The sequence below is a fragment of the Paenibacillus sp. NPDC057886 genome (assembly GCF_042796655.1).
Taxonomy (GTDB): Bacteria; Bacillota; Bacilli; order Paenibacillales; family Paenibacillaceae; genus Paenibacillus.
Window position 1 is genome coordinate 346,029 of the sequence record NZ_JBHVMZ010000006.1, and the last position, 57,671, is coordinate 403,699.

Annotated in this window: 56 protein-coding genes (2 of these 56 cut by a window edge); 50 read left to right on the forward strand and 6 right to left on the reverse strand. The window is 46.3% G+C overall.

The window, feature by feature from the left end; translation table 11 throughout:
• On the forward strand, positions 1-507 hold the 3' end of the coding sequence (gene pdxR, locus ACFVQB_RS21730; protein WP_379443823.1) for a MocR-like pyridoxine biosynthesis transcription factor PdxR. 1,014 nt of this gene lie to the left of the window's left edge; the window shows 507 of its 1,521 coding nt (coding positions 1,015-1,521); its start codon lies beyond the left edge, outside the window; the stop codon is at positions 505-507.
• A gap of 85 nt (positions 508-592) precedes the next feature.
• Positions 593-850 (forward strand): hypothetical protein, encoded by a 258-nt coding sequence (locus tag ACFVQB_RS21735; protein ID WP_379443826.1) that lies wholly within the window; start codon positions 593-595, stop codon positions 848-850.
• Positions 851-946: 96 nt separating this feature from the next.
• Here the strand turns inward: ACFVQB_RS21735 and ACFVQB_RS21740 are convergent, their stop codons facing one another.
• The gene (locus tag ACFVQB_RS21740) at positions 947-2,824 is read right to left on the reverse strand and encodes a S8 family peptidase (RefSeq protein WP_379443828.1); all 1,878 of its coding nucleotides are present in this window, start codon (positions 2,822-2,824) and stop codon (positions 947-949) included.
• A 287-nt stretch (positions 2,825-3,111) separates the two neighbouring features.
• Between ACFVQB_RS21740 and ACFVQB_RS21745 the strand changes: the two genes are divergently transcribed.
• Positions 3,112-3,618 (forward strand): YpuI family protein, encoded by a 507-nt coding sequence (locus ACFVQB_RS21745; protein ID WP_063567014.1) that lies wholly within the window; start codon positions 3,112-3,114, stop codon positions 3,616-3,618.
• A gap of 1 nt (position 3,619) precedes the next feature.
• Here ACFVQB_RS21745 and ACFVQB_RS21750 read toward each other — a convergent pair whose 3' ends face one another.
• Positions 3,620-3,892, reverse strand: coding sequence for a hypothetical protein (locus ACFVQB_RS21750; RefSeq protein ID WP_379444488.1), 273 nt, complete (start codon positions 3,890-3,892; stop codon positions 3,620-3,622).
• On the opposite strand from ACFVQB_RS21750, the gene ACFVQB_RS21755 reads away from it, so the two are divergent.
• The 5 genes from ACFVQB_RS21755 (at position 3,803) to thiI (ending at position 8,032) form a co-directional block, all read left to right on the forward strand.
• Complete coding sequence (locus ACFVQB_RS21755; RefSeq protein ID WP_379444457.1) at positions 3,803-4,003, forward strand: DUF1540 domain-containing protein; 201 nt, start codon at positions 3,803-3,805, stop codon at positions 4,001-4,003. The genes ACFVQB_RS21750 and ACFVQB_RS21755 overlap by 90 nt on opposite strands.
• A 34-nt stretch (positions 4,004-4,037) precedes the next feature.
• Entirely contained in the window at positions 4,038-4,454 is a 417-nt protein-coding gene (locus ACFVQB_RS21760) for a hypothetical protein (RefSeq protein WP_379443831.1), read from the forward strand.
• A gap of 241 nt (positions 4,455-4,695) precedes the next feature.
• Entirely contained in the window at positions 4,696-5,457 is a 762-nt protein-coding gene (locus tag ACFVQB_RS21765; protein WP_379443833.1) for a lytic transglycosylase domain-containing protein, read from the forward strand.
• Positions 5,458-5,632: 175 nt separating this feature from the next.
• The gene (locus tag ACFVQB_RS21770; RefSeq protein WP_379443835.1) at positions 5,633-6,781 is read left to right on the forward strand and encodes a cysteine desulfurase family protein; all 1,149 of its coding nucleotides are present in this window, start codon (positions 5,633-5,635) and stop codon (positions 6,779-6,781) included.
• 6 nt (positions 6,782-6,787) lie between these two features.
• Complete coding sequence (thiI, locus tag ACFVQB_RS21775) at positions 6,788-8,032, forward strand: tRNA uracil 4-sulfurtransferase ThiI (RefSeq protein ID WP_379443837.1); 1,245 nt, start codon at positions 6,788-6,790, stop codon at positions 8,030-8,032.
• 131 nt (positions 8,033-8,163) lie between these two features.
• Here the strand turns inward: thiI and ACFVQB_RS21780 are convergent, their stop codons facing one another.
• On the reverse strand, positions 8,164-8,865 hold the full coding sequence (locus ACFVQB_RS21780; RefSeq protein WP_379443839.1) for a TerC family protein: 702 nt from the start codon (positions 8,863-8,865) through the stop codon (positions 8,164-8,166).
• 105 nt (positions 8,866-8,970) lie between these two features.
• On the opposite strand from ACFVQB_RS21780, the gene ACFVQB_RS21785 reads away from it, so the two are divergent.
• From ACFVQB_RS21785 to ACFVQB_RS21810, 6 genes are all read left to right on the forward strand, one after another.
• Entirely contained in the window at positions 8,971-9,630 is a 660-nt protein-coding gene (locus tag ACFVQB_RS21785) for a TerC family protein (protein WP_379443841.1), read from the forward strand.
• Between the two features lie 289 nt (positions 9,631-9,919).
• A complete protein-coding gene (locus tag ACFVQB_RS21790; protein ID WP_379443843.1) occupies positions 9,920-10,414 on the forward strand; it encodes a hypothetical protein in 495 nt (164 codons plus the stop codon).
• 176 nt (positions 10,415-10,590) lie between these two features.
• Positions 10,591-12,432, forward strand: coding sequence for a translational GTPase TypA (gene typA / locus ACFVQB_RS21795; protein ID WP_379443845.1), 1,842 nt, complete (start codon positions 10,591-10,593; stop codon positions 12,430-12,432).
• A 312-nt stretch (positions 12,433-12,744) separates the two neighbouring features.
• On the forward strand, positions 12,745-13,041 hold the full coding sequence (locus ACFVQB_RS21800) for a YlaH-like family protein (RefSeq protein ID WP_079349632.1): 297 nt from the start codon (positions 12,745-12,747) through the stop codon (positions 13,039-13,041).
• Between the two features lie 91 nt (positions 13,042-13,132).
• Positions 13,133-14,194 (forward strand): LCP family protein, encoded by a 1,062-nt coding sequence (locus tag ACFVQB_RS21805; protein ID WP_379443848.1) that lies wholly within the window; start codon positions 13,133-13,135, stop codon positions 14,192-14,194.
• A gap of 99 nt (positions 14,195-14,293) precedes the next feature.
• The gene (locus ACFVQB_RS21810; RefSeq protein ID WP_379443850.1) at positions 14,294-14,746 is read left to right on the forward strand and encodes a pyridoxamine 5'-phosphate oxidase family protein; all 453 of its coding nucleotides are present in this window, start codon (positions 14,294-14,296) and stop codon (positions 14,744-14,746) included.
• Positions 14,747-14,753: 7 nt separating this feature from the next.
• On the opposite strand, the gene ACFVQB_RS21815 is transcribed toward ACFVQB_RS21810, so the two are convergent.
• A complete protein-coding gene (locus tag ACFVQB_RS21815; RefSeq protein ID WP_379443853.1) occupies positions 14,754-15,449 on the reverse strand; it encodes a YhcN/YlaJ family sporulation lipoprotein in 696 nt (231 codons plus the stop codon).
• A gap of 242 nt (positions 15,450-15,691) precedes the next feature.
• Here ACFVQB_RS21815 and ACFVQB_RS21820 point away from each other — a divergent pair, with 242 nt between their 5' ends.
• Both ACFVQB_RS21820 and ACFVQB_RS21825 read left to right on the forward strand, forming a co-directional pair.
• Positions 15,692-17,026 carry a PhoH family protein gene (locus ACFVQB_RS21820; RefSeq protein ID WP_024628438.1) on the forward strand — a complete coding sequence of 445 codons (1,335 nt, stop codon included), beginning with the start codon at positions 15,692-15,694 and terminating at the stop codon, positions 17,024-17,026.
• Positions 17,027-17,247: 221 nt separating this feature from the next.
• Positions 17,248-18,528, forward strand: a complete 1,281-nt coding sequence (locus ACFVQB_RS21825) for a hypothetical protein (RefSeq protein WP_379443855.1) — start codon at positions 17,248-17,250, stop codon at positions 18,526-18,528.
• Here the strand turns inward: ACFVQB_RS21825 and ACFVQB_RS21830 are convergent.
• Together ACFVQB_RS21830 and ACFVQB_RS21835 are read right to left on the reverse strand one after the other, a co-directional pair.
• Entirely contained in the window at positions 18,520-19,599 is a 1,080-nt protein-coding gene (locus ACFVQB_RS21830; protein ID WP_379443858.1) for a coiled-coil domain-containing protein, read from the reverse strand. The two genes, ACFVQB_RS21825 and ACFVQB_RS21830, sit on opposite strands and share 9 nt — an antisense overlap.
• Positions 19,600-19,780: 181 nt before the next feature.
• Positions 19,781-20,017 (reverse strand): DUF2626 domain-containing protein, encoded by a 237-nt coding sequence (locus tag ACFVQB_RS21835; protein WP_053781237.1) that lies wholly within the window; start codon positions 20,015-20,017, stop codon positions 19,781-19,783.
• Positions 20,018-20,331: 314 nt separating this feature from the next.
• On the opposite strand from ACFVQB_RS21835, the gene ACFVQB_RS21840 reads away from it, so the two are divergent.
• The 34 genes from ACFVQB_RS21840 to ACFVQB_RS22005 form a co-directional block, all read left to right on the forward strand.
• Entirely contained in the window at positions 20,332-20,982 is a 651-nt protein-coding gene (locus ACFVQB_RS21840; RefSeq protein WP_379443861.1) for an RsfA family transcriptional regulator, read from the forward strand.
• Positions 20,983-21,126: 144 nt separating this feature from the next.
• Positions 21,127-22,089, forward strand: a complete 963-nt coding sequence (locus ACFVQB_RS21845) for a ketopantoate reductase family protein (protein WP_379443863.1) — start codon at positions 21,127-21,129, stop codon at positions 22,087-22,089.
• The gene (locus tag ACFVQB_RS21850) at positions 22,089-22,463 is read left to right on the forward strand and encodes a DUF3397 domain-containing protein (RefSeq protein ID WP_379443865.1); all 375 of its coding nucleotides are present in this window, start codon (positions 22,089-22,091) and stop codon (positions 22,461-22,463) included. The genes ACFVQB_RS21845 and ACFVQB_RS21850 overlap by 1 nt, the downstream gene beginning before the upstream one ends.
• 151 nt (positions 22,464-22,614) lie before the next feature.
• Positions 22,615-24,312 (forward strand): peptide ABC transporter substrate-binding protein, encoded by a 1,698-nt coding sequence (locus ACFVQB_RS21855; protein WP_379443867.1) that lies wholly within the window; start codon positions 22,615-22,617, stop codon positions 24,310-24,312.
• Positions 24,313-24,501: 189 nt separating this feature from the next.
• A complete protein-coding gene (locus ACFVQB_RS21860) occupies positions 24,502-25,434 on the forward strand; it encodes an ABC transporter permease (protein ID WP_379443870.1) in 933 nt (310 codons plus the stop codon).
• 35 nt (positions 25,435-25,469) lie between these two features.
• The gene (locus tag ACFVQB_RS21865) at positions 25,470-26,363 is read left to right on the forward strand and encodes an ABC transporter permease (protein ID WP_379444459.1); all 894 of its coding nucleotides are present in this window, start codon (positions 25,470-25,472) and stop codon (positions 26,361-26,363) included.
• Between the two features lie 17 nt (positions 26,364-26,380).
• Positions 26,381-28,144 (forward strand): ABC transporter ATP-binding protein, encoded by a 1,764-nt coding sequence (locus ACFVQB_RS21870; RefSeq protein ID WP_379443872.1) that lies wholly within the window; start codon positions 26,381-26,383, stop codon positions 28,142-28,144.
• Positions 28,145-28,299: 155 nt separating this feature from the next.
• Positions 28,300-29,931, forward strand: a complete 1,632-nt coding sequence (bshC, locus tag ACFVQB_RS21875; RefSeq protein WP_379443874.1) for a bacillithiol biosynthesis cysteine-adding enzyme BshC — start codon at positions 28,300-28,302, stop codon at positions 29,929-29,931.
• A 46-nt stretch (positions 29,932-29,977) separates the two neighbouring features.
• Positions 29,978-31,243 carry an adenosylhomocysteinase gene (locus ACFVQB_RS21880; protein WP_076288121.1) on the forward strand — a complete coding sequence of 422 codons (1,266 nt, stop codon included), beginning with the start codon at positions 29,978-29,980 and terminating at the stop codon, positions 31,241-31,243.
• 274 nt (positions 31,244-31,517) lie between these two features.
• Positions 31,518-31,955 (forward strand): division/cell wall cluster transcriptional repressor MraZ, encoded by a 438-nt coding sequence (gene mraZ / locus ACFVQB_RS21885; protein ID WP_017687291.1) that lies wholly within the window; start codon positions 31,518-31,520, stop codon positions 31,953-31,955.
• An 18-nt stretch (positions 31,956-31,973) separates the two neighbouring features.
• Complete coding sequence (rsmH, locus tag ACFVQB_RS21890) at positions 31,974-32,924, forward strand: 16S rRNA (cytosine(1402)-N(4))-methyltransferase RsmH (protein WP_379443877.1); 951 nt, start codon at positions 31,974-31,976, stop codon at positions 32,922-32,924.
• 27 nt (positions 32,925-32,951) lie between these two features.
• Positions 32,952-33,380, forward strand: coding sequence for a hypothetical protein (locus tag ACFVQB_RS21895; protein WP_379443879.1), 429 nt, complete (start codon positions 32,952-32,954; stop codon positions 33,378-33,380).
• Between the two features lie 50 nt (positions 33,381-33,430).
• A complete protein-coding gene (locus tag ACFVQB_RS21900; RefSeq protein ID WP_379443881.1) occupies positions 33,431-35,761 on the forward strand; it encodes a penicillin-binding transpeptidase domain-containing protein in 2,331 nt (776 codons plus the stop codon).
• Between the two features lie 93 nt (positions 35,762-35,854).
• Positions 35,855-37,819 (forward strand): stage V sporulation protein D, encoded by a 1,965-nt coding sequence (locus tag ACFVQB_RS21905; RefSeq protein ID WP_379443883.1) that lies wholly within the window; start codon positions 35,855-35,857, stop codon positions 37,817-37,819.
• Between the two features lie 130 nt (positions 37,820-37,949).
• The gene (locus tag ACFVQB_RS21910) at positions 37,950-39,437 is read left to right on the forward strand and encodes a UDP-N-acetylmuramoyl-L-alanyl-D-glutamate--2,6-diaminopimelate ligase (protein WP_379443885.1); all 1,488 of its coding nucleotides are present in this window, start codon (positions 37,950-37,952) and stop codon (positions 39,435-39,437) included.
• Entirely contained in the window at positions 39,437-40,849 is a 1,413-nt protein-coding gene (locus tag ACFVQB_RS21915; protein WP_379444461.1) for a UDP-N-acetylmuramoyl-tripeptide--D-alanyl-D-alanine ligase, read from the forward strand. The genes ACFVQB_RS21910 and ACFVQB_RS21915 overlap by 1 nt, the downstream gene beginning before the upstream one ends.
• A 12-nt stretch (positions 40,850-40,861) precedes the next feature.
• Positions 40,862-41,830 carry a phospho-N-acetylmuramoyl-pentapeptide-transferase gene (gene mraY / locus ACFVQB_RS21920; RefSeq protein WP_109998727.1) on the forward strand — a complete coding sequence of 323 codons (969 nt, stop codon included), beginning with the start codon at positions 40,862-40,864 and terminating at the stop codon, positions 41,828-41,830.
• A gap of 3 nt (positions 41,831-41,833) precedes the next feature.
• Positions 41,834-43,255, forward strand: a complete 1,422-nt coding sequence (murD, locus tag ACFVQB_RS21925; RefSeq protein ID WP_379443888.1) for a UDP-N-acetylmuramoyl-L-alanine--D-glutamate ligase — start codon at positions 41,834-41,836, stop codon at positions 43,253-43,255.
• A 48-nt stretch (positions 43,256-43,303) separates the two neighbouring features.
• Positions 43,304-44,401, forward strand: a complete 1,098-nt coding sequence (gene spoVE / locus ACFVQB_RS21930) for a stage V sporulation protein E (protein WP_379443890.1) — start codon at positions 43,304-43,306, stop codon at positions 44,399-44,401.
• A gap of 7 nt (positions 44,402-44,408) precedes the next feature.
• Complete coding sequence (gene murG, locus ACFVQB_RS21935) at positions 44,409-45,518, forward strand: undecaprenyldiphospho-muramoylpentapeptide beta-N-acetylglucosaminyltransferase (RefSeq protein WP_379443892.1); 1,110 nt, start codon at positions 44,409-44,411, stop codon at positions 45,516-45,518.
• Positions 45,519-45,666: 148 nt separating this feature from the next.
• On the forward strand, positions 45,667-46,572 hold the full coding sequence (gene murB / locus ACFVQB_RS21940) for a UDP-N-acetylmuramate dehydrogenase (protein ID WP_379443894.1): 906 nt from the start codon (positions 45,667-45,669) through the stop codon (positions 46,570-46,572).
• Between the two features lie 17 nt (positions 46,573-46,589).
• Positions 46,590-47,873 carry a UDP-N-acetylglucosamine 1-carboxyvinyltransferase gene (murA, locus tag ACFVQB_RS21945; RefSeq protein WP_379443896.1) on the forward strand — a complete coding sequence of 428 codons (1,284 nt, stop codon included), beginning with the start codon at positions 46,590-46,592 and terminating at the stop codon, positions 47,871-47,873.
• Between the two features lie 58 nt (positions 47,874-47,931).
• The gene (locus tag ACFVQB_RS21950) at positions 47,932-48,699 is read left to right on the forward strand and encodes a cell division protein FtsQ/DivIB (protein WP_379443898.1); all 768 of its coding nucleotides are present in this window, start codon (positions 47,932-47,934) and stop codon (positions 48,697-48,699) included.
• Between the two features lie 292 nt (positions 48,700-48,991).
• Positions 48,992-50,275 carry a cell division protein FtsA gene (gene ftsA, locus ACFVQB_RS21955; RefSeq protein ID WP_379443900.1) on the forward strand — a complete coding sequence of 428 codons (1,284 nt, stop codon included), beginning with the start codon at positions 48,992-48,994 and terminating at the stop codon, positions 50,273-50,275.
• 151 nt (positions 50,276-50,426) lie between these two features.
• A complete protein-coding gene (gene ftsZ, locus ACFVQB_RS21960) occupies positions 50,427-51,539 on the forward strand; it encodes a cell division protein FtsZ (RefSeq protein ID WP_064636455.1) in 1,113 nt (370 codons plus the stop codon).
• Positions 51,540-51,795: 256 nt separating this feature from the next.
• Positions 51,796-52,776, forward strand: coding sequence for a sigma-E processing peptidase SpoIIGA (gene spoIIGA / locus ACFVQB_RS21965; protein ID WP_379444463.1), 981 nt, complete (start codon positions 51,796-51,798; stop codon positions 52,774-52,776).
• An 11-nt stretch (positions 52,777-52,787) separates the two neighbouring features.
• Positions 52,788-53,510 (forward strand): RNA polymerase sporulation sigma factor SigE, encoded by a 723-nt coding sequence (sigE, locus tag ACFVQB_RS21970; RefSeq protein WP_017687308.1) that lies wholly within the window; start codon positions 52,788-52,790, stop codon positions 53,508-53,510.
• Positions 53,511-53,621: 111 nt separating this feature from the next.
• A complete protein-coding gene (gene sigG / locus ACFVQB_RS21975; protein WP_024628410.1) occupies positions 53,622-54,404 on the forward strand; it encodes an RNA polymerase sporulation sigma factor SigG in 783 nt (260 codons plus the stop codon).
• Between the two features lie 236 nt (positions 54,405-54,640).
• On the forward strand, positions 54,641-55,003 hold the full coding sequence (locus ACFVQB_RS21980; RefSeq protein ID WP_379444465.1) for a YlmC/YmxH family sporulation protein: 363 nt from the start codon (positions 54,641-54,643) through the stop codon (positions 55,001-55,003).
• Positions 55,004-55,054: 51 nt separating this feature from the next.
• A complete protein-coding gene (gene pgeF / locus ACFVQB_RS21985) occupies positions 55,055-55,948 on the forward strand; it encodes a peptidoglycan editing factor PgeF (RefSeq protein WP_379443903.1) in 894 nt (297 codons plus the stop codon).
• Positions 55,949-55,954: 6 nt separating this feature from the next.
• Positions 55,955-56,656, forward strand: coding sequence for a YggS family pyridoxal phosphate-dependent enzyme (locus ACFVQB_RS21990; protein ID WP_072734481.1), 702 nt, complete (start codon positions 55,955-55,957; stop codon positions 56,654-56,656).
• Positions 56,647-57,114, forward strand: a complete 468-nt coding sequence (locus ACFVQB_RS21995) for a cell division protein SepF (RefSeq protein ID WP_063566976.1) — start codon at positions 56,647-56,649, stop codon at positions 57,112-57,114. The genes ACFVQB_RS21990 and ACFVQB_RS21995 overlap by 10 nt, the downstream gene beginning before the upstream one ends.
• Before the next feature lie 7 nt (positions 57,115-57,121).
• The gene (locus tag ACFVQB_RS22000) at positions 57,122-57,391 is read left to right on the forward strand and encodes a YggT family protein (RefSeq protein WP_301290087.1); all 270 of its coding nucleotides are present in this window, start codon (positions 57,122-57,124) and stop codon (positions 57,389-57,391) included.
• A 16-nt stretch (positions 57,392-57,407) separates the two neighbouring features.
• Positions 57,408-57,671, forward strand: the beginning of a protein-coding gene (locus ACFVQB_RS22005; protein ID WP_379443906.1) for a YlmH family RNA-binding protein. 519 nt of this gene lie beyond the right edge of the window; only the first 264 of its 783 coding nucleotides appear in the window; it begins with the start codon at positions 57,408-57,410; its stop codon lies off the right edge, out of view.

Genomic DNA, 57,671 nt, shown 5'->3' on the forward strand with positions numbered 1-57,671 from the left:
TCTCCCGGCTGTCGAGTGGCGTGTGCGGTTGCAGACGGAAGTGTGCTCACCCGACTTGTTGCTGCCAAATCCACTGCAGATCTCGGGAGTCCGCTGCTTACACAAAAGGCATTGCAATCGTTCATAGAACATCAATACAGTGCGTATACAGCGCGATTGAGGGATGAATTATATTCCCGGCTGCTTGCCGCATCGACGGTACTGGAGGAACATGGTTCTCCCGGGATGTACTGGACTTTGCCTAATGGGGGACTAAACTTGTGGCTGCAATTGCCAGATGGTTTGGATATGCGTGAGCTGCACCGCCAGTCACTTGCCGCGGGTGTTTCCTTTTTGCCGGGCTCTGCCTGTTATGTGGGGGAAACGGATACGGCTAGCCTGCGGATCTGCTTCACGGTTACGAATCAGGAGCTGTTATGTGAAGGGCTACGGGTATTATGCAGGGTTATTAAGAACATTACACCCCAACAGGGTGGGACAACGGCGGACAGGCTCCCGCTGATTTAATTTTCTTAAACACGGACATACATCCAATCCACATTGGACCCAGTGCAATACGTTATGGTATCACTTGAAAGGGAGTTGGTTTGAAATGAACCATTTCTGTCCACCGCTTTGTCCGATTGTATGTGACCCAATCCAGGTTGTTGAAGATTACTACATCCCACAAATCGTACCTATAATTCACCCGATCGAAGTCATCAAAAAACATCACTGTGTGCCAATCCATCATCACATGTATCCTGTCGTGGTCAAAGAAGAAGATCCTTGTTATGTTTCAAGCCACAACGGCAAGAAAAAATCCGTGAAAAAATCAGGCAAATCCCGCACAACTTCTCGCAAACGCTAGTCGCAGCGGGTGCCCCGGGGGAATAGGTGAACATACCAAAGAGCAGCATACGCCCCGGGGCGCAGCTGCTTTTGTTTTTTTATATCCAGTGTACGGTTATTGTTTGATGTACTTTTTCATTGTATTATCCATTTGCTGTCTCACATGTTGTGGCCAGAATTGAAGGGGGGCACTATTGCCAGAGGCAGCCTCCAATGCTTTAAACACATCGATTTGACCATAACCGAAATACTTGTCATGACCTGGGTCACCGAGATCTATGACGCTTTGACGCATGAGATCCATGACTTCTGTGTTGGTCAGATCAGGATTCAGTGAGCGAATCAAACCTGCAAGTGCCGCTACATGGGGGCTTGCCATGGACGTTCCGGACAAGGCTGCATATTGGTTGTTTGGATACGTACTTGCAATGCTGGACCCTGGGGCCGTCACATCGACGTAATCCCCGTAGTTGGAATAGGAAGCTTTGTTCATGTCCGCATCCGTAGCGGATACCGCAAATACTTCCGGATAGGCGGCAGGGTATCCCGGACGCTCCGTATTGTCGTTACCGGTCGCTGCGATTAATACGATGTCGCGATCAAAAGCGTATTTGATGGCATCATGAAGAAATTGGGCATCGGCGTAATTACCTAGACTCATGTTAATGACCTTGGCTCCATGATCAGCGGCCCAAATAATGCCTTCGGCCACAGCATAGGTTGTGCCTGAACCCGAATTGTCCAGCACTTTAACAGGTAGTACCTTGTTATACCAGCTCATGCCTGCTACACCTTCGTTGTTATTCACAACAGCACCGATGATGCCTGCTACATGCGTACCATGGCCTACGTCATCAAGCGGTTTGCTCGCTGGATCAACAACGTTATACCCTTTCAGCAGCTTGCCTTTCAAATCGGGATGAGTCAGATCAACGCCGGTGTCTACCACGGCAACGATAACATCCTTGTTGCCCTTCGTAATATTCCAGCCCCGGTTAGTCTCAATGGCGGGCAGGTTCCACTGGTAGTCGGAGAACAAAATATCATTGGGCACGGTTACATCTTTTTGTTCAGGTGCGGTCTCATTGGTTAAATACATGTAGTGGGGTTCCATATACAGCGGATTCCATTTACTTTCGAAATAAGCATGTAATTGCTCATAATTCATATGTTCTGACCGAAAAACATACGTGTATCCCAGCTTGCGTGCCGATTGAGTCCGTAGGTCGGATTTAATGATGCGCATATCGCGTTCACCTGGATCCTGACGGAAACGGATGACGATTTCATTTTCGTAAAAATGGCTGGCATTGGCGTTATCATGCCCTGTTTTAACAGTGATTTCTTTAAGGGTGTCGGGGTGCACAGACTCGATTTTGAACTTACCTTCACGCGGGTAAGGGATCATGCGCAAATTTTTGCGCTGATGCTGTTCCACGGCATTCAGTACATTTTGGCTAAACAGAGCAATGACGGCTCGTTCTCCATCCTTGGAGGGCTGCCCCATAACAAAAAACTTTTCCTTGCCCAGAGGAAAGGAAGAAGATTCGAAGCTTTGGCGTTTGTTCACAGCTTTCTTGGCCAGAGCGAGAGAATGTTCCAGCTTTTGCTGTTCCACCTTGCTTCCTTTTGCTGCTGTTTTGTGAAAGTGCCGACTGCGTGATCCATCGGTGTTCATTACATCAATAGACCGTATATGATCATGTGTTTGTTGTAGTTCATTAACGTATTGGCTTATCTGCTTATCATTCATTTTGGAGGTCTTCTCAAGCATGATCCTAAGGTGCTGTTTGGCATCCGCGCGGGTCAGCAGATCGGTTGACTTTACATCCTGGACTTTGAGACGTTGTTTGCTCGCATGTTCCTCGTGTGGAGAATCGGGCATGGCACTTGGAGCAGGAACAGGGCGATTGGACGTCGGAAGCAAAAGCGTCAAGGCAAGTGCGCCCGCACCCGCGGCAATGGCCCAGTTAACCCATTTCGGTCTGGACATAGGGGATGTAACCTCCTCGTTTATTTTGACAATCATCTTACAGTGCTCTGATTTCATCGTTGTCACTGGATATATCTATCGTTAGGAAAAGCGGTTATTTTTATGCAGGCGAACATCAGGTGAGCTGTATGTAATGGGCATGTTCAGGGACAGAAAGGGAAAGCCTGATTAAGGGATACCGCTCGTCATCTTTTTATGGTAGGATAGTAGCTGAGAATTCAAGGTCAGGAGAGAACCTCCGTTGGCCGATCTATATGTAAGGACTTATTTAAGGGGGAGCTACCTTTATGTCAGCAGCCAATGTACAGAAAACATGTGAGTCAACTAGGGAAAAGTTAAAACCGGCTATCGATCGGATCGAAAAATTTTTGAATGAAAATGCCTTGCCTGAACTGGATCAGAATCAGACGGAGGAGTCATCAGCCTTCTACAAAGGATTTCTTTCGGATCTCCGTCATTTGCTCGTTTTTTCTGAAGTTTCTTACGAAAAACTTGGCGTTGTGCTGCGTCGTGCCAATTTTGATGTCGATTTTGCCGAAAAGGCTCTCTATAACACATACCATCAAAGCATAAACAGCTTTTTTTATCCTAAAAATGAATGTTACTCCGAAGATGGAAGATATGCTTACACTGGTCAGGATGCAATTCGTTTCCGTGATAAGCCAATTCGTGCAGTGCGTGATGTCATTCTTGAGATATCGAAAACGTACGAAGAATTGCGTGATGATCTGGCCTTTTATGAAAGTGACTACCTAACGCAGCGTCGGATGCAAAACCAACGCAATCACGCGTAAATCATTTTTTTAACTCATAAGCGAATTGGACAAAACCGCCCTTGTGGCGGTTTTTTTGCGTTTTCTTCAACTGGAATTGCGGAGAAGGGTGCATGTCATCATCTGGCATTTCGGTGGAGAATAGCTCATTTACGGTGCGGAGACAATAGATGTCGAGGTGATAAAAATGAGCCATGAGAAGCCAATAGTAAAATGCAGTGTTGCTAACTGTCACTTTTGGGGAGAAAACAATTTCTGCCAGGCCGATGCCATCATGATTGACATTGACCAACATGCCACCCGCCGCTTACATGAGGAATTTGCCGGAGAGACTTTTGATTCCGATCATCATGATCATGCACGTACATCTTCTGCGACATGCTGTCACACATTCAAACCGAAATGAGCAGTCATTCCCATTTATATGGAGGTGCTTTGCATTGAATAATGACCATAGAGATGATTACCCGTTCCATCGTCCAAAAACAACTCCGTTAGATGAAAAACAGCGTGAGCGTGTAGATTATCCAAGACGTAGCCACAAGGAAGAGTATGGCGCAGAGGTAGCACCTCCAACAGGTTCTATTCGAACAGAACCAACGGAAAGAACAGATCATACACCTGTAAAGCGAGAAGAAGACGGTGTGATGAAATCTACTGGCCGTATCTCCGGGTATATGGGTCTGGCCTTTGGTATCGCATCCTTATTTATGTGGTCCATTGTCCTTGGTCCAGCTGCAGCGGTACTTGGTTACTATGCTTACGTCAATGGCCGGAAAACGGCGGGTGCATGGTCCATTGGACTTGGTGCAGTGGCAACACTCAGCTATTTCTTTATGATTCCATTTGCCCGTTAATAAAGCAAAAAGCATGATCTGATAAGCAATATACAAGATCATAACCGAACTGGATATGAGTTGGTTATTCGCAGCCTTCTGCTTCCACCTTACTAAAGGGGGATGCAGAAGGTTTCTTCGCATTTGCGTAATGAAGTTGTATAATGGGTCTATTTTTTTGAAAACAATGGAACGTTCCTGTAAAATAATGTAGAATAAAGTCATAATCTACGTTTACATTATACGGGAGTGAATATAACTCATGCAGATTGATCCGCGCGCGTCGCGGCAGTTGCTGGAACTGCAATTGTCCAATAGTCTAAACGAAACAAATGCATCGGATGGAAATTCCGGTTCAACAGTGGATTTTGCCAGTATGATGGACGGGCTGCTTGGGGCGAATTCAAATTCTTCGAACAATACCGGTACCGTAGGCGAAGACGTGAACTCTGCTGTGATCTCCAAACGATCCAGTGACGGTCTGTTGTGGCTGCAACTGGGCAGCATGTATAACCCGGATGCAAGTTCTGTTTCTTCCTCGAACAGTAATGTGGTTTCTTTATCTTCCCTGTTAAATACTGGAGCAGTGGATTCGGGTGCATCTGTACCTACGGATTTTGAATCATTGATTGCTTCAGCGAGTGCCAAATATGGGGTGCCTGAATCTTTGATCAAGGCGGTTATTGATACAGAATCCGGCTTCAATCCGAATGTAGTATCTTCCGCAGGTGCTAAAGGACTAATGCAGTTGATGGATGGGACGGCAGCAGGGTTGGGGGTAAGCAACGCTTATGATCCCGCTCAAAATATAGATGGTGGAACCAAATACCTTTCTCTCCAGCTCCAGCGTTTTGGTGGAGAGGTGAAGATGGCACTTGCTGCTTATAATGCCGGACCGGGACGGGTTTCGAGTCTGGGTGTAACGAGTGACGCCGAACTGATGAGTGTACTTAACCGCCTCCCTTCGGAAACACAGGCTTATATTTCCAAAGTGGAGAAGGCGCAGTCGAAATATATGGTATAAATGGTATAGACCAAAGAAATGGCAACACAACAGTACGATCCAGTAAGAGATCAAACGCGGGAACAAGAGCCTTAAATGTGCTTGGTTCCTGTTTGGTCTTTTTGTGTTGAGCGGGGATCGTGTTACAATGCTCACTGTAGATTCCACAATGAAGAGACAAGGAGGGGAACCTCATTTGAAATATTTTGATTATGCAGCAACGACGCCTCCTCATCCGGATGTCATTCGTACAATGGCCGAGATTATGGAGGCGCAATATGGGAATCCGTCATCGATTCATGCATACGGTGAGCGAGCCCATCAACTGTTGCGCCGAGCGCGATCTGGTTGTGCCGCTGCTATTGATGTCAAACCGGAAGAAATCGTATTTACCTCAGGTGCAACCGAGAGCAACAACCTTGCCATTAAAGGTGCGGCATTACGGTATCAGTCTCGGGGCAAACACATTATTACAACTGCAACGGAACATGCTTCGGTATATGAGAGTTTTGTGCAGCTACAGCAGTGGGGATGGGAGGTCACCTGGCTTCCTGTGGATTCCGATGGTCTGGTTAGCGCCCAGCAGATGATGGATGCGATAAGATCGGATACGGTGCTTGTGAGTCTGATGCATGTAAACAATGAAACAGGAGCAATACATCCGATTTCTGAAGTAGGAGCACGACTGAAAAAGGAAGCGCCAAGGGTGCTTTTTCATGTAGATGGCGTGCAGGGTTTTGGCAAAATGGAGGCTAAACCTGCGGCATGGGGCGCGGATCTATACAGCTTGTCTGCTCACAAGATTCGTGGTCCCAAAGGAGCTGGTCTTCTCTACGTACGAAGTGGAGTGGAGCTTACGCCTCTACTGTCAGGGGGTTCTCAAGAGCAGGGACTGAGAGCGGGAACTGAAAACGTTCCTTTGCTTGTGGGTATGGCGAAGGCGATGCGTCTTGCAGCGGAACGTCAGGCTGACTTTGCGCGGCGTACAACGATTTTGCGAGATCGTATTATGGAGGTCATAGATACAATTCCCGGACTTGTGCTAAATAGTCGTAAAGAGGGTGCCCCGCACATTGTTCATTTTTCCTATCCTGGAATGAAGGCAGAAGTGGCGCTGCATACCCTGGAGCAGCTTGGAGTAACCGTTTCTACACAATCTGCCTGCTCTTCGCGATCAGCTGAACCTAGCAGGGTATTACTTGCCATGGGCAGGGATAATGCTTGTGCTGCTGGTGGATTGCGTATTAGTCTTGGAGATGAACATACAGAAGAAGATGTGGCTCTGCTGGAGCAGGCTTTACATCAGATGGTGGCGCAGCTGCGCCCGTTGGAAAGGCGGATGTGATTTTAGATGAAATATGATATGCTGCTTCTCCGTTTCGGAGAGTTTATGTTAAAAGGAAAAAACCGTGCCCGGTTCGAAAAAACAATCATCACCCAGGTACGTTCCCTGCTCAAACCTTATCCAGGGGCAAGTCTCCGGAAGGAGTTTGGACGGTTGTATGTCGATCTGGGTGGCGAATCTCATACAGAACTGATTGCTGTGCTGAAACGAGTATTCGGTGTTATGTCGATCAGTCCGGTTAAAGTGACCCCATCTGAAACTGACCTGATCGTGGAGACAGCCGTCGCTTTTATGGATGAGAGAGAGTCTGAATTCAAAGAAGGTACCACATTCAAAGTTAATGCGCGGCGTGTATGGAAAGAGTTCCCTAATTCTTCGCATGAAATGAACCATCTGGTAGGTTCCCCGATTCTTCGGAAATTCCAGCAGTTAAGTGTAGACGTGCGTCAACCTGACATTGAACTGCGTGTGGAAATTCGGGATCAGGGTACGTATATCTTCAGTGAGGTGATTCCGGCCGTAGGCGGTTTCCCCTTGGGCACAAATGGAAAAGCGATGCTGTTATTATCGGGTGGCATAGACAGCCCTGTAGCGGCATGGTCTTCGATGCGTAGAGGCCTGGAAGTGGAATGCGTACACTTTTACAGTTATCCGTTCACGAGCCAGCGTGCCAAAGAAAAGGTCATTGATTTGGCGCGTGCACTTGCTGATCATGCAGGCATAATTAAGCTGCATCTGGTTCCTTTTACGGAAATTCAAACAGCATTTACCCAACTGGGACAGGATAACTTGATCATCACACTGATGCGCCGCTCCATGTTACGTATTGCAACCAAGCTGGCTGAACGTGAACGTGCGCTTGCACTGATTACCGGAGATAGTCTGGGCCAGGTAGCGAGCCAAACCCTGCCAAGCATGAATGTCATTGGGCGTGCGACGGATCTGCCTTTGCTGCGACCGCTTGTCATGATGGACAAACAGGAAATTATAACTCTATCCAAACAGATTGGAACGTATGATATATCGATTCTGCCATATGAGGATTGTTGTACTCTTTTTGTACCGAAATCCCCAACAACGAACCCGAATCTTCGCATTGTGGACAAAATCGAAGCGACCATGAGTCAACTGCCGGAATGGGTGGAGCAGGCGGTGGAACAGACAGAAACAATTACGCTGCATGCAGGCGAGAACTTTATTGTAATCAATCAGCAGGATGAAGCTAATGAAATGAAAGAAGAGTGGTTCTAAGAACCCGCATTCTGGATTGAATGACATAATAAGGACTATGTTATCTTCATGAAGAAAAAGGACTGGCCGATGTTTGATCGGTCAGTCCTTTTTTATGGTTGTGGTTGATGGGAGTATTATTTATAAAAAGCTTAGGAATAGGAGTGCTGTCGCTCTCCCCCTGGTTTATTGCTGCTTGCACGTTTGCGATATCCTGCAAATACGACACCAGCAGTAACGAGAACGATAAATAAAATTCTCAGTGCCGGATGCTCAGTGAAGAAAGGTACAAGACGCTGCTCCTCTGTGATCATGTTTGAAGCCGTATACCCCAGCACGATAGCTCCAAGATAAATGATCCAAGGGAAACGGTTAATTAATTTGATAAACAACGTACTGCCCCACACAATAATAGGTACACTGATCAGCAGTCCGAGTATAACAAGTACCAAGTGCTGCTGTGCTGCACCAGCAACGGCGATGACGTTATCTAGCCCCATGGCAGCGTCTGCGATGACAATCGTACGCACGGCTGCCCAGAGAGAACTGCCAGCCTTGATATCCGAATGCTCTTCCCCTTGATCTGCCAATAGCTTGTACGCAATCCAGATCAGGAGTAATCCCCCAACAAGAAGCAGCCAAGGCACTTTAAGCAGCCAGAGCACAATCACGGTGGCTACAATGCGAATCAAAAGTGCACCGCCTGTTCCGTACAGAATCGCCCTTTTCTGCACAGAAGGGTGCAAATTTCGAGCCGCGAGACCAATCACGATGGCATTATCGCCAGCCAGAATTAGATCAATAAATACAACGTTCAACAACGCTAGCCAAAAAGCGGGGCTAAACAGCTCCATACGATGTCACTCCTTCTATATATCGAAACCTGAGAAAGCTTGTTCAACGTTTAAGAATAGCATGGACAACTTTGACATACAAGTTAGAGTGGGGGGATGAGAAGCATGGATACGCTATGGCTGTTGACCGAAATATTAATGATCAATCTGGTTCTGAGTGGAGATAATGCGGTTGTTATTGCACTTGCAAGCAAGGATTTGCCGGCGAGACAGCGCAAGCAGGCGGTATGGTGGGGGGCTTTCGGCGCTGTTGTTTTGCGTTGTTTGTTAACCTTTGCAGCCGTGCTGCTGCTGGGTATTCCTTTTATTCAGGCGGCTGGTGGTCTGTTATTGCTCTGGATTGCTGTCAAGCTGCTGCTTCAGAATGAAGATGAAGTACATATTCGTAAGGCGTCCACGACCTGGAAAGCGATCCAAACCATTTTGATTGCTGACTTTGTCATGAGTCTGGATAATGTTCTCGCGATTGCTGCTCTGGCGGATGGGGACTTGGCGCTCACGGTCATCGGGATTGCCATAAGTATTCCGATTGTGGTGTGGGGCAGCGGATTAATTGTCGGATTATTGAAGCGATTTCCGATTCTGGTGTTTGCCGGTTCAGGTATTCTGGCCTTCACAGCAGGTGAGATGGTGATGAATGACCCGAAGCTGGGACAGTGGCTTGGTGGCTTGGCAGCTGAGGCACATACACTGCTGCCTGTTGCTATGGCTTGTCTTGTAATAGCGGTGGGAGGAGCGCACAAGTTCGTTCGTCGAAACGTGTAAATTGATTTGAACAAATGGAAATGTAAATTTTTCTGGCTGACTGCCCTTTGAGGGCAGTTTTTTGCTGTATTTATTTGATCTGGAGGTATGGGCGAACTTGAATAAGTCATAGAGCGATCAGTTTAGGGTAATACAGGATAATGGAGAGAGGAGTAGTACGACATAAAGTGTAGTTTTTTGCATACACATCGGCTACACTAGAAGAAGGCTGGGGGACAGTCAGTCATCATGGAATGCTTATAGTTTAGCTTACGGGTACATAGCCAAATGTTATAAGAGGTGATTGTAGATGAGGATGAGAAATGAAAAAGCAATTGGGATATTTATTGTAGTTGCGGGTTTAATTATTTTACTTGGCAAACTTGGTGTGTTTGGCTTTATTGGACGGCACTTCTGGCCTTTGCTCATCTTGTTGCCTGGTATTGCTCTTCATGCACTATATTATGCAAGGCTTACGCCATCATGGTCACTCGTTCCAGCAGGTACGTTAACCGTTTATGGTCTGTTGTTCGGAATCACGAATACATGGGGCAGCGGATTGATGAGCAATCTTTGGCCTGCATTTTTGCTTGGGATTGCCGTTGGTTTGATTGAATATGCACTGGCTGATCACCGAAGACCTGCAATGGTACTTCCGGTTGCATTGGGCGTAGGCATCCTTTCAATTATTTTTTTCGGATTTACACTGCTTCACACCGGTATTATCTACGTTCTGGCAGTACTTTTGATTGTAGGCGGGATGTGGTTGCTGTTTGGCCGAGGACGTCAAGGGAGAGGTTGGTAGCATTCCCAGCGGTCTTCGAGCGAAATATCTTGATTTTTACCTATGATCAACTATAATATAAGGGATATAGGCATGCGTCGGGATATCACCGACGCTTATTTTGGGTGAGTAACCTGCGAATTTGCGGGAAGTTTAGTAGATAAGAATTGAAATTGGAAAGGATATGGATACAAACCATGCATTCAAGAGAACACATTCGCAATATTGCGATTATTGCCCACGTCGACCACGGGAAAACAACGCTCGTCGACAAGTTGCTCCAGCAATCCGGTACTTTCCGTGATCACGAAACGGTACAGGAGCGCGCAATGGACTCCAACGATTTGGAGCGTGAACGCGGTATTACGATTCTGGCCAAAAACACAGCTATTACCTATAAAGATTACCTGATCAATATTGTGGATACACCAGGACACGCCGACTTCGGTGGTGAAGTGGAACGTATCATGAAAATGGTTGACGGCGTATTGCTCGTTGTTGATGCTTACGAAGGATGTATGCCGCAAACGAAATTCGTATTGCGTAAAGCACTGGAGCACAACCTGACACCTATCGTTGTAGTAAACAAAATTGACCGTCCAGCGGCTCGTCCGACTGAGGTAATTGATGAAGTATTGGACCTGTTCATTGAACTGGGTGCCAATGATCAACAACTTGAATTCCCTGTTGTGTATGCTTCCGCATTGAACGGAACATCCAGCATGGACAATGATCCTGCTAAACAGGATGACAACATGATGGCGATCTACGATACGATCGTTAGTCATATCCCTCACCCAACAGAGAATGTTGAAGAGCCGCTTCAATTCCTCGTAACTTTGATGGACTACAATGAATACCTTGGCCGTATTGCCATTGGTCGTGTTAACCGCGGTGTGATCCGTCAAGGACAATCCGTTACGGTTATTATGCGTGATGGTAAGAGCAAAACTGCACGTATCGAAAAACTGTTTGGTTTCCAAGGTCTCAAACGTGTTGAGACAGAAGAAGCAGGAGCAGGCGACATCGTTGCTATTGCAGGGATCAAGGACATCAACATTGGTGAAACCATCGCTGATCCTAACAACCCAGAAGCATTGCCGGTTCTGAAAATTGATGAGCCTACGCTGCAAATGACGTTCCTCGTGAACAACAGTCCATTCGCAGGTCGTGAAGGTAAATGGGTAACTTCCCGTAAACTGCGCGAACGTTTGTTCAAAGAGTTGGAAACAGACGTATCACTTCGTGTAGAAGAAACAGACAGCCCAGATGCATTTATCGTTTCCGGACGTGGTGAGCTTCACCTGGGTATTCTCATCGAGAACATGCGTCGTGAAGGCTACGAGCTGCAAGTATCCAAACCGGAAGTTATCGTTAAAGAAATTGACGGTAAGAAAACGGAGCCTATTGAGCGCTTGTTGATTGATATCCCTGAAGAGAGCATGGGTTCCGTAATGGAGAGCCTGGGCGCACGTAAAGCAGAGATGGTTAACATGATCAACACAGGTAGTGGACAAGTTCGTCTGGAGTTCCTGATTCCAGCACGTGGTTTGATCGGATATAGCACAAACTTCCTGACATTGACTCGTGGTTACGGTGTTATGAACCATGCATTTGACAGCTATGCTCCACTGGTATCTGGTCAAGTGGGTGGACGTCACCAAGGCGTACTGATCTCAACTGAAAATGGTACGTCTACGTTCTATGGAATGATGGGCGTTGAGGATCGCGGTACTCTCTTCTTGGAGCCAGGTACTGAAATCTACGAAGGTATGATTGTTGGTGAACATACACGTGACAATGATATCGTTGTTAACATCTGCAAAGAAAAACAACTGACTAACGTTCGTTCTTCAGGTAAAGATGATACGGTTAAAATTAAAACTCCGATTATCTTCTCGTTGGAACAGGCGCTTGAATATCTGAATGAAGATGAATATTGTGAGATTACACCGAAATCTATTCGTCTTCGTAAGAAGATCCTGAACAAATCCGAGCGTGAACGTGCAGAGAAACAACGTAAAATGGCTGCAAAATAACGCCTAACTACAACTAAAAATAAATGACATAAGTTAGCGTTTGATGGAACATATATACACCATCGACGTCGATTACAACCCGCTAAAGTAGTGGAGGATACGGAATCGATTCTGTAGGAGCGAAGCGTTCGCCTTTATCCCCGGATTTTACCATTGAGAAATGGATCAAAAAAATCTGGGGATAACAGCGACCGAAAGAACGATCCGAATCCGAAACGGTCACATGCAGAGTTTTGTAATTAATATTGTTGGCAGGGTTCCATCAACCAGTTAACTTATATCTAGCATGAACACGAAAGGAGCTGGCTGTGCATGCAAGCATGGTTCGCATCACACCCGATCGTAGCCTACATCGTCATCTTTGTATTGATTACTTACGTATATAACAAGGTGTTTCGGGTACGTCAGAAATTACCGCTTGGTAAGGAAATCGTTCTCTATATATTGATGGCGATGGGCACATTCATGCTTCTTGTTTTTCAAATCGACAAGCTGCCAATTATTCAATGTTTGCTGGTGGCGGTTGGTTTGATGCTGTTAGTGCGAGTGCGCTATTTTATTGAAGGTCGTCAAAAGAAAAAAGCGGAAGCTGCCGCTCGAAATTCATAAATTCTGTATAGTATAGACCATCCGTTTTCCTTAGGGAAAGCGGTTGTCTTATATATAGGCCAAAAACAGATGTGATAAAGGTGTTGAAGATATGAACTCGAATTCTAACGGATTGCCTCCACGGAGACAGGCACCGACTCAATCCGGCGCTTCTGGATCGAAGAACGGCAAAGGCAAGCAACCAAAGAAGAAGAAACGGATGCGAACCTTTGGCAGATTGGTTTTAAGTATATTGGCTATTGCGATTGTAGTAGGTGGTGGATATCTCTATTGGATATATAATCAGGTAGCTGATACGGGCATTGATAAGCCGGTACCGCCAGGAATGTCAGCCAAAACCAAACCCATTACGATGTTGCTGCTAGGTACGGATAACCGTCCCGAAACAGGTACGTATCTCTCGGATGTGGTTATGGTAGCTTCTCTAAATCCGGAGACCAAGACGGCAACCATTGTATCTTTACCTCGGGACACACGTATTCAGCTGGATGGATATAAGGCGAATAAATTGAATTCTTATTATCCTAAATTTAAAGCGCAAGAAAAAACCTCCGGCAAAAATGCAGAGGATCAAATGAAAGAAATGATGAGCAAATATCTGAATGTGGATATCAATTATACGACGGTACTGAATTTTCAAGCGTTCCGGGATGCGGTTAATGCTGTAGGTGGCGTGGATGTGACAGTGGATAAAAACATGTGTTACAAAGATACGGCCGATGGCACGGATATTAACCTGGTGGCTGGTGCACAACATTTGGATGGCAAAGAAGCCCTTGATTTTGTTCGTTACCGTAAATCGAACTGTAAGCCGAAGACAGATGAATCCAACGATTTTGATCGAAATAAACGTCAGAATCAAGTGTTGAATTCCATGTTGGATCAGTTGAAATCACTGGGAGGAGTAACAAAGATTGGTAAAGTGATTGGCGCTGTTGACGACAACATGACAACAGACGTGGAATCGGAGCAAATGAAGAACTTCATCTCAACCTATTGGAATATTTCCAAATCGGATGTGCATTACACACCTGTAACCGGAGAGTGGAGAAGTCCATATGTATATATCAACGAAACTGAATTGGCTAATGCCAAACAGGCGTTGCAGGATACACTTTCAGGTAAAGTAACAGCATCTCCAACAGCCGAGTAACATTCATTCTTTTGGGATTGGAAGCAAGTTTGGTGGTATGCTATAATAACATCAACAACGAATCAAGAATTGCATAAAGAAGATTAGGGGGCTGGTTGGATGTCCGAAGCCGTCACACAATTGACTGAATCTCTTTTACAGCAATTCAAGAACGAAACCTTTGTGCTCTTGAGCACCGTGGACATTGAATCTGGAGGTCCGACATCAACAGCAATCTCCTGGATTTATGCGGAGAATGCCTCTACCCTTCGTGTGGCGATTGATCATCGTTCACGTCTCGTGAACAATATGATCGAGAATCCGGTCATTACCGTCACCATTTTTGGAGAAGAGATGGTGTATGCGGTAAACGGACGTGCTTCCGTACGACAAAATCCGTTACAGGATGTTCCGTTTAACATGTGCTGTTTCGACATTTCCATTGAAGCGGTGAGGAATGCCCTTTTTTATGGAGCCCAACTGTCCTCTGTGCCTCAATATGTCAAAATATATGATCAGCGTGCTGCTGAGAAATTAGATGAGCAGGTTTTTACTGCAATGAAAAAAGCCTAGTGAGAGATCACTGGGCTTTTTGTTGTCTTTTGTCAGAAGAATGCAGCTGCTGCATTTGTTGTTCACGTTCTACATGTTCATCCGGATTTTGGCGGACTTTGACATCTTTGGGTAGTTGGGGAATGATGCGGCCCACCATATCAGCGAGTTCTGAAGCGAAACCGGATATTGGATGACCTTGACGAATATGTTCACCAATTTCCTTAATGCGTTCGGTGACATCAGCATCTGCGGTAACAATGGAATCCACACCTTCCGGATCTTTGCGGAGGGCTTCGGCTACAGAGTATTTAATTGTACCTACTCGTGCGCGTTCCAGTTCACCGTCAACATCAATGCCAACTACGGCTGTATTGCCAAGAATGACACAGTTGGCATCTTTGACACCTTCCACTTGCTTGGCAAGTGTTTTGAGGTGGGTGACCCTTTTTTCGTTGGGCATCCGATCAGCCTTGGTGTTGTCCATGACGTTTTTCTTATGAACCTCACCTGTATTTTCGGTCAGATGGTCCACAGCAGAAGGGTGCAATCGATCTTCCTGAGTATTGAGCATGTGAGATCCTTTTCGTTGATCTTGCTGAGTTGTAACATTTCCTCCGTAACCTTTGGCATGCTGACCTTGTTGCTGCGAGGCATTACGTGTAGAACTGTTGCAGCCTGTAAGTATAAAGATCAGAAGCAGCGTGCAAACCCAATATTTCATAAATGTTCATCCTTTCCTGGAGTTTTTCAGAATGGTTGACAATTATTTTGTCCTAGTCGAATACATTTATGTATGGGAGCATGATTGTCCATGTCGCTGCTGAAAGATCACACTATCAAATATGAACTCGGGAATGGGAAAAGGGACCGTCCAAACATGATGAAACATCTTGATTTATTCTGGCATTCCCGAGTTCACGTTCTAGCCCATGCCTTTAACGACGCCGCTTTGGAGGGGATTGAATGAAAAAGATTTTTGTATTGGATACGAACGTGCTTCTGCATGACCCCAATGCCATATTTGCCTTTGAGGAACATGAGGTAATCATTCCCGCGGTTGTACTGGAGGAGATCGACTCCAAAAAAAGAAATGCCGATGAAATTGGGCGTAATGCCCGTAATGTATCGAGACTTCTTGATGGGTTGCGTGAATTGGGACATCTGCACAGTGGCGTCCCTTTGGCTAATGGAGGCAATCTGAAAGTGGAACTGAATCACCGCAGTTTTGTGAAAGTACAGGAAATGTTTGGAGAAGTTTCCAACGATAATCGGATTTTGGCTGTCGCGCTGAATTATCAGATTGAGGAAAACGAGAAAGAGGTCGTTGAGCGACAGGTGGTTCTGGTCAGCAAGGATGTGCTTGTTCGTATCAAAGCGGATGTACTCGGTCTTTTCACACAGGATTACTTATCAGATCGAACGGCGGGTCTTAGTGAATTATATCCAGGCTATACTGCCCTCAAGGTTCATCCTTCGGTCATTGATGAGTTTTACACATATCGCTTTCTACCGATCAAACCGTTACAGTTGTCTTATTCGCTTTACCCGAATGAATTTGTAATTCTCAAGGATGAGATGGGAACCAATAAATCTGCTTTGCTCAAAGTAAATACAGAGGGAACGAAGCTGGAACCACTTTTCCTGAGTAATGATAATGTATGGGGCATCAGTGCACGTAACGCGCAACAGCGTATGGCCCTGGAACTGCTGCTCAATGATGACATTCCACTTGTCACGATTACAGGGAAGGCGGGTACGGGGAAAACCTTGTTGGCGCTTGCTGCGGGTTTGCTTAAAGTGGAGGATGATCATAAGTACAAAAAATTATTGATCGCTCGTCCGGTTGTTCCGATGGGTAAAGATATCGGTTATCTCCCTGGAGAGAAAGAAGAAAAACTAAGACCATGGATGCAACCGATTTATGATAACTTGGAATTTTTGTTTGATACCAAAAAAGCAGGCGACATTGATAAAATTTTGATGGGTCTTGGCAGTATTCAGGTTGAGGCACTCACTTATATTCGTGGACGGTCTATACCAGGACAGTTTATCATTATCGATGAAGCGCAGAACTTGTCTCGACATGAAGTAAAGACCATTGTATCGAGGGTGGGCGAAGGCAGTAAGATTATTTTAATGGGTGACCCTGAGCAAATAGACCACCCTTATCTGGATTCAGCAAGTAATGGTTTGACGTATATTGTGGAGCGATTCAAGCAAGAGGGAATCAGCGGACACATTATGCTGGAAAAAGGAGAACGATCCAAGTTGGCTCAGCTTGCAGCGGATTTATTGTAAGGTAACGGGAGTTTATTTCCCGGAAAATGTTTCTATTAAACCGGCTCTTTGGGCCGGTTTTTTTGCTGAAAAAATAAAAATCAGTTATTGCACAGAACTCGATATGCTCGAGGTATGCAAAATATCGGAAAACTGTTTTTTGGCAGGATAGGACAAGAGCACTACTTATTTGTTACAATGAATGTTGCAGGAAAAAATTAGGGAGTAAGGAGGAGGAGTTAATGAAGCGTGGACACCAGGTTATTTTGTTCGCAGTACTGCTGCTTTCGTTAACGATTCTGTCTCCCAGCTTTGATTTTAGAGGTTCACAGCTTAATCAGGAGCGAGACCCGGAAAAAGATGCATTTCCCAATACGTCATCACGCAGCGAGGACCAACATGCCCCGCTAGAGATTGTAGTCTCGATGTCAGAGGCAGACTTTAAATCGTTTAAAAGAATGGCCAATGAAGTAGCGACTTCTCAACATGTGGAAATCAGTCTTCGGAATTTGGAGCCGGATACATATAAGCGAGTGCTCGATAATAAATTTTCGGTAGGGGAGAGCGGCGATATTATTCTTCTGGATAGTGCGGAAGTTCAATATCATGCCAAAAAAGGACATCTGTATCCGTTAAACGGTACAACGCTGTCCAAGTCTTTGGGAGAAACTGTGGTTGGCTTGCGGGAAATGACAGAGTGGAATGGTTACCAATGGGGGATGCCGTTTGATTTTGACGCTTATGTACTCGCCGCTCGCTCCCCATTCCTGGACGAAGCCGGTTTGGCAGGTTTACCCGAAAATAAGGAGCAGTGGGTGAAACTTATACAACAAGCAACGCAAGACGGAACGGATTTATTAAGTATAAACTTAAATGACCTGCACGCGGTAAGTGCGTGGTTGAATCAGTTTGAGCCAGGCATGGCCCCCAACAAAATTAAGAAAGCGCAAACTTCTTCGCAAACGGAGGCGTACCAACAGATCATACAGCTGCTGGATCAGATTCAGTCGCATATTACTGTCAAATCAATAAATCCGACAATCTCTGCTTCTGACAAGCAAACGGGGACTCCTATGGTAGTAACGTTGCTGTCTCGTTTGTTAAGCGGAAATCAAGGCGAGGCAGGCGAACAGGGTTCAACGGAGAGGATATCCCTCAGTGCGTTGGAACCTCTAAGATCAAGAAGCCTTGTTATCGCAGCTGGCTCACTTGAGGCGCAAGAAGCCAGCCGCTGGATTGAAGGTATGACTTCTTCTTCTGTGCAATCAGAGTGGTACCAACAGGCTAACTATTTACCAGCAAAGCAACAGGAGCTAGATCTTGAGTCACAGAAACTAATAACGAAATATGATACGACTGATGTAAAATCCTGGTTTCCAGCAGAATCTTCACAGGCTATAATGACGGAAAGCTTTGTACTCACTTCTGCCTTTCAAAAGAAGATCCAACAACTTCTCGTGGGAGAGATCACAGCTAATCAATACGTCAAAAGCATTATTGCGTTGCAGAGCTCGTCAAAATGAAATGGCGAGCTTTACTTCAAGTATGCCTTCGCTTGTGGATACCTCTGTGGCTTTGACAAACGACAGAATTTTCTGTGGGTAAAATCCGAGATCGAATTCCCGTTCCAGCATACGACGTGTGGTATCGGGCAGTTCTAATTGATTAAACACAAGTTTATCGACATGAAAACGAATAGAATTCTGAGGTTCATTCTCTACTGTATAATGGCCTTCAATGCTTAATTGCAATTGATCGCGCTGCCCAGAAGCAGTAATTCGATCTTTGTAGAACTGAAAGGCGAAGTCTTCAAAGATCGGATTCTGCGAACGTAGAAACGTATTCAGTTCATCTTGTCCAATTCGAATGGTGTACGTTGTTCCAGTAGTGGAGATTCCTCCGTTTTGTTCTTGGATGAATTGTGGCAGGTTCTGCATGGCTGATGCCAATGCTTTGAAATATCGCTTGACCTCGTATATGCCGATGTTCTCCCAATAGATGGTCAACTCATCCATCAGTTTCTGCATGGCCGCAGCATCCCCGCTGGCAGCTACTTTTCCGTCTACTTCTTTCTGCAATGCAAGTACTCGTTCACGTTGATTTTGAAGATTGTTTTTGAGTTCAGACAGTTCTGCAGAGGTCTGGTTAATCTGAGCAGACGTTTGCTGCATGATGCGATATCGATCCTGATACTTGTCCAGAACAGCCTGATCTCTGCCGATAATAATTTGATAGTAATCGTATAGAATGAACAGGTCCTTAATGGATCTTGCTCCTAGTACCGTCATCAAGAGGCTATCACGCTCCCCGGTATAGTAGGATCTTACAACTGCACCCGCACGGTCTTGCTGAGTATGTATTTGTTCTTCCTGTTCCTGAAGCTGAATGGATAACGTCTGACGCTGTTCGTCCAGCTGTTTTTGTCTGGCTGCAATACGTTCGATTTCATGATCGATTTCGACGATGGATAGGCTTTGTTGCAGTATTTCGCGTGTTTCCTCAGATGAAGGCTCACCATAGGCATAAGTCCAAGGTAACTGGATCAAAAATATAATACATACGATGAAGCCAGGAATGCCGTATCGACGTTTCACCCATCATTCTCCTTTCCATATCTACATATAATGCGAACGGGCTTATCTCTTCCAGACAATATATGAAATAGATACGTGAAATATCCGTAGTGGTTACATAACACAAAGAATAGTCATTTAATCTGAAAACGACAAAAAAGCAATCCGACATTAGCCGGATCGCTTTGATGCTGCTGGCGGATTAGAGCGGCAAATCCATTTGGAATACGGTCCAGTAGCTGAACCCTGTGAATGTCACGATCATATAACCCCAGAAGAGCAATATGTACGTACGTTCGGTAAATTTCAAATATCCCAAAATGACAAAAAACGCAGTCTGCAGGAAAAAAAGCAAAGCCATTTCGACCAGGTCTCCCGCAAAAGCCATCAGGCCAATCGCTAGCGTGAAGAACCCGAGTACCCGAAACATGCGCGCCACGGTAAGTCCTCCTCTCCTATGTACGATCATAGATTGTCTACACAACATTATACCGGGAAAGGAAAAAGGTGTAAACAAAATTGGATATGAAAGCGAATTCTTTTTTAACCGAAAATAGTTAAAGTATGGTTTGTTTTGCATATGTAACGTATGAGCACTCATAAATGTGGAAATACATTTTAGTATGAAATCAATTCTATGAACTCTATGAGAGGCATAAGAATGAATGAAGCAGCTTTTATACCTAATTCACATACCGGGAAATCGGTTATGCGGACGGTTATTTTAGGATGTTGTTAGGAGGGTATTATAGCATGACTGCAGTGAGACAGGATGCTTGGAGTACAGAGGACGATTTGATTTTGGCTGAGGTTACTTTGCGTCATATTCGGGAAGGAAGTACACAACTGGCTGCTTTTGAAGAGGTTGGCGAAAAAATAGGCAGAACTTCTGCCGCTTGCGGTTTTCGCTGGAACAGCTGTGTACGTAAGAAGTATGAGTCTGCTATTAGCAATGCTAAGGCTCAACGACAAAAACGGAGTTATCTCCGCAAACAACCGGCTTTGCTTGGACCACAAGTAGCAGCTTTGGCCACCCTGGATACAGAAGAAAATCTGTACAAAGCGGATGGGATTTCGGAAGACTCTCTATCCATTGATGCAGTTATACGATTCTTGCGGCAATGGAAGGGAACTGTACAGGAAAATGGTCGCCAGCTTAAAATGCTTGAGAAAGAGCTTCGTGAAAAAGAGGATGAACTTCATGAACTGCGTTGCGAGAATGATCGTCTGTCCAAGGAAGTAAATGAAGTACAGACCGATTATCGTGTTGTAAACGACGATTATAAAGCACTGATTCAGATTATGGATCGTGCTCGCAGACTCGCATTTCTGACAGAAGAAGAAGAGGAACTTAAAACGAGATTCAAAATGGATGCCAACGGGAATCTGGAACGAATTGAATAAAAGCAAAATATGTCTGATGATCAGCATTAGATTAGAGCCTGTCACACCTCCGTTACATAACGGTAGGTATGATGGGTTTTTTGTTTGCTGTTTTTGTTCTATTATAGATAAAAGCAACTATTGGAGCAGAGGTAGGGATGCAGTATGATCATTGACGTTGTAGGATCAGGGTCACTGGGTCTTTTGTATGGAGGAAAGCTTCAGGACGCAGGCAACGAGGTTCGATTTTGGACCAGAACGGCTGAACAGGCGAATAAACTGAGTATAGAAGGATTTAAGGTCGTTGAACGGGAGAAAACCATCCAGATTACACCTGATCATATCCAGGTCAAGCCGATTACGGAGTTAACCCGAGTGTGGGAACACTCACCTGGAGATTGGCTACTATTAATGGTGAAACAGACAGCGATACATGATGTTATACGTGAAATTGGTTCATTGAAGACGCGAGTGCCCAACATCGCATGTTTCCAAAATGGGGTTGGGCATCTGGATCATGTGCAATCCAATTTGCCACATTCCAATATATACAGCGTCATAACCACAGAAGGGGCGAAGCGTCAGCAAGATGGGGTCATTCGTGCAGGTATAGGAGAGACCTGGTTGGGCAAAAGTGCAGATGTACGTGTCTCATCTCTAACGCCAATGGATCAAGATGAACCCATTCGTTTACAGGGACTTTTGCAGCAGGCAGGATTTGGCTGTACAGTGTCGAATGAAATCGATAAGCTGATTTATAGGAAGTTGTTAATCAATGCTGTCATTAATCCTCTTACCGCGATATGGCGTATTCCTAACGGTGAGTTAATTACAAGGGAAGAGCGAATCGTGTTTATGCGTCAGCTGTGCAATGAGGCATTGGCAGTATACGAAGCAAGCGGAATACTTCTTGATGTGGATGTGTGGGAACAAATCCTCTCCGTCTGTCGTTCCACAGCCTCGAATACATCCTCCATGCTGTCGGATGTTCTGCATGGACAACAAACGGAGGTGCAATCCATTAACGGGCAAATCGTAAGCATGGCGTGTCGGTGTGGCCTGTCTGCTCCGATGCATGAAATACTGCTTCATCTGATTGAAGGTATGCAACCGGAAGGAGTGAGTTAATGGGATTTTTTATTGTGCTGAGCATACTGCCGTTCTTTCCGTTCTTTCTTGTTTATTGGATCATGTATGGATGGAAGAAAGATAAGCGTGTGGCGTTGCGATCGGCAATGGATGTGACAACCTTATTCCTTATATTCTCTGTATCGGCGTTATTCAACTTAACATTTGATTCGAATTTTGGATTTTATTTAACACTTTTACTCATACTAATAGCCCTTGGATTCATCGGAGGGGCACAAAATCGACTCAAAGGTAAGGTCGATGGGGGTAGAATGTTCCGGGCCGTTTGGCGCATGGCTTTTGTCATAATGAGTTTTGGGTATGTTTTGTTTACTATATTTGGATTATTTAGATACTTCATGAAACAGATGTGAGGATACATAACGCAAAAGGGCTAAAAAATGTGTCGATTTTGTCGAAAACTGAAAAAAACATTACTTTCTGAAAAAGTAATGTAGATTTTTTTGACCGGTGGTTGTATAATCTATAAACATATACCACATCAATTTAGGGGGAAAGTGTTAGATGAAAAGGAAAAGTCTATTAGTCCTTTTGACGCTGATTTTGGCGTTCGGTACCGTACTTGCAGCGTGCGGATCGAAAAACGAAGGCACAGGTAACACCGATACTGGTTCTGCAACCGAAGGAAATGGTCTTGCTAAAGATCAAGTCCTGAAAATTAACCTGTCAGCTGAACCTCCTACGTTAGACCCGGCTCAAGCAAAAGACAGCCAAACCAACACTGTTCTGAAATTCTTGTATGAAGGTCTTGTGCGTATCGACGCTGATGGCAAAGAAGCTCCAGGCGTTGCTAAAGACTGGACAATCTCCGAAGATGGTCTGAAATATGTTTTCAACCTGAACCCGGATGCTAAATGGAGCAACGGTGATGCAATCACTGCCGAAGACTTTGTACGTTCTTGGGAACGTGCGTTGAAACCGGAAACAGCTTCTCCATATGCTTACCAATTGTACTACATTAAAGGTGCTGAAGGTTACAACCTGAGCAAAGACGAAACATATAAAGGTACTAAAATCACAGACTTCTCTCAAGTAGGTGTTAAAGCTACTGATGAGCACACGCTGGAAGTAACGTTGGAAAACCCAACACCTTACTTCTTGGGTCTGACAGCATTCTACACGTACTACCCAGTACACAAGTCTGCTGACACGAATGACAAATTCTTCACAGACTACAAAAACATGATCGTTAACGGACCATTCACAATGGATCAATACGCTAAGGGTCAAAAAATCGTCGTGAAGAAAAACGAAAGCTACCATGCAGCTTCTGACATCAAATTGTCTGAAATCAACATGTCCCTGACAAACAGCAGTGCTTCCGAACTGCAAGCTTACAAGTCTGGACAATTGGACTACACAGGCGCACCTAACGGTGAAATTCCTTCCGACCAAATTCCTTCTGTAAAAGCGGAATTGCCGGACGAGTTTAAAGCTACTGGTATTGCAAGTACGTACTACTACCAGTTCAACGTTAATGAAGCTCCATTTAACAACGTTAAAATCCGTAAGGCTTTTGCAATGTCAATCGAGCGTCAATTGATCGTTGACAAAGTAACACAAGGTGGACAAATTCCAGCTTTCGGCTTTGTACCTCCAGGTATCCGCGGTGAAAACGGCGAATTCCGTGATGAGCACAAAGATGACTACTTCACTGAAAACGTAGAAGAAGCTAAAAAATTGCTTGCTGAAGGTATGAAAGAAGAAGGCTACACAACATTGCCAGCAGTAACATTGATCTATAACACTAGTGATGGTCACGCGAAAATCGCTCTTGCTGTTGCTGATATGTGGAAGAAAAACCTTGGTGTTGACGTGAAAACGGAAAACCAAGAGTGGGGCGTATTCCTTGAGAACCGTCAAAACCAAAACTTCCAAATCGCTCGTGCGGGCTGGTCTGCTGACTACAACGATCCGTACAACTTCTTGGAAATGTGGACTACTGGAAACACAAACAATGATTCCAAATTCAGCAACGAACAGTATGACAAAGATGTTAAAGAGACTGTAAAATCTGCAGATCCAGCTACTCGTATGGCTGCTTTTGCTGACGCTGAGAAAATCCTGATTCAAGATGAAATGGGCGTATTGCCGATCTATTACTACACTAACGTATCTTTGACTAAGCCTTACCTGAAAGGCGTACAACTTGATTTCAGTGGAGCTATTGACTTCACTCGTGCATATCTGGAAGAGAAATAAGTTGTTCTGAAGTCTATATGATTACTTCGGGATATATATGTGGAATTCCATATATATCCCGATTTTTTTGTATGTGCACCGATTTTCCTTATAATTCTTGAAATTTCCGATAAATGGATTGGACATTATTCTTGTCTAATTCTACAATCGATTTGTATACAAAATATTGTTTGTGGAGGTGTGCAAGGGTTGGTTAAGTACGTGCTGAAAAAACTGCTATTTATGCTGCTATCGCTTTTCATACTCGCATCAGCAACCTTCTTCCTGATGAAGGCCATTCCGGGTGACCCTTTTACATCCGAGAAAAAAGTATCACCTGAAATCCGGGCACTTTTGGAAGTGAAGTATGGTTTGGACAAACCGATGTATGAACAATACCTGAAGTATATGGGTGGAATCATAAAAGGTGATTTCGGGGTTTCTATGAAATACCTGAATCAAGATGTAACTGGTATGATCACTCAAACGTTTACAGCATCGCTGAAGCTAGGAATCTTTGCGATTATTATCTCAATTGTTGTGGGTGTCTTGTTGGGGCTTATTGCCGCAGTGTACCATCGCAAGTTGATTGATGATATTACGATGATTCTGGCTGTTATCGGGATTGCTGTACCGAGTTTCTTGCTCGCATCCCTGGTGCAATATGTTTTTGCATTCAAACTCGGCTGGTTTAACGTTATGGGCTTCGATGGCCCACTCGACTATGTGCTTCCGGTTGCAGCCTTGTCTGCATCACCAATTGCCTTTATCGCACGTTTGACGCGTTCAAGTATGTTGGAAGTGCTGCATGCAGATTACATCAAGACTGCCAAAGCCAAAGGCTTGAAATGGCCGGCTATTATGTTTAGACACGTTTTACGGAACGGTATTCTGCCAGTCGTTACTTATGTTGGTCCAATGACAGCGAATATTATTACAGGTTCCGTTGTTATTGAACAGATCTTTAATATTGGTGGGATTGGTAAAGTATTCGTAGAAAGTATTACGAATCGTGATTATACGATGATTATGGGGATCACAATCTTCTATGGTATTCTCTTGATGCTTGCACGTTTCCTTACGGATATTGCTTACGTGCTGATCGATCCTAGAATTAAGCTAGAAAGCCGGAAGGGGGCATAACGTTGTCTGGCACGAATAACAACAATAATGAAACGGTGAACACAGGCCTGGATAGTCAGGCAGCGTTGAAATCGCAAGAGAGTGTATCGCTATTCAAAGACGCTATGTATAGACTTGCAACCAACAAGGCCGCTATGATTAGTTTGGCTGTTCTAGTCCTTGTTGTCATTTTCTCTATGATTGGTCCAACTTCGTTGTTCTCAAGCTATAATTATTATTCCAATGATTTGTTGAATGCCAATGCTGCACCGAGTGCAGAACACTGGTTTGGAACAGATGAACTGGGTCGTGATGTATGGGTAAGAACCTGGGTAGGTGCACGTGTGTCTCTTACTGTAGGTTTAGCTGCTGCTTTAATTGACCTTGTCATCGGGGTAATTTATGGAGCTATTATGGGCTTCTACGGTGGACGTGTTGACGGCATCATGAACAAGTTCTCCGAGATCTTGTACTCCCTGCCTTACATGCTCGTTGTTATCTTGTTGCTGGTTGTATTGGAGCCAAGTCTGACAACGATTATCATTGCACTTACCATCACAGGCTGGATCAGTATGTCCTGGATTGTGCGTGGTGAGATTATGCAACTCAAAAACAGAGACTTTATTCTTGCTGCACGTTCCATGGGCGCAAGCACTGGGCGTCAACTCTTCCGTCATTTGTTGCCAAATGCTGTCGGACCAATTCTCGTTACATTGACGTTGTCCATTCCAAATGCCATCTTCGCAGAAGCGTTTCTGAGCTTCCTCGGATTGGGTGTATCTGCACCTAAATCCTCTCTTGGATCTATGATCAATGATGCACTTACAGGCTGGACGCTGTATCCTTGGCGGATGTGGTTCCCTGCAGGTTTGATGGTTATGACAATGCTCGCATTTAACTTGCTTGGTGACGGCTTGCGCGACGCGCTTGATCCGAAATTACGTAAATAGAAATAGGAGGTGGGATTATGGAGCCGATTTTAACAGTCAAAGACCTGAGTGTGTCATTTACGACGCGTTCTGGTGAGTTTGATGCCGTTAAAAATGTGAGTTTTGAACTTGGCAAAGGAGAGACGCTGGGGATCGTAGGTGAATCTGGTAGTGGTAAGAGTGTTACTGCCCAAACCATCATGAAATTGATTCCCTCCCCGCCTTCGAAGGTCAAAAGCGGAGAAATTACTTTTCACGGGCAGGACCTGCTGAATAAGACAGATAAACAGATGGAAGCCATCCGTGGTAAAGATATCGGCATGATCTTCCAGGATCCAATGACTTCTTTGAATCCTACCATCAAAATTGGTAAGCAAATTACCGAGGTACTGCGCAAGCATCAGAATATGTCCAAAAAAGAAGCTGAAAAAAGCGCATTGGAAATGCTCGAACTTGTAGGCATCAAAAATGCGGAAGTGCGCATGAACCATTACCCGCACCAATTTTCCGGTGGTATGCGCCAGCGTGCTATGATTGCGATTGCCTTGGCATGCCGTCCATCCCTTCTGATTGCGGATGAACCAACAACTGCACTCGACGTAACGATTCAGGCACAAATCTTGGATGTTATGAAAGACATGCAACAAAAGCTTGGAACTTCGATCATGCTTATCACGCATGACCTTGGAGTAGTCGCAGGAATGTGTGATCGTGTTGTCGTTATGAAGGAAGGCGAAGTTGTTGAAACCGGAACAACTGCTGAAATCTTCAGTAATCCTCAACATCCATACACGATTAAATTGCTGAATGCTCTTCCTCGTTTGGACGAGCCTAAAAAAGAAAAGCCTACTCCAGTTGGTATTATCAAAGGTGCCAACAAGCCGCTGGTTCAAGTGAAGAACCTGAAACAATACTTCAATTTGGGCAAAGGGAACATTCTCAAAGCGGTTAATGATGTTAGCTTTGATATTTTTGAAGGCGAAACACTTGGAGTTGTAGGGGAGTCTGGCTGTGGTAAATCCACAACTGGCCGTACAATTCTGCGCCTTTATGAGCCAACAGGCGGAAATGTTAACTTTAATGGAACGGATATTTACAAGCTGTCTCCGCGCAAGATGAAAGAAATGCGTAAAGATATGCAGATGATTTTCCAGGATCCTTATGCATCCTTGAACCCACGTTTCAACGTTATGGATATTATCGGTGAATCTCTTGATATTCATGGTCTGGCATCAAGTAAGGCAGAGCGGAAGAGACGCGTTGAAGAATTGCTTGATCTTGTAGGTCTGAATCCTAGCCATGCACTCCGTTATCCACATGAATTCTCAGGTGGTCAAAGACAACGGATCGGGATTGCCCGTGCATTGGCCGTAGACCCTAAATTCATCATCTGTGATGAGCCATTGTCAGCATTGGACGTGTCCATTCAGGCTCAGGTCGTTAATTTGCTTGAAGAACTTCAGCAACGCCTCGGCTTGACATACCTGTTCATTGCGCATGACTTGTCCATGGTTAAACATATCAGTGACCGTGTAGCTGTAATGTACATGGGTAAAGTGGTGGAGTTGGCAGAAAGTGAAGAACTTTATGCTAATCCGATTCACCCTTACACCAAAACATTGCTGTCTGCGATCCCTGTACCTGATCCGGAAGTAGAAGCGAGCAAACGTCGCATTTTGCTGCCAGAAGAACAAGCACTTAAGAATGGATCTGGTGGTCCTGTAAATGATCCATACAACCTGCAGAACGCTCAATTGATTGAGGTATCCAAAGGTCACTGGGTTGCAGAACCTTACGTATAAAAAGTACAAATTTCATTTGGACTTATCCATGAATATCAAACCGCCGACTTTGTTCGGCGGTTTTTTATTTTTTGATGCACTTTCTTTTGACGAAGAGGGCTCTCATTCGGTACAATCAAGAAAGGCTCTTTGAAGCAGAATAGGAGGCAGACCTCATGAAAGGTACTACCGAGGCACTCCGCAGCGGAACGCGACTTGCAGAAGACTATGTCTGTTCAAGGGACGCTGCGCGTGGCCTTTACGAGTATGACATTCGCTGGGAATCGGGGCTTCATACGCGTGCCGAGTGGCTGGACCAATCGGAGAACACACGTATTCCTCGTCAACGTCTGGCAGAGTATCTACGTATATATAATAAACGTGTGAACGATCACGGTGCAGTCCATGAATCCATCACACGTCTCGCGGAACAAGATGCGTTGGTTGTTACGGGAGGGCAGCAAAGCGGCCTGCTTACAGGTCCGTTGTTTGTAATTTACAAAGCAGCAAGTGTGGTTGCAGCTGCGCGGGAAGCGGAGAACAGGCTACAGCGGCCGGTCGTTCCCGTTTTTTGGATTGCAGGTGAGGACCATGACTGGGATGAAGTCAACCACACATACTTGCCTGACGTCAGCGGGGACATGAAGAAGATCAAGTTACAAGGGCGGTTTGCAGGCAGGGATTCTGTGAGTTATGTTCATGTGGAAACGCAACAATGGATGACCGTGCTGGAGCAAATGGAGCATCTGTTACCGGATACGGTGCACAAACCAGGATTAATGAAGCTGGTTACAGAGATCCATCAGTCGAGTTCGAACCTGAGTGATGCGTTTGCCCGGTTAATCTCAGCATTGTTTGGCAGCAGTGGACTTATTCTGATGGATGCCGCAGATCCAGACCTGCGCAGGCTTGAGCAGCCTGTATTTGAGCGTTTGATTCGCGAAAATGGGACATTACGCCAAGCATATGCACAAGGTGCCTCCGCATTGGAACAAGCCGGATATGCCATGCCTGCTGAAGTCGCGGAAGATGGGGCCAATCTGTTTTACATACATGAAGGGGCTCGGTTGCTTCTGATGTTAAAAGACGGCTTGTACAGCGATCGTAAAGGTCTGGTTTCATTTACAGAAGAGCGACTGCTTCAGGAACTGGCTGAACATCCCGAGCGATTTAGCAACAATGTATTGACCAGGCCATTGATGCAAGATTCCATTTTACCTGTAGCGGCTGTTATCTTGGGTCAAGGTGAGATCGCGTATTGGGGATTGACGCGTGAAGCGTTTGGCCGTTTCGGGTTGCAGATGCCTATCTTGCTTCCACGTCTGTCCTTTACCATTATGGAAGATATTCATCACAAACATATGAAGCAGTACGGTCTTTCTTTCCAGGACGTTCAATATCATATGGAAGAAAAGAAGGAACAATGGCTGGCACAGCAGGAGACCTTCCAGGTCGATGAACAGTTTGAGCGCGTTCAGCAAGCATTTGCCGATCTATATCGTCCATTACTTGATCAGATCGCAGAGATCCATCCTGGTCTGGACCGAATTGGAGATACGAATGTAGGCAAGATCAGCGAACAGATGCAGTATCTGCAACAGCAGACCCACAAAGCCATTAAAGATAAACACAATGTGAGTCTAAGGCACTGGAACGGGATGCAAAACTCACTCTTTCCCATGAACAAACCACAGGAACGAGTACATAACGTACTCTTTTACCTGAACCGTTATGGGACCGAGTGGATTGGACAACTGATTGAAAGTCAGAACGAATTCCGTGGACAACACCAAGTGATCACATTGTAGTGACCTCTTAATAATAGAAGGAATAGATAATCGAGGAGGATGAGGAATGACTACCCCTGCATTGCAAAATAGTATCGTTAAGGATATGGGACTCGCTTCGGAAGGTCATCTGAAAATTGATTGGGTAGAAGCACATATGCCGGTGTTGAACCGTATTCGTCGCCAATTTGAACAGGATCTTCCGTTTAAAGGTTTGAAAGTAGCCATATGTCTTCACCTTGAGGCCAAAACGGCTTATCTGGCGAAAGTCATTCAAGCTGGTGGTGCAGAAGTGACGATTACACACAGCAATCCATTGTCAACACAGGACGATGTTTGTGCTGCTCTGGTGGAAGACGGCGTTACCGTGTATGCCAAACATAATCCTGACCCTGTAGAGTTCAAAGAACTGCAACTCCGTGCACTTGAAGTGAAACCTGATCTGATTATTGATGACGGTGGAGACTTTGCCACAATTATTGCATCTGAACGTCCTGATTTAGCTGCCACAATTCGTGGCGGAGCAGAGGAAACGACAACGGGCATCATTCGTCTGAAAGCTTTGGCGAAAGAAGGACAATTGCGTTTCCCAATGGTTGCAGTCAATGACGCTTATTGCAAGTACTTGTTTGATAACCGTTACGGTACAGGTCAGTCTGCATTCGATGGTATCATCCGTACAACCAATCTGGTCGTTGCAGGAAAGAACGTAGTTGTAGCGGGTTATGGATGGTGTGGTAAAGGTGTAGCGATGCGTGCCAAAGGGCTCGGAGCAAATGTTATCGTAACTGAAATTGATCCTATTAAAGCCGTAGAAGCACATATGGATGGATTCCGTGTCATGACGATGGTGGAAGCTGCAAAATTGGGTGATTTCTTCATCGCTGTTACCGGCAATAAAGATGTGATCACTGGAGAGCATTACGATGTGATGAAGGATGGAGCAATCCTGAGTAATGCGGGTCACTTTGACGTGGAAGTAAACAAACCTGAACTTGCTAAACGTTCCGATTCGATTCGTACCGTACGCCGCAACATTGAAGAATATCGCTTCAAGGATGGTCGTAAGATGTATTTGCTGGCTGAAGGACGTCTCGTAAACCTGGGTGCAGCTGATGGACATCCTGCCGAGATTATGGATACGACGTTTGCATTGCAAGCACTGGGTCTGCGTTATGTGAGCGAGAACTATGCGGAACTGGGTAAAACCGTTGTTAATGTACCTTATGACATTGACCAACAGGTTGCCAGCTACAAACTGGAAAGCCTCAATATTGCCATCGACTCCTTGTCCGCCGAGCAGGAAAAATATCTGGACAGCTGGAAATTCTAAAAGTCATCCATTAATTACAAGCTGATTAAGTGCTTCAAAGGGTTTAAAATGGTTTATTAATGATATGGCTCATATGCGGGTGTACGTGCGATTGCCCGTAAACGGGAAACGTCTTTGATCCTGAGTGACAGGATCAAAGACGTTTTTTTGAGGTTGCGAGATTAAAAAAATAAAGCCCGCAAGAAGGGTTTTGATTTTTTTGTGCGAATCTATTATGCTTAGGTGGTGGAAAGTGGGGCAAAGTGGGAGAAACGGGTGAGGAGTGAGTGGGCCAATGTTTATGGGGGAGTTCCAACATAGCATTGATGATAAGGGTCGGGTTATTATTCCGGCTAAATTCCGCGAATCTCTGGGACCGTCTTTCGTTGTCACACGGGGTTTGGACCAGTGTCTTTTCGTGTACCCCATGGAGGAGTGGGGGGTCATGGAACAGAAGCTCAAAGCACTGCCGTTGATGAAATCCGATGCACGTGCGTTTACCCGATTTTTTTTCTCGGGTGCCACCGAATGTGAATTGGACAAACAGGGCAGGGTAAATTTGCCGGGCAATCTTAGAGAGTATGCCAAGCTGGACAAGGATTGCGTTGTTCTTGGCGTGTCGAACCGGGTGGAGATTTGGAGCAAAGGCATATGGGAGAGTTATTTCAATCAATCCGAAGAAGCATTCAACGACATTGCCGAAAAGCTGGTCGATTTTAATTTTGATCTATAAAGTCAGGAGGGGTGCAGGTTGTTTCACCACATAACCGTACTCAAAGAAGAGGCAACAGAGGGTTTAAACATCAAGCAGGACGGTATATACGTGGACTGCACTTTAGGCGGTGGCGGACATAGCTCCGTAATTGCATCCAAGCTCGGTCCAGGGGGGCGTTTGATTGCACTGGATCAAGATGATTGGGCTTTGGATAACGCACGTGAAAAATTGGCTCCATATGGAGAGCGAATTACATTGGTGAAAACCAATTTCCGTGATCTCGAACAGGTACTGAAAGAACTGGATGTACCGATGAAGGATGGCGTGCCACAGGTAGATGGTATTTTGTACGATTTGGGGGTATCATCGCCGCAATTCGACGAAGGAGAACGTGGATTTAGCTACAATCACGATGCTCCGTTGGATATGCGTATGGATCAGGACGCATCCCTAACCGCTAAAGAAATTGTTAACGAATGGCCGGAAGAGGAGATTGCCCGCATTTTGTATCGCTATGGTGAAGAGAAATTCTCTAGAAGAATTGCTCGTGTCATTGTTGAAAAACGGAAGCAGTCCACAATTGAGACTACTGGCGAACTGGTGGAGTTAATCAAAGAAGGGATTCCAGCGGCGGCTCGTCGTACCGGAGGACATCCTGCGAAACGCAGCTTTCAGGCATTGCGAATTGCGGTTAATGATGAGCTGGGCGCGTTCGAAGAAGCGTTACATCAGGCCGTTCGGTGCTTGGCACCAGGCGGACGTGTATCTGTTATTACTTTTCACTCCCTTGAGGACCGAATTTGCAAACAGATTTTTAGCAGTTATCTGGAGAAATGTACATGCCCTCCCGATTTCCCGTTGTGTGTTTGCGGAGGTAAGGGTGTCATGCGTTTAGTGAACAGAAAGCCGCTGATTCCAACGGAAACGGAACTGGCCGAAAACTCCCGTGCTCGTTCAGCGAAGCTGCGCGTAGCCGAGAAACTGTAAATCAAGAGCGGAGGAGAGAGTCGGAGTATGGCATATACACGTGGTAATCTGGCAGTGAAAGAAAAAGCGTCCCAAGAACGTGTGACCCAGCAACGGTACAAGGAAACCACCAAAGTGGTGACCCGTCGTACCGGCCTTCCGGCACGCGAGAAATTTTTGTATCTGATTACTCTGATTGCAGTCATTGTTGTGGGTGGTGTTATGATGTCGCGTTACGCTCACATCTATGATCTGAATAAGCAGGCACAGACGACGTTGTCTGACGTGAGAGATGCAGAGAAAACCATTGCAGATCTGCAAGTGGAAAAAGAAAAACTAAACAATCTGGTCATCGAGAATGCTCGCAAACTTGGTTACGTTGAGGCTTCCGGCAAGGATGTCATTTTTGTACCTCGCTCAACAAGTACAACGAACTCGACAGGTACTGAAACGTCCTCGGATACAGCAAATAAGTAGAACATTTTGTATCAATTCATACAAAATGCTGAAGCAAAAGAGGTGTACCGATGGTAAAAAGAATAAAGATGCGCACGCTGCTTATAGGGGGATGTATTACCCTCTTTTTTCTTGTATTAATAACCCGCATCTTTTTTATTCAGGTTGTTAATGGCGGTATTTGGCAGGAGCGAGCGGCTGGTCTGGTCGAACGCGAACAAACCATCAAGGCTAGTCGCGGGACAATCACAGATCGCAATGGTAACATTCTGGCGGCAGATGCGCCTGCGTATACGGTGTCTGTAAACCCGGAGATGATTAATAAGCTTGGAATTGAAGATGTGGTTATTGACAAATTATCTGGTTTATTGGGGAAGAACGAGAGTGAAATGCGCGCCCTTGTAACAGCCAAAAAGGAAGATGGGACATTCTTCCAACAACGTGAAGTGCGTAGTGAAGGGTATAAAATTAACCCTGAACTCGCTGCTAAAGTAGAAGAATTTCGCGAAAAACTGCAGGATGATTACAAGGCTAAAAACGCGATTGTTATGACACAGGAGTCGAAGCGATATTATCCGGAAGAAACGCTCGCCTCTCATCTGCTGGGATACATGAGCCGTGATGGCAAGGCTGTTAACGGACTTGAGGTCTCGTATGATGAACAGCTTACAGGTACAGATGGTTATCTGAACTATCAGAAGGATGCCAAAGGTATTAAGCTTCCTGATTCCCAGGATAGCTATCTTCCTCCGCAAAACGGGAACAATCTGAAGCTGACGATCGATGATACAATTCAGTACTACATCGAAGATGCAATGAAAGAAGCGGTAGCTCAGTACAATCCACTGAGCATGACTGTCATTGCAGCAGATCCTAACACAATGGAAATCTTAGGAATGGCTAATTGGCCAACCTTTAATCCTAATACGTATGGGGAAACGCCGGATCAGAAAAATTTTATCAACCATGCCATACAATCCATCTATGAACCAGGGTCTACTTTTAAAATTGTTACTCTGGCGGGTGCGGTTGAAGAGAAGCTGTTTGATCCGAATGCCACGTTTGAATCCAAGCGGGTCTATATCGGTGGATATCCCATCAGTGATAATGGTCACGCCTATGGCCGAATTTCCTATTTGGAAGGTGTCAAACGTTCAAGTAACATTGCGTTTGTTAATCTGGGCTATAACATGCTTGGCGGTGAACGTTTGCGTCATTACATAGACCAATTCGGCTTTGGTAAAAAGACGGGCATCGATCTGCCGAGTGAATCGGCTTCACCAATCAAGCCTCTGGTTTATAAATCGGAAATTGCCACAGCAGCATACGGTCACGGTCTTGTACAGGTAACGCCGATCCAGCAGGTAGCAGCCATTTCGGCCATTGCCAACGGAGGCAAACTTATGGAACCGCATCTGGTAAAGGAAATTATTAACCCGAATGACGGTACATCAGAAGTGATCAAGCCGAAGGTTGTTCGTCAGGTCATTTCCAAGGAGTCTTCCAAACTGGTGAGCGGGTATCTGGAACAGGTTGTAGCCGACCAAACGATTGGTACAGGGCGCAATGCTTATATCGAAGGATACCGCGTGGCAGGTAAAACGGGTACTGCTAGAAAAGTCGTAAACGGGGAATACAGTAAATCCAAAGACGTCGTTTCGTTTATCGGATTTGCACCTGTAAATAATCCCAAAATTGCGATGTTGATTGTGATTGACCAGCCTGACGGTTCCAATATTGGTGGCGGTACTGCAGCTGCTCCGGTATTCAAGAAGATTGTGAGCCAGACTCTTCAGTATATGGGAGTTCCCAAAGATACAGTAAAGACCACTGACAAAAAGTCAAAAACAACGCCGGTCGTTCAAGCTAAAGCTCCTGATCTCTCAGGTAAGACTGCCAAACAGGCTAGAAGCCAACTATTGAACGCAGGAATTGCCTATGAGACGCTTGGTCAAGGTGAAAATGTCATTCGCCAGTATCCTGTGGCGGGTGCAGCCATGAATCCTGGCCAACGAGTCTACCTGTTGACCGAAGAGAGCAGCAAAATGAAGATCCCTGATCTGACTGGCGAATCTCTACGAGATGCACTTGAAGTGCTCTCCCTCATGAAAGTGGGCGTGACCGTTAAAGGTGAAGGATATGTGGTGAAGCAAACGGAGCAGGTGGCAGGCGAACAGAGAACGGTTGAGCTTGTGCTGCAGACGGCCAAAGCGGCAGTTACCGGTATAGCAGATGAAGCTCCCGAGTCTTCTGATCCAGCATTAGGAGACGAGGCTAACAATCAGGGAGCAGCTGATGGAACGGGGAACACCGAAGAAACGGGCAAAACGGATACTACAAATCCACCTTCAAATGAGACAAAATCGTCTGATAACACATCGGACGAGGCTTCGCTTCCATAGAGATCACAGACAGCTTGTTCTAACCCCCGGTTGTCCTGAATATTCATGAATTGAACACAATCATGATTTTGGGACGAGTGGGGGGATCTTTTCGTGAAGGGGTCAAGCGTAAATCTGCGGCGCAGGTTGTTATGGAGTTTAGTGATTTTAGTTCTGTTATTCTCAGCCTTGGTGATCAGGCTTGCTTATGTACAGTTAGGGAAAGGGCCGGAACTATCTGCGAAAGCGGAAGAGTCTTGGCGGCGGAATATTCCGTATTCAGCCAAACGGGGAGAGATCCTGGATCGAAATGGAACCTCTCTCGCCTACAATATAACCACACCAACCATTATGGCGATTCCTGCCCAGGTGAAGGAAGCGGAGACAACAGCAAGAGCACTGGCTCCTTTACTGGGTATGACCGAAGAGAAAGTGCTGGCAACCATCAAGAAAAGAGAACTAATTGTACGACTACAACCCGGTGGCCGCAAAATTACGATGGAGAAGGCTCAGCACATCCGTGATTTGAAGCTTCCGGGTATCGTTGTTGCTGAGGATAATAAACGCTTTTATCCTTATGATGATCTGGCAGCACATATTCTTGGTTTTACGGGCATTGATAATCAGGGCTTAACGGGTGTAGAGAAAAAGTATGATGATAAGCTGAACGGTTTGAATGGCAGTGTGTCCTACTTGTCCGATGCGGCCGGAAGGCTTATGCCGGGCTCATCTGAGAAGTATGTGGAACCAAAGGATGGTCTGAACCTGAAGCTGACTATTGATAAATCGATTCAGTCCATCATGGAACGCGAGCTGGATCAGGCTATGGTCAAGTTCCAGGCCAACTCGGCGCTTGCCATTGCAATGAACCCTAAAACGGGTGAAATCCTTGGCATGGCCAGTAGACCCGGATACGAACCAGCCGATTATCAGCAATATCCGGCCGATGTATACAACCGGAATTTACCGATCTGGATGACGTACGAACCAGGTTCAACGTTTAAAATTATTACGCTCGCAGCAGCACTTGAAGAGAAAAAAGTAAATCTGACGCAGGATCAGTTCTATGATCCCGGATTTGTTGAAGTTGGAGGCGCTCGGCTTCGTTGCTGGAAAAAGGGCGGCCATGGAAGTCAGACCTTCCTCCAAGTCGTGGAGAACTCCTGCAACCCTGGATTTGTTGCACTGGGTCAGAGACTGGGCAAAGAATTATTATTCTCCTATATTAAAGACTTCGGATTCGGCACCAAAACAGGCATCGATCTGAGTGGTGAGGCCAGCGGGATTCTGTTCAAACTGTCACGGGTCGGACCTGTGGAGCTTGCGACCACTGCTTTTGGCCAAGGGGTATCCGTTACACCGATTCAGCAAGTAGCGGCTGTGTCAGCAGCGATTAATGGTGGTAAACTATACAAGCCTTATGTTACGAAGGCATGGGTTCATCCGGAAACGGGTGAAGTGATGGAAGAGGCCAAGCCGGAACTGGTTCGTCAAGTCATCTCGGAAGATACGTCCAAGCAAGTACGTGAAGCACTTGAAAGTGTCGTTGCCAAGGGTACGGGACGTCCGGCGTTTATTGATGGATACCGGGTTGGCGGCAAAACGGGTACAGCCCAGAAGGTAATCAATGGACGTTATTCCTCTACCGAGCATATTGTATCCTTTATTGGTTTTGCTCCGGCGGATGATCCGCAGATTGTTGTGTATACGGCGGTGGATAACCCGAAAGGGATTCAGTTCGGCGGCGTGGTTGCCGCACCGATCGTACAGAACATTCTGGAGGATGCGTTGCATTATATGAATGTTCCGGTTCGGAAGGATCAGGTAGCCAAAGAATACAAGTATGGAGAAACCAAAATCGTGACGGTTCCCGATCTGACTGGAGCTACGGTCGAAGACCTGTATGAGGATCTGAATATGAACTTTATGCTGGCCAAATCCGGCAGTGGGAAATATGTCATTAACCAGGCTCCAAAGCCAGGAGCACGGGTTGATCAGGGTTCTACTATACGCATCTATATGGGTGATGTTCTGAATGATATTCATGATCATAGCAAGGAGGAAGGACAAGAGCCCTGATGGGGCTCTTGATCTCCACCGCAACAAAATGCACTGAGTTGCGTTTCATTAATTGGCTGTGTTGACGATATTAATGATTACAGAGAACTGTTGAAATTGAAGTAAACTTGGAAAAAGTGAGGTTATTCATGTGCTTTTAAAACAACTTTCATCAATGCTGACAACCGCCCGTATCATTGGCGAACCAAATACAGAATGTCAAAACCTACAGACAGATTCTCGCCAGGTACAACCGGGAGATCTGTTTATCTGTCTTCCAGGACATACGGTTGACGGACATGACTATGCCGAGAAGGCCGTAAATGCTGGAGCTGTCGCTCTGGTTGTGGAACGAGAGCTGGATCTGCCTGTTCCGCAGCTGCTCGTAAAAGACAGTCGTTTCGCTATGGCTGTACTGGCGGATTCCTTTTTTGACTCACCAAGCCGCAAGATGAATATGATTGGTGTAACGGGAACCAACGGGAAAACAACGACTACCTATTTAATTGAAAAAATCATGAGTGACTTTGGTCAAAAAACAGGATTAATCGGGACCATTCAAATGCGCTATGACGGGCGCACGTACCCGATGTCAGGCACTACACCGGAAGCACTTGATCTACAGCGCAGTCTGAATGATATGGTCCAAGCGGGCACGGACTGTTGTGTTATGGAAGTTTCCTCCCACGCTTTGGAGCAAGGGCGAGTGAAGGGGACGGAATTCCGTACGGCTGTATTTACCAATCTGACGCAGGATCATCTGGATTACCATCATTCTATGGAAGAATATCGCGGAGCCAAAGGTCTGTTCTTTGCACGGTTGGGTAACGGATATACAGCGGATGCTTCCAAGCGCAAATTTGCAGTGATTAACGCAGATGATCCCGCTGCAGCTTATTTTATATCTGTAACGGCAGCTGAAGTAATTACATACGGCATGGAGGAAAATGCGGATGTACGCGCATCCCAAATTTCAATCACCTCCCAGGGTACTTCTTTCCATGTAGATACATTCAGAGGCAGCACTGATATTCGTTTACGCATGGTAGGCAAATTCAATGTGTACAACGCAATGGCTGCCATCGCTGCTGCTCTGGTTGAAGACATTCCGCTGGAGGAGATCAAACGTAGCTTGGAGACGGTACCCGGCGTAGATGGACGTGTTGAGGCTGTTGACGAAGGTCAGTCATTTGCTGTCATTGTTGATTATGCTCATACCCCAGATGGCCTGGAGAACGTATTGCGGACGGTGAAGGAATTTGCTGAGGGCCGTGTGATCTGCGTATTTGGATGTGGTGGGGACCGAGATCGTACGAAGCGGCCTCTAATGGGCAAAATTGCAGCGAAGTATAGTGATATCGTATTTGTCACTTCCGATAATCCGCGGACAGAAGATCCCGATCTGATTCTTAAGGATATTGAACAAGGTCTGATTGAAGATGCCATTCAACCTGACCATTATACGATGATTGTGGATCGGCGCCAGGCGATTCACGAAGCTATTGAAATGGCAAGCCCTGCCGATGTAGTATTGATTGCGGGCAAGGGGCATGAGACCTATCAAATTATCGGCACAACCAAGACGGACTTTGACGATCGGATCATAGCGAAAGAAGCGATAAGGGGCAAATCCAATTGATAAAAAGAACATTGGCACAATTGGCCGAGATGTGTGGAGGAACACTAACTGACGTTGCTGCTTATGGTGATGTTGATGTTGAAGGTGTATTTACAGATTCGCGTAAGCCCGTTCAAGGCAGTCTCTTTATCCCGCTTGTTGGCGAAAGGTTTGACGGACATGAATTTGTGCAAACCTGTGTAGAGAAGGGCGCTACCGGGGCATTATGGCAAAAAGATCATGGAACTGCACCTCAAGGTGCTGTGATTATTGTGGAGGATACTCTTGTAGCATTGCAGGAGCTCGCGTCCTCCTATTTAAGAGAAAACAAGGCCTCCGTTGTAGGTATTACAGGCAGCAATGGAAAAACAACAACAAAGGATATTGTGGATGCCATTCTGTCAACCACGTTCAAAGTGCATAAGACCCAAGGTAACTTCAATAATCATATTGGTTTGCCGCTTACCGTACTTAGCATGGAACCGGACACTGAGATCGTAATTCTGGAGATGGGCATGAGCGGCCGAGGGGAGATCGAAGAATTGTCTTTAATCGCGCAGCCAGATGTCGCGATCATCACAAATATTGGTGAATCCCATCTACTTCAACTAGGATCTCGATTGGAGATTGCTCGGGCAAAAGTTGAAATTGCTGCTGGCATGAAACCAGGTGGGTTGCTGATATACAACGGCGACGAACCGTTGATTGAGCAGGTTCTGGCAGAGCCAGCTACTAAGCTGCCTGAAGGACTTCAGCAGTATACATTTGGCTTGCAGACTGATAATGATGATTATCCTACCGGAATTATGAATGTACAGAGCGGGGTCGCGTTTACCACCAAGCAGTCTGGAGAAGGTGCTCTCACACTGCCATTATTGGGGACACATAATGTGGTCAACTGTCTTGCTGCATTAGCAGTTGCCCGTCATTTCGGAGTGGCTGCTGAACAGATTGTAGCAGGACTGTCCCGTCTGAAATTAACCGGCATGCGAATCGAGGTTATTAACGGCGTCAGTGGTTTGACCATGCTCAATGATGCCTACAACGCTAGTCCAACCTCCATGAAAGCTGCTGTGGATGTGCTGGAGGGCCTCAAGGGGTATCGGATTAAAGTAGGCGTGCTTGGTGATATGCTTGAACTGGGGCCTCAGGAGCATGAACTCCATCGGGGAATCGGTGAATACATCACACCGGACAAAATGAATATGGTGCTGGCTTATGGCCCATTATCTGCAAGTATCGCAGAAGGGGCAAGACAAAACATGCCAGCGGAAGCTGTACACGCTTTTGAGAGCAAGGAAGAATTGACCCGATTTCTACTGGAGAATCTCCATTCCAGAGACGTTGTCTTGTTTAAGGCCTCCCGAGGCATGAAGCTGGAAGATGTGGTCGAAGCGCTAAAAATAGCTCCATTACAGAATAGAGTAGACTAGAGGGGTGAACCCATGGATTTTCAGGTATTACTGTTAACAATCGGTGTTTCATTTATTTTGGCGGTGATTGCCGCACCGCTCTTGATTCCATTGCTGCGTCGAATGAAGTTCGGACAGCAGGTTCGGGAAGATGGGCCACAGAGCCATCTGAAAAAAAGTGGAACACCTACAATGGGCGGAGTTGTCATTTTACTCGCGTTCACATTGGCCTTTTTGAAATTTTCAGCGGTCAAAAATACGGATTTTTACGTCCTGCTTGTGGCTACACTCGGTTTCGGTCTGATTGGCTTTCTGGATGATTACATCAAGATTGTATTCAAACGTTCACTGGGGCTAACGGCTAAACAAAAGATGATTGGTCAGTTGTTCTTCAGTGCCGTGATGTGCTACTTGCTGATCCAGAATGGACACAGCACAGCTATATCGATTCCAGGTACATCAGTCTCCTTTGACTGGACGGGATGGTTCTACTATCCGTTTGTGGTATTCATGATGCTTGCCATCACGAATGCAGTTAACTTTACCGACGGTCTGGACGGCTTGCTGTCCGGCGTGAGCGCCATTGCATTTGGAGCATTTGCCATTGTGGCCATGCAGGCAACATCCATGCCAGCAGCGGTATGTGCGGCGGCGATGATTGGTGCGGTACTGGGCTTCCTGGTATATAACGCACACCCGGCCAAAGTGTTTATGGGAGATACAGGCTCACTCGGAATTGGTGGTGCAATTGGTGCCGTTGCGATTGTGACGAAGACAGAACTTCTTTTTGTCATCATTGGCGGTATTTTCGTCATCGAAATCCTGTCCGTCATTATTCAAGTGGTATCATTCAAAACTCGTGGCAAACGCGTATTCAAAATGAGCCCGATTCATCATCACTTTGAACTGAGTGGCTGGTCGGAATGGCGAGTTGTCATTACTTTTTGGGCGGTGGGTGCCATTTTGGCCGCTCTTGGACTTTATCTCAACAAGGGGTTGTAAACAATGAACCATCCTGAATCATATCGTGGGCAACAAGTGGTCGTGCTTGGACTGGCCAAGAGCGGCGTGCAGGTCGCCAAAGTGCTGGATCGTGCCGGCGCAATAGTTACAGTTAATGATAAAAAAGAGAGAGAACAGTGTCCCGAAGCATCCGAACTGGAGGCTTTGGGAATTTCTGTTGTATGCGGAGGACATCCGGACGATCTGATTCATAGTGATGTGAAGCTTGTGGTCAAAAATCCGGGTATTCCTTATCAGGCGCCTCCTGTGCAACAGGCACTCGCCTTAGGCATTGAAGTGGTGACTGAGGTGGAAGTGGCATATCATCTATGCGCTGCGCCTATGATCGGGATCACTGGCTCTAATGGGAAAACGACTACAACAACGTGGGTAGGCAACATGTTGGAGCATGCCGGCTTGAAACCTATCGTTGCCGGTAATATTGGAACGCCATTGTGTGAGGCGGCAGAGCAGGCTTCTGCGGATAACTGGATGGTGGTGGAGCTTAGCAGTTTCCAACTGAAAGGCACAGCCGATTTCCGTCCGCGCATTGCCAGTTTGCTAAACGTGGCGGAGACTCATCTGGATTACCATGGGGACATGGATGATTATGTGGCTTCCAAAGCCAAGTTATTCTCCAACCAGCGACCGGAGGATGTAGCTATCCTGAACTGGGATGATCCGGTATGCCGCGAACTGGTTCCTTATATCAAAGCAAGACTGCTCCCATTCTCGCTGACAGAGAAGCTTGAAGCAGGGGTATATGCTGATCCTCCATACGTGGATGGGGAAGAGGATGATGTGAAGCGCCAGGTGATCTATGCAGACGGTCAGGGCAACCATCACGTCATTATTGATGTGGAAGACATCGGACTCCCAGGACGATTCAATGTGGGAAATGCATTGGCAGCAGTAGCTATTGCTGTCTCCGCTGGAGCCGACCCATCTGTGCTTGCTGCGCCTCTGGCTGACTTCAAGGGGGTTGAACACCGTCTTGAGTATGTACTTGAACATAATGGAGCTAACTATTATAACAATTCCAAAGCGACAAATTCCAAGGCAACTGTAATGGCGCTGAACTCCTTCAAGGAACCGGTCGTGCTCATTGCCGGAGGACTGGATCGTGGTTCAGACATGATGGAATTGCTGCCATTGTTCCAGGAGCGGGTGAAAGCTGTGGTTGCTCTTGGAGAGACAAGAGAGAAAATTGCCAAGGTCGCGGAACTGGCGGGATTAAAGCAAATTAAGGTCGTCGATAATGAGGAGGACGCTGCCCGGACGTTAACCGCTGCCGTGCAGGAAGCTTCACAGTTTGCAGCTCCGGGTGATGTTGTTTTGTTATCACCGGCGTGTGCAAGCTGGGACATGTTTGCTTCCTATGAAGAGCGGGGACGCATTTTTAAAGAGGCGGCGCATAACTTGTAAGTAGGGGGGTGGAAAAGCCCCTACTTCCATGCAAGGGGTGGCCTCCTGATGAAACAGACGCGACCGGCGCCGGATTTCTGGCTCCTAATTTGTATTCTGGCATTGCTTGCCATCGGCATTATTATGGTATACAGTGCGGGCTCGGTGCTTGCTTTTCATGACTACGGAGATTCATTTTACTTTGTCAAAAGACAGCTGCTGTTCGCCGGACTTGGACTTGCTGCCATGTTTGTTACGGCAAATGTGGACTACCGGGTCTGGAGAAAGTATGCAAAGCCTATACTGATTGCCTGTTTTATAATGCTGATTGCGGTGCTGATTCCTGGCATCGGAGTGGTTCGCGGAGGGGCACGAAGCTGGTTGGGCATTGGCTCATTCGGCATACAACCTTCAGAATTCATGAAACTGGGTATGATCCTGTTCCTGGCTCACTGGTTAAGCAAGGAACCCGGCAAAATCAAAACGTTCACGACGGGGCTTCTGCCACCGCTCGGCTTGATTGGTTTGGCCTTTGGTATTATTATGCTTCAGCCCGATTTGGGGACAGGCACAGTAATGCTGGGTGCATCAATGCTTATTATTTTCACAGGAGGAGCACGGATGAAGCATCTCTTGCTGCTCGCCCTAGGCGGAGTAGCGGGATTTGCCGCGTTGATTGCGGCAGCTCCTTACAGATTGCAGCGAATAACGGCTTTTTTGGACCCGTGGTCTGATCCACTTGGTGCAGGATATCAGATTATTCAATCTTTATATGCGATCGGCCCCGGAGGACTTGCGGGCTTGGGGCTCGGTATGAGTCGACAAAAATACAGCTACGTACCCGAGCCGCAAACGGATTTTATTTTTTCCATTTTGGCAGAAGAGCTTGGCTTCATTGGTGGAATGATTGTATTATTGCTGTTCCTGGTCCTGGTGTGGAGAGGGATGCGCGTAGCGATGACGGTACCGGATGCTTTTGGCAGCCTTCTGGGCGTAGGTATTCTGGGTATGGTGGCTGTGCAGGTCATTATCAACATTGGCGTCGTGATCGGGCTTATGCCGGTTACGGGGATTACGCTCCCACTCATCAGTTATGGGGGTTCATCTCTGACCTTGATGTTAACAGCGTTAGGCATATTATTGAACTTATCCCGTTATGCGAGGTGAATGTACGATGCGAGTCGTTCTAAGTGGCGGCGGTACCGGTGGGCATATTTATCCGGCCGTTGCTATAGCAAGGCAATGTGAGGCGGAGAATCCCGACTCGACATTTTTATATATCGGTGGTACCCGTGGACTAGAAAGCAAACTGGTGCCACAAGAGAATATTCCGTTTCAATCGATTGATATTACAGGTTTTCGCCGGAAATTGTCCTTTGACAACGTGAAGACTGTGATGAGATTTCTGCAAGGTGTACGCAAAGCCAAGAAAATGCTCAAGGAATTCAAACCCGATGTTGTCATCGGTACGGGGGGCTATGTGTGTGGGCCTGTTGTATATGCAGCAGCCAAACTTGGTATTCCGAGTGTGATTCATGAGCAGAATGCCATTCCCGGGTTAACTAACAAGTTCCTTACCCGGTATGTGGACACGGTAGCTGTTAGTTTTGAGGGTTCGGAGAAAGCATTCTCTGGAGCCAAAAGGGTTGTGTATACCGGCAATCCAAGGGCTACAACGGTAGCTCAAGCTAGCCGCGATCGTGGATTTGCGACATTGGGTGTACCCATGGACAGCCGCGTTGTTCTTGTGGTCGGTGGTAGCCGTGGAGCGAAAGCAATCAATAAAGCCATGGTGGATATGGCACCGATGCTGGCCAAGCTTGAAGATGTGCACGTGGTCTACGTGACAGGTGATTCTTATTTTGATGAAACGCGTGAAGCGATTCGCAGTTCCCTTGGAACGATGCCAAATCATCTGCATGTGCTGCCTTACGTACACAACATGCCCGAAGTTCTTGCATGCACATCGCTGATCGTAAATCGTGCAGGGGCATCATTCCTTGCCGAGATTACCTCTCTCGGTATTCCATCCATCCTGATTCCGTCACCTAACGTGACGAATAACCATCAGGAGGCAAATGCTCGTACGCTTGAGGGTGGGGGTGCATCGCTTACAATGTTGGAAAAGGATCTGACAGGCCAGGCGCTATATCAAGCGATTGCTGGAATTATGAATGACGAAGCGGCTCGCAAAAGGATGGCAGAAGCCTCCCGGAAACTGGGGAAACCCGATGCAGCCGAGGTACTTGTGAGCGAGATTCGGCGTCTTGCTGCAGGGCGTTAAAGTGCGTTTTGGGCGATTGTCACACACACGGCGGGACTGACATAAGATACCCTATAAATCGTGACAATCGTTCCATGGCGCTACAAAAAGGCTTGCAGCAACGAAAACTGCCGTGCTCATCGGTTTTGAAGTAAAGGAGGATGTTAATATGCAGCAGTGGATATCGTTACTATCCCAGAACAATGTCGGCAAAGTTCTTGAAAACGAGCCGCTAGCCAAATACACCACATGGAAGATCGGCGGTCCTGCAGATGCGCTGGTCATACCGGAAAACAAGGAGCAGATGGTCAATCTCATCCAATTGCTTCACAAGCATCAGATCCCATGGATGCAGCTTGGACGGGGTTCAAACATGCTGGTATCTGACAAGGGAATACGCGGAGTTGTCGTGAAACCGGGAGAAGGCTTTGATTATGCCGAGTTTCACGAGGGCGGGGTAACTGCCGGAGCAGCACATTCCTTTGTTAAACTCAGTGTTGTTGCTGCAAAGAAAGAGTGGACCGGTTTGGAATTTGGCAGCGGCATCCCCGGAACGGTCGGCGGAGCCGTATATATGAATGCTGGTGCCCATGGATCGGATGTGTCACGGATATTTCAATCCGCTGAGATTGTACTGGAGACAGGGGAATTGGTACGTTACAGCAAGGAGGACATGGAATTTGCCTATCGCCACTCTGTTCTGCATGACCGGAGAGGCATCGTGCTGGAGGCTACATTTGCACTCCAGCAGGGAGAACGCAAAGTCATTTCGGAATCGATGGCGGCTTATAAAGACCGCAGGCGCCGTACACAGCCACTGCAGATGGCGTGTGCTGGCAGCGTGTTTCGGAATCCTCCTGGTGATCATGCCGCCCGCCTGATTGAAGCAGCGGGGTTAAAGGGTATGACTCAGGGAGGCGCACAGGTATCCACCATACATGCCAATTTCATTGTCAATACAGGCCAAGCAACAGCAGAGGACGTTATCACCCTAATGCAGCAGATTCAGAACACTATATCATCTCAAAACGGTATTAACCTGGTACCGGAAGTCTTCGTAGTGGGTGAACGGTAAACCCCGGAGGTGATACATTGGACAAATTGGTGATTGAAGGCGGGAAACCCCTCTCAGGATCCATACGCATCCATGGAGCAAAAAATGCCGCTTTACCGATCATGGCCGCAAGTTTGTTGGCAGACGGAGAAGTTACGCTGCACAACGTTCCACACTTGCTGGACATTGAAGTGATGCTGTATATCCTGGAACGACTTGGATGCACGTGTCGGCATGAACAGGGAACAGTGACGATAGATACGTCGTCCATCCGGTCATATGATGTGCCTGAGGAGCTCATGAAGCAGATGCGTTCTTCCATTTTTTTGATGGGACCATTGCTGGCTAAGTTTGGGCAAGTATCCGTGTACCAGCCAGGTGGCTGTGCCATTGGGGAACGTAAAATTGATCTTCACCTTCGGGGCCTTGAGGCGCTCGGAGCTTCAATTGAAGAACTGGATCAGCAGATCATTTGCCGCGGGCGCAAGCTGGTGGGTACAGACATTCATCTGGATTTCCCCAGTGTAGGAGCCACAGAAAATATTATGATGGCTGCCGTTACGGCTGAGGGTACAACAACGATATTTAATGCAGCCAGAGAACCTGAGATACAGGATCTGCAACATTTTCTGAATGCAATGGGTGCACGGATTATTGGTGCTGGAACGGATACGATTACCATTAATGGTGTGGAGAAACTCAAGCCTTGCTCTTACGAAATTATACCTGATCGGATCGTTGCTGGAACGGTGATGATTGCAGCCGCAGCAACGAGAGGGAATGTAACGCTTACACACTGCAATCCGGCCCATCTTACTTCCCTTATACATGTGTTGAAGCGTACTGGTGTTCAAATCACAGTCTGCAATGATATAATGACGGTGAGCTGTATGAGCCGTCCCAAATCAGTAGACCGCATTGTGACTTCTCCGTATCCTTCATTTCCAACAGACCTGCAGTCGCAAATTATGGTGCTGCTCAGTCTGGCAGACGGTTTCAGTGTGATGAAGGAAACAGTATTCGAGGGGCGGTTCAAACATGTGGATGAGCTGAATGTCATGGGAGCCGATATTTCGGTAGACCTGAATGCAGCATTTATCCGTGGCGTTCCCCGTTTGTATGGGGCTACAGTGGAAGCAACCGATCTGCGTGCAGGTGCAGCACTAGTCATTGCTGGCCTTGCTGCCCAGGGAAAAACGGTTGTGGAGCAAGTGCATCATATTGATAGAGGGTACGATCGTATCGAGAAGCTCTTTCAGAGTCTTGGAGCTTCGGTTGAGCGACAGTCCCCCGTTTCGAAGCAGCTGGATTTTGCCAATTAACGTCCTTTGAGTCCCCTTCTTAAGGGAAGGGGGCCGGAGGCTTTGTGGAGCGCGACCTATGCCTAAAAGTCAAATTCCGGTTCTGAAGAAGAATCGGCCCAAACGAAACACAAGCCGTAAAATTGTTTTTATTCTCTTACTTCTTTTTATTGTATTACTTGCTGTACTTTTTTTTCGTTCTTCGATGAGTCGGATTTCGGCAATTGAGATTACGGGTAATGTATACACAACGACTTCGGAACTGCTGGAGAAAAGCGGTCTAAAGGAGGGCGAACAGTTTTTTGGGACAACCTCTGCTGATGTCATTGAGCGACTGAAAACAATCAAGGCTATATCAACCGTAACTGTGGATAAACAATTCCCCGGTACTATTCTTATCAAGGTGCAGGAATATCCAACGGTTGCGTATGAACTTGGTTCTGACGGTACGCTAAAAGCCATACTGGCAAGCGGGACAAGCTTAACGGTTCCTGCCACCATTGGAGTTGCGGTTGAGAAACCGATTTTGACCCAGTGGAAGGCGGATGACCCGCTCAAGGCCAAGCTGAGTGAAACGTTGGCCAAGATCCCGAATGAACTAACGACGGATATTTCAGAGATTATTCCGAATCCTACACCTTCATTCCCGGATCAGATTCGGATGTATACCAAGTCACAGTTTGAAGTGATTACAACCGTTTCTCTATTGTCCGATAAGGTAGAGTATCTCAACCAGGTCATTGAGACGGAACGACCAGGGAAAATCACGATGCTGGAAGCCGATACGTACGTGCCCTTCATTCCGGATAACCCGGAAGAAGATGCAGAACCAGGAGCAACTCCCTGATTTCCGCCTTTATTCGGTTGAGCTGATTCAAAACCAGGCGGGATCGGGGTTTAGCCCCTTTTATCCAGTGAAAGTTGTTCTTTCTGAGACGAAGAAAAAATGATACACTTGAACTTATGGCACCTGAGTTGCCTCCTTCTTTTTTCTTCAAGGTTTTATGTCTCTCAACCAGATCTTGGCACCCAAAAAAATTGTAGAAAAAAGAGGGAAAGCCTAAAGTGTGTTGAATATGTTTTAAGAGTGTTTAAACCCGAACGTATTTTACTATTTGGAGTCAGGAGGTGCCACAGACTTGAGCAACAATGACATCATTGTTAGTTTGGACATCGGTACATCCAAAATTCGCGCTATTATTGGGGAAATGAATAATGGAACCTTTAATATTATTGGAGTTGGATCTGCCGACTCGGAGGGAATTCGCAAAGGTGTAATCGTAGATATCGATCAGACGGTGCAATCGATCCGTAATGCAGTGGATCATGCAGAACGTATGGTAGGTATTCAAATATCCGAAGTATATGTTGGAATCTCGGGAAATCATATCGGACTGATGAGCAGTCACGGCGTCGTGGCAGTGTCTAACGAGGATCGTGAAATCGGAGAAGAAGACATGGAGCGGGTGTTGAAAGCAGCCGAAGTGATTGCGGTTCCACCGGAACGGGAAATTATTGATGTTGTAGCCAAGCAGTATGTTGTAGATGGCTTGGAGGGCATACAGGACCCCCGTGGTATGATTGGTGTTCGTCTGGAAGTGGAGGCGACCATCATTACGGGTGCAAAAACCGCGATACATAATCTTTTGCGCTGCGTGGAAAAAGCGGGTCTGAAAGTAAGTGATTTGGTACTCATGTCACTTGGAGCAGGTCAGCTGGCATTGTCCAAGGATGAAAAAACGATGGGTTCCGTGCTTGTTGATATCGGAGCAGGGGCTACAACCATTGCCATCTTCGAAGAAGACAGTCTCGTTGCAACTTCAACGCTGCCTATCGGCGGGGAGTTCGTAACGAATGACATTGCCTATGGTCTGCGCACATTAACAGATCAAGCCGAAAAGGTAAAACTGAAATATGGCTGCGCATGGCTGGATGATGCTGCTGCGGATGTCATGTTCAAAGTAACACGGATCGGCAGCAACGTAGACAAGGAATTCTCTCAAGAGGATCTGGCGGCTATTATCGAACCGAGGGTTCAGGAAATATTCCAAATGATTTCTCAAGAAGTGAAGCGTCTTGGTTACAATGATCTTCCTGGAGGTTATATACTAACGGGAGGTACGGTCTCTATGCCGGGTGTTTTGCAGGTAGCTCAGCATGAACTTGCTGCTTCGGTACGAGTTGCGGTGCCGGATTATATCGGTGTGCGTGACCCTGGCTACACAAGCGGAGTCGGCATTTTGCACAGTGTAATCCGTAGTTTGCGTATTCGTCCCTCGATCAACAGCGGCGGTGGAAATAACAACAACAATAATAACAACAAAAAACCGACCAACCGTCCTAAGCCGAATGCGGCTCAGGAATCGGAGCAGAAACCAGGTCTATTCGAACGGCTGAAAAATATGTTCAGCGAATTTATATAACAGGTTGAATCCATTTCATGCAATTCTTGAAGCCGTCTGAATGCGCTGGTTCTAAAATAAACGCTTTCGTTCGTCGATATATGAAATTGATTCGGTTCAAATCAAAAATTGGACGGGCCATCCATGCACATTGAGGGGGAGATGGAATAATATGTTGGAATTTGATTTCGAGATGGAGAGCTTGGCTCAGATTAAAGTCATTGGGGTAGGCGGCGGCGGGAGCAATGCAGTCAACCGAATGATCGAAAATGGTGTACAAGGTGTTGAATTTATTACTGTGAACACGGATGCACAGGCACTACACCTGGCGAAATCCGAGCATAAATTGCAAATCGGTGATAAATTAACCCGCGGTCTTGGTGCAGGTGCCAACCCGGATGTAGGTAAAAAAGCAGCGGAAGAGTCCCGTGACCTGATCATGAACACCTTGAAAGGTGCAGACATGGTATTTGTGACAGCGGGTATGGGCGGCGGTACGGGTACAGGTGCGGCTCCGGTTATTGCCGAAATCGCTAAAGAGTGCGGCGCACTTACCGTGGGTGTGGTTACTCGCCCGTTCACATTTGAAGGACGTAAACGTTCCAGCCATGCAGAGCAAGGTATCGAAGCTCTTAAGGAAAAAGTGGACACGCTGATCGTCATTCCAAATGATCGTTTGCTTGAGATTGTAGACAAAAAGACCCCAATGCTTGAAGCGTTCCGTCAAGCAGATAATGTACTGCGTCAAGCCGTACAAGGTATCTCTGACTTGATCGCTGTACCGGGTCTGATTAACCTTGACTTTGCAGACGTCAAAACGATCATGCACGAGCGTGGATCTGCGCTGATGGGTATCGGTGAATCGACTGGCGAGAATCGTGCAGCAGAAGCGGCACGCAAAGCGATCATGAGTCCTTTGCTTGAAACATCCATCGAAGGTGCACGCGGGGTTATCATGAACATTACGGGGGGCATTAACCTGTCCCTGTATGAAGTGAACGAAGCAGCAGAGATCGTTACATCTGCTTCCGATCCGGAAGTGAACATGATCTTTGGTGCGATCATTGACGAGGATCTGAAAGAGGAGATCAAAGTTACGGTAATTGCAACCGGCTTTGAAGACAAACCTGCTCCACCACCACCAGGACGTAAGCCTGCTCCAGCGAGTGAGCCTGCGGATAACCGTTCGCCGAATTTGCGTCCATTTGGAAATCAGCCGAGCAATGATCAGCTGGATATTCCGACATTTTTACGCAATCGTTCACGCAATAATAACAACGATTAATACTCCAATAGATTTCAATAAAGACCCGGTGCTCCCGATGGAGCAATCGGGTCTTTTTTATTTTGCTTATCATCATATCACACCTTAACTGAACAAATTCTGAACAACGGGTCTGAGTAATTCCGACAAAAAAAGTTGGAACGATCCCCCCATGATTAGACAGACTTTGAAAAGTGTGCTCCTTATACTTGTGAATATGCTCATGAATATCGGGATAACGTTATTTCGATATGTTGCGCGCAGGCAGGTGAAGAATGTGGTTGTTTATGTGGATCTTATTTTTTTGACGAACCTGTGTATTGACGGTGCACTCATCGGACTGACGGCCTGGATGCGTAAAACGAAGCTGGTCTGGTGGAGATGGTTGCTGTCCGCGGTCGTGGGTGCGCTGTACGTTGTCATGATGTTTGTTCCGGAGTTTGATTTTATGTTCACCTTTTTGATCAAGTTTGGATTGTCTCTGGTGATGCTGAGTATTGCATTTGGGTTTAAGGGTCTTCAGGCATTTATGAGGACCTTGGGTACCTTCTATGTAATCAATTTTGTCGCCGCTGGGGGAATCCTGGGTGTGCACTACATGCTGCAAAGCTCTGGGGAATTGTTCAACGGCATTTGGTTTACCGCATCAGGTGGAATGTCTTTTGATCTGAAAATTGCCTTCTGGTTCACGTTTGTCGTTTTTTTTGCCGTGCTTTTTTTATTCAAAGTCGTACAGAGCTCGAAACGAAAAACAGACCGAATGACAACGTACTTGGGTAAAGTGGAGGTTTTTATTGATGATGTGACTATTTCTTGTACAGGCCTTCTAGATACAGGAAATCAACTCACAGACCCGCTTTCACGTATGCCCGTCATGGTAATGGAGGTATTGTTATGGCAAGACATGCTGCCTGCTGCATGGAAGGGCAGGTTGAAGGATGAGGCGCCGGACAACCTTATCATGGAGCTCGATCAGGAGGAATTCCACTGGCAGGATCGTTTAAGGCTGGTACCCTATCGAGGCATTAACAAAGGAACTGCGTTTATGCTGGCGATGAAGCCAGACCGGGTGAAGGTAACGATGGATGAGATGTGTTATGAGACAACAAAGGTATTAATAGGGTTGGACGGGGGCGTACTGTCATCCGATGGGAAATACCAGGCCGTGATTCACCCTGAGCTTGTGCAAGACGCTGCTTCTGCGCAGTCTACGGCTATCTCTGCGGGAGCAACAGAAAAGCCGCTGAATGTGGTATAGGAGGAACGTACATGCTTGTAAAATGGAAACTGGTGGCGCAGCTGCAGTACTATCGTTTATTATTTCTGCTTGGTTTGAAAAGTGAAGAGATCTATTATATCGGAGGCAGTGAGGCGCTACCGCCCCCATTAACACGTGAAGAAGAAGAATTTTTGTTGCAAAAGTTGTCTTCAGGGGATTCGGCGATTCGTGCCATGCTGATTGAACGGAACCTGCGACTGGTGGTATACATCGCACGCAAATTTGAAAATACAGGCATCAATATCGAGGATCTGGTCTCCATCGGTGCAATCGGTTTGATTAAAGCCGTTAATACGTTTGACCCGGAAAAGAAAATTAAGCTGGCAACCTATGCTTCCCGTTGTATCGAAAATGAAATTTTGATGTACCTGAGACGTAACAGTAAAATTCGTACAGAAGTTTCTTTTGATGAACCACTCAATATTGATTGGGATGGAAATGAACTATTATTATCCGATGTACTCGGTACAGAGAACGATACAATCTATCGGAATATCGAAGAACAGGTAGACCGGAAGCTTTTGCATAAAGCATTGGAAAAATTAACCGAGCGAGAGCGAATGATTATGGAGCTTCGCTTTGGCCTGACGGATGGGGAAGAAAAGACACAAAAGGATGTCGCCGATCTACTTGGAATCTCCCAATCCTATATCTCCCGTCTCGAAAAAAGAATCATTAAAAGACTCCGCAAGGAGTTCAACAAGATGGTCTGAACAGGAGCATTTTCCATAATGGGTATTAATGGCAAGGATGCCAAGTGCGAATAAAAAAGCCTGCCCCGGAGATAATGTACATTAATGTTTCTCCTTGGGAGGTAAATCACGATGACCCGAAACAAAGTCGAGATTTGTGGCGTGGACACCGCAAAATTGCCTGTCCTCACCAACACAGAAATGCGGGAATTGTTTCATTCCCTTCAGCAACACCATGATCGCTCAGCAAGAGAGAAATTAGTGAATGGCAACCTGCGTCTTGTGCTCAGTGTCATTCAGCGCTTTAACAATCGGGGAGAGTTTGTCGATGATCTGTTCCAGGTTGGATGTATTGGCCTGATGAAAGCCATTGATAATTTTGATTTATCCCAGAATGTCAAATTTTCAACCTACGCGGTGCCGATGATTATCGGTGAAATCCGTCGATACCTGCGCGATAATAACCCAATTCGGGTATCTCGCTCCTTGCGGGACATTGCTTATAAAGCACTTCAGGTGCGTGACAGCCTGACGAATAAAAATTCCCGTGAACCGACGATATTCGAAATTTCTGAGGTGCTGAATGTGCCGAAGGAAGATGTGGTTTTTGCATTGGATGCCATTCAGGACCCGGTTTCGCTCTTCGAACCGATCTACCATGATGGTGGAGATCCGATCTATGTGATGGATCAGATCAGTGATGACAAAAACAAGGATGTGTCCTGGATTGAGGAAATTGCACTGCGTGAAGCGATGCACCGTCTCGGTCAAAGGGAGAAAATGATTCTGTCGATGCGGTTTTTCGAAGGGAAAACCCAGATGGAAGTGGCTGATGAAATTGGCATTTCCCAGGCGCAGGTATCCCGTCTGGAGAAATCAGCGATACAACAAATGCAGAAACATGTGAAGTCGTAACAAGGGGTTAGCCAGAAGGCGATCAAAGGGAAGTGAGATTCCTTTGATCGTCTTTTTGCTTTTTGGATTTCGACATCAGAGATATTTGGAATTGTTCCATTGCCTTTCCTTCGAAAAAGAGGACATTTTTCGCGTATGAAACATATATTGTATAGAAGCGGAGAACGGGTAGAAGCGGATTAATCAGGGGGCGGGACCAAATGAAAGTGAACACAGGTGAACCGGTGGGTAGCGGGATGAAAATTTCGGATTTTCAAACCAAAGATGTTATTAACATTACGGATGGCAAACGTCTGGGTCAGATTAGCGATTTGGAGCTGGATCTGAAACAGGGGCGAATTGAAGCGATTGTTGTGCCAGGTTACAGCCGTTTTATGGGGCTGTTCGGCGGGGGGACGGATCTGGTCATCCCTTGGAGAAACATTGTGAAGATCGGTTCGGATGTGATTTTGGTTAAAATGGATGAAATGAAGGAAAATAACTACGATGAGCGCGACCGTGAAGCGCGCTTGTATGACGAACAGAACGGCCGGATGGACCGGATGGACCGGGTGGAACGTATTGAACGGTTGGATCGCAACCAGCGCCGAACGATCTAACCGAGACAGAACGGGGTTCATTTGGTACACTGGAAGTTGTGAGGTGAGAAGATGGAACCGTTTATTTTGGATAAGGAAATACGGTCGGGAAGTCAGAACTCAAATTGGGGTCCTGACCCGTTGTTATTATATGTGGAGCCGTGGAAATTGCAGTTTAAGCATATGAAGGCCGGTTTTACGACAAGGCAGGGTGGTGTCGGAAGCACACCTTACGACAGTCTGAACTGTGCCTATCATGTGGGTGATGATCCGGCTGACGTGCTGAATAATCGCAAACTTGTGGCTGAAAAGCTGGGTTTCCCTTTGGAATCCTGGACTTGTGGAGAACAGGTACATGGTAAACATGTCGCTGTAATCACGGCTGAAGAACGGGGTAAAGGTTTGCTGGATCGACAGTCTGCATTACAGGATACGGATGGGTTGGTCACTAATGTGCCTGGTGTGCTGCTGACTTCCTTTTATGCAGATTGTGTACCCCTTTATTTCTATGACCCCGTACAACAAGCGGTGGGGCTTGCTCATGCCGGATGGAAAGGTACAGTTGCCGGTATAGCCGAATCGATGGTCGAAAAGATGGAGCAGGAATATGGAAGTCGCAGACAGGATATCCTTGCTGCAATAGGTCCCTCCATTGGGGATTGCTGTTATGAAGTGGATGAAGCCGTTATGAAGCATGTACGGGTTTGGCTGGATCACTCCTCGGGTAATGATGAATACAAGAACTCTGAATCCAATCAAGTATATCGACCTGCCAAAAATGGCAAAACGATGTTAAACTTGAAAGAATGCAATCGACACATTATGATGAAAGCAGGAATATTGCCGGATCATATCGAATGTACAACTTGGTGTACAAGCTGCAATCCCGAGCTATTTTTCTCGTATCGTAAAGAAAATGGCATTACCGGGAGAATGGCGAGCTGGATTGGGCTGGAAGAGAGGTGACCCTCTGTGTCATTGGAGGAGCGTATACAACTGGTAAATCAGAAGATCGAAGCCGCGTGTCAGCGCAGTGGTCGTCAACGTGAAGATGTGAATGTGATTGCTGTCACGAAATACGTCTCACTTGAAACAACGGGAGCTGTGCTGGACCACGGTCTTGAGCATATTGGCGAAAACCGCTGGCAGGATGCACAAGCGAAATGGGAAGCATTCGGTCAGCAGGGAACCTGGCATTTTATCGGTCATTTACAGACGAATAAGGTGAAGGACGTCATCGGTAAATTCCGTTACATACATTCACTGGATCGTTTGTCCCTGGCCAAGGAGTTGGATAAAAAGGCGGCGTCTCTTGGCATCCAGGTGGAAACACTATTGCAGGTGAATATTTCGGGTGAAGAAAGCAAGTATGGTTTGCAGCCTGAACAGGCGAGTTCCTTTTTGCGTGAAATCAGTTCGTTCAACAACCTGAAGGTCATCGGCCTGATGACCATGGCACCCCATGAGGAAGATCCGGAGCTTACACGTCCCGTATTTCGCGGACTGCGTGAGCTTAGAGACCATTTGAATGGACAAGCTTTGACAGCGGAGCCATTGACCGAGTTGTCGATGGGCATGTCCAATGATTTTGAAGTGGCGATTGAAGAAGGGGCAACCTGGGTTCGGCTTGGATCGATTCTCGTAGGAAAAGAGGAGGGTTCGCAATGGGCGTAATGAATAAGTTTATGAATTTCCTCGGGCTTCAGGAAGAGGAAGAGATTGTGGAACGTGAGCGTATGGCGGCACAAGAGGAACATGATCCTGATCAACAGGAAGCTGAAACCTCAAGTCTCGATAAACGTAGAAACCAAAGGGGTAATAATGTGGTGAGCATTCATTCCCAGAAAAATGTTAAAGTCGTCCTTTATGAACCGCGTTCTTATGACGAAGCACAGGAGATTGCTGACCATCTGCGCTCCCATCGCACAGTTGTCGTTAACCTACAGCGGGTGCGTCAGGATCAGGCACTGCGTGTCATTGATTTCTTGAGTGGCACAGTGTATGCACTGGGCGGCGGTATTTCAAAAATTGGCGGCAACATTTTTCTCTGTACGCCAGATACGGTTGAAATTCAAGGTTCAATTACGGAAATACTGGCTGACAGCGAGCAAGATTATAACAGAATGAGGTGAGCCACTTTTGTATCAGATTGAAAGCGTGTTGTACACGTTATACCAGATTTACTTTTACATGGTCATTGTCTACATATTGATGTCATGGCTTCCCAACGCACGGGAGAGCTTCATCGGTGAATGGCTAGGTAAGTTTGTGGAACCATATTTAAGACCTTTCCGCCGATTTATTCCGCCTTTGTTCGGTGTGTTGGATATTTCACCGATTGTGGCGTTGATTGTTCTTCAACTCGCGCTTAATGGGCTGATCTCCATCCTCCGATACTTTGTATATTAAGGTAGGGTGAACATAGATGAGCGGTGAAATTTACGAGCATTTTAGTCATGATGAGCGGGATTTTGTGGATAAAGCCTCTGACTGGGTTGAACGGGCAGGTAAGTATCATGACATGAAGCTAACTGACTTTCTTGATCCCAGACAGGTCTTTATTTTACAAACACTTGTGAACCGTCGAGATGATGTACAGATTCGTCTGGATGGTGGTTATGAAACAGCTGAACGTAAACGTGCACTGATTGCACCGGATTATCGATATCTGGACGATGAAGATATGGGT

Excerpts from the sequence above, each read along its gene's own strand:
- ACFVQB_RS21735 (WP_379443826.1), top strand. The coding sequence starts at position 593 with ATGAACCATTTCTGTCCACCGCTTTGTCCGATTGTATGTGACCCAATC.
- ACFVQB_RS21740 (WP_379443828.1), bottom strand. The coding sequence starts at position 2,824 with ATGTCCAGACCGAAATGGGTTAACTGGGCCATTGCCGCGGGTGCGGGC.
- ACFVQB_RS21745 (WP_063567014.1), top strand. The coding sequence starts at position 3,112 with ATGTCAGCAGCCAATGTACAGAAAACATGTGAGTCAACTAGGGAAAAG.
- ACFVQB_RS21750 (WP_379444488.1), bottom strand. The coding sequence starts at position 3,892 with ATGTTGGTCAATGTCAATCATGATGGCATCGGCCTGGCAGAAATTGTT.
- ACFVQB_RS21765 (WP_379443833.1), top strand. The coding sequence starts at position 4,696 with ATGCAGATTGATCCGCGCGCGTCGCGGCAGTTGCTGGAACTGCAATTG.
- thiI (WP_379443837.1), top strand. The coding sequence starts at position 6,788 with ATGAAATATGATATGCTGCTTCTCCGTTTCGGAGAGTTTATGTTAAAA.
- ACFVQB_RS21780 (WP_379443839.1), bottom strand. The coding sequence starts at position 8,865 with ATGGAGCTGTTTAGCCCCGCTTTTTGGCTAGCGTTGTTGAACGTTGTA.
- ACFVQB_RS21785 (WP_379443841.1), top strand. The coding sequence starts at position 8,971 with ATGGATACGCTATGGCTGTTGACCGAAATATTAATGATCAATCTGGTT.
- ACFVQB_RS21790 (WP_379443843.1), top strand. The coding sequence starts at position 9,920 with ATGAGGATGAGAAATGAAAAAGCAATTGGGATATTTATTGTAGTTGCG.
- typA (WP_379443845.1), top strand. The coding sequence starts at position 10,591 with ATGCATTCAAGAGAACACATTCGCAATATTGCGATTATTGCCCACGTC.
- ACFVQB_RS21800 (WP_079349632.1), top strand. The coding sequence starts at position 12,745 with ATGCAAGCATGGTTCGCATCACACCCGATCGTAGCCTACATCGTCATC.
- ACFVQB_RS21805 (WP_379443848.1), top strand. The coding sequence starts at position 13,133 with ATGAACTCGAATTCTAACGGATTGCCTCCACGGAGACAGGCACCGACT.
- ACFVQB_RS21810 (WP_379443850.1), top strand. The coding sequence starts at position 14,294 with ATGTCCGAAGCCGTCACACAATTGACTGAATCTCTTTTACAGCAATTC.
- ACFVQB_RS21815 (WP_379443853.1), bottom strand. The coding sequence starts at position 15,449 with ATGAAATATTGGGTTTGCACGCTGCTTCTGATCTTTATACTTACAGGC.
- ACFVQB_RS21820 (WP_024628438.1), top strand. The coding sequence starts at position 15,692 with ATGAAAAAGATTTTTGTATTGGATACGAACGTGCTTCTGCATGACCCC.
- ACFVQB_RS21825 (WP_379443855.1), top strand. The coding sequence starts at position 17,248 with ATGAAGCGTGGACACCAGGTTATTTTGTTCGCAGTACTGCTGCTTTCG.
- ACFVQB_RS21840 (WP_379443861.1), top strand. The coding sequence starts at position 20,332 with ATGACTGCAGTGAGACAGGATGCTTGGAGTACAGAGGACGATTTGATT.
- ACFVQB_RS21845 (WP_379443863.1), top strand. The coding sequence starts at position 21,127 with ATGATCATTGACGTTGTAGGATCAGGGTCACTGGGTCTTTTGTATGGA.
- ACFVQB_RS21850 (WP_379443865.1), top strand. The coding sequence starts at position 22,089 with ATGGGATTTTTTATTGTGCTGAGCATACTGCCGTTCTTTCCGTTCTTT.
- ACFVQB_RS21855 (WP_379443867.1), top strand. The coding sequence starts at position 22,615 with ATGAAAAGGAAAAGTCTATTAGTCCTTTTGACGCTGATTTTGGCGTTC.
- ACFVQB_RS21870 (WP_379443872.1), top strand. The coding sequence starts at position 26,381 with ATGGAGCCGATTTTAACAGTCAAAGACCTGAGTGTGTCATTTACGACG.
- bshC (WP_379443874.1), top strand. The coding sequence starts at position 28,300 with ATGAAAGGTACTACCGAGGCACTCCGCAGCGGAACGCGACTTGCAGAA.
- ACFVQB_RS21880 (WP_076288121.1), top strand. The coding sequence starts at position 29,978 with ATGACTACCCCTGCATTGCAAAATAGTATCGTTAAGGATATGGGACTC.
- mraZ (WP_017687291.1), top strand. The coding sequence starts at position 31,518 with ATGTTTATGGGGGAGTTCCAACATAGCATTGATGATAAGGGTCGGGTT.
- ACFVQB_RS21895 (WP_379443879.1), top strand. The coding sequence starts at position 32,952 with ATGGCATATACACGTGGTAATCTGGCAGTGAAAGAAAAAGCGTCCCAA.
- ACFVQB_RS21900 (WP_379443881.1), top strand. The coding sequence starts at position 33,431 with ATGGTAAAAAGAATAAAGATGCGCACGCTGCTTATAGGGGGATGTATT.
- mraY (WP_109998727.1), top strand. The coding sequence starts at position 40,862 with ATGGATTTTCAGGTATTACTGTTAACAATCGGTGTTTCATTTATTTTG.
- murD (WP_379443888.1), top strand. The coding sequence starts at position 41,834 with ATGAACCATCCTGAATCATATCGTGGGCAACAAGTGGTCGTGCTTGGA.
- spoVE (WP_379443890.1), top strand. The coding sequence starts at position 43,304 with ATGAAACAGACGCGACCGGCGCCGGATTTCTGGCTCCTAATTTGTATT.
- murG (WP_379443892.1), top strand. The coding sequence starts at position 44,409 with ATGCGAGTCGTTCTAAGTGGCGGCGGTACCGGTGGGCATATTTATCCG.
- murB (WP_379443894.1), top strand. The coding sequence starts at position 45,667 with ATGCAGCAGTGGATATCGTTACTATCCCAGAACAATGTCGGCAAAGTT.
- ACFVQB_RS21950 (WP_379443898.1), top strand. The coding sequence starts at position 47,932 with ATGCCTAAAAGTCAAATTCCGGTTCTGAAGAAGAATCGGCCCAAACGA.
- ftsZ (WP_064636455.1), top strand. The coding sequence starts at position 50,427 with ATGTTGGAATTTGATTTCGAGATGGAGAGCTTGGCTCAGATTAAAGTC.
- sigE (WP_017687308.1), top strand. The coding sequence starts at position 52,788 with ATGCTTGTAAAATGGAAACTGGTGGCGCAGCTGCAGTACTATCGTTTA.
- sigG (WP_024628410.1), top strand. The coding sequence starts at position 53,622 with ATGACCCGAAACAAAGTCGAGATTTGTGGCGTGGACACCGCAAAATTG.
- ACFVQB_RS21980 (WP_379444465.1), top strand. The coding sequence starts at position 54,641 with ATGAAAATTTCGGATTTTCAAACCAAAGATGTTATTAACATTACGGAT.
- pgeF (WP_379443903.1), top strand. The coding sequence starts at position 55,055 with ATGGAACCGTTTATTTTGGATAAGGAAATACGGTCGGGAAGTCAGAAC.
- ACFVQB_RS21995 (WP_063566976.1), top strand. The coding sequence starts at position 56,647 with ATGGGCGTAATGAATAAGTTTATGAATTTCCTCGGGCTTCAGGAAGAG.